This window comes from Streptomyces griseomycini, assembly GCF_014203535.1.
Lineage (GTDB): Bacteria > Actinomycetota > Actinomycetes > Streptomycetales > Streptomycetaceae > Streptomyces > Streptomyces griseomycini.
Map to the genome: position 1 here is coordinate 1 of NZ_JACHJI010000022.1, position 55162 is coordinate 55162.

Annotated in this window: 58 protein-coding genes and 4 pseudogenes (1 of these 62 cut by a window edge); 37 read left to right on the forward strand and 25 right to left on the reverse strand. The window is 73.2% G+C overall.

Annotated features, from left to right (window positions below; all coding sequences use genetic code 11):
- The 3 genes from FHS37_RS35145 to FHS37_RS35155 form a co-directional block, all read right to left on the reverse strand.
- Positions 1–143 (reverse strand): DUF2637 domain-containing protein (locus FHS37_RS35145; RefSeq protein WP_184828810.1); only part of this gene is annotated, 143 nt, incomplete at its 3' end.
- A 91-nt stretch (positions 144–234) separates the two neighbouring features.
- On the reverse strand, positions 235–1110 hold the full coding sequence (locus FHS37_RS35150) for a DUF3558 family protein (protein ID WP_184828812.1): 876 nt from the start codon (positions 1108–1110) through the stop codon (positions 235–237).
- A gap of 119 nt (positions 1111–1229) precedes the next feature.
- Positions 1230–2120 (reverse strand): DUF3558 domain-containing protein, encoded by an 891-nt coding sequence (locus FHS37_RS35155; protein WP_184828814.1) that lies wholly within the window; start codon positions 2118–2120, stop codon positions 1230–1232.
- A 239-nt stretch (positions 2121–2359) separates the two neighbouring features.
- On the opposite strand from FHS37_RS35155, the gene FHS37_RS35160 reads away from it, so the two are divergent.
- Entirely contained in the window at positions 2360–3553 is a 1194-nt protein-coding gene (locus FHS37_RS35160; protein ID WP_184828816.1) for an RtcB family protein, read from the forward strand.
- Here FHS37_RS35160 and FHS37_RS40670 read toward each other — a convergent pair.
- From FHS37_RS40670 to FHS37_RS35175, 4 genes and pseudogenes are all read right to left on the reverse strand, one after another.
- Positions 3543–3932: a tyrosine-protein phosphatase gene (locus FHS37_RS40670; protein WP_268254603.1), complete on the reverse strand. Its 390-nt coding sequence runs from the start codon at positions 3930–3932 to the stop codon at positions 3543–3545. The two genes, FHS37_RS35160 and FHS37_RS40670, sit on opposite strands and share 11 nt — an antisense overlap.
- A gap of 74 nt (positions 3933–4006) precedes the next feature.
- Positions 4007–4345, reverse strand: a pseudogene (locus FHS37_RS40675) (tyrosine-protein phosphatase); the annotation flags it as partial.
- Between the two features lie 49 nt (positions 4346–4394).
- Positions 4395–4532, reverse strand: coding sequence for a hypothetical protein (locus tag FHS37_RS35170; protein WP_184828818.1), 138 nt, complete (start codon positions 4530–4532; stop codon positions 4395–4397).
- Entirely contained in the window at positions 4529–5308 is a 780-nt protein-coding gene (locus FHS37_RS35175; protein ID WP_184828820.1) for an SDR family NAD(P)-dependent oxidoreductase, read from the reverse strand. Before FHS37_RS35175 ends, FHS37_RS35170 begins: the two co-directional genes overlap by 4 nt.
- Before the next feature lie 160 nt (positions 5309–5468).
- Here FHS37_RS35175 and FHS37_RS35180 point away from each other — a divergent pair, with 160 nt between their 5' ends.
- Positions 5469–5903 carry an ester cyclase gene (locus tag FHS37_RS35180; protein WP_184828822.1) on the forward strand — a complete coding sequence of 145 codons (435 nt, stop codon included), beginning with the start codon at positions 5469–5471 and terminating at the stop codon, positions 5901–5903.
- A gap of 27 nt (positions 5904–5930) precedes the next feature.
- Here the strand turns inward: FHS37_RS35180 and FHS37_RS35185 are convergent, their stop codons facing one another.
- A complete protein-coding gene (locus FHS37_RS35185; RefSeq protein WP_184828824.1) occupies positions 5931–6266 on the reverse strand; it encodes a YnfA family protein in 336 nt (111 codons plus the stop codon).
- A gap of 139 nt (positions 6267–6405) precedes the next feature.
- On the opposite strand from FHS37_RS35185, the gene FHS37_RS35190 reads away from it, so the two are divergent.
- Positions 6406–6888, forward strand: a complete 483-nt coding sequence (locus FHS37_RS35190) for a MarR family winged helix-turn-helix transcriptional regulator (RefSeq protein WP_184828825.1) — start codon at positions 6406–6408, stop codon at positions 6886–6888.
- Positions 6889–6959: 71 nt separating this feature from the next.
- Here FHS37_RS35190 and FHS37_RS35195 read toward each other — a convergent pair whose 3' ends face one another.
- Positions 6960–7379 carry a winged helix-turn-helix transcriptional regulator gene (locus FHS37_RS35195; protein ID WP_184828827.1) on the reverse strand — a complete coding sequence of 140 codons (420 nt, stop codon included), beginning with the start codon at positions 7377–7379 and terminating at the stop codon, positions 6960–6962.
- 125 nt (positions 7380–7504) lie between these two features.
- On the opposite strand from FHS37_RS35195, the gene FHS37_RS35200 reads away from it, so the two are divergent.
- The 7 genes from FHS37_RS35200 to FHS37_RS35230 all read left to right on the forward strand — a co-directional run bounded on the left by FHS37_RS35200 (position 7505) and on the right by FHS37_RS35230 (position 16400).
- A complete protein-coding gene (locus FHS37_RS35200) occupies positions 7505–8395 on the forward strand; it encodes an NADP-dependent oxidoreductase (protein WP_184828829.1) in 891 nt (296 codons plus the stop codon).
- A 98-nt stretch (positions 8396–8493) separates the two neighbouring features.
- The gene (locus FHS37_RS35205; RefSeq protein WP_184828831.1) at positions 8494–9606 is read left to right on the forward strand and encodes an LLM class flavin-dependent oxidoreductase; all 1113 of its coding nucleotides are present in this window, start codon (positions 8494–8496) and stop codon (positions 9604–9606) included.
- Positions 9603–10229 carry an FMN reductase gene (locus FHS37_RS35210; protein WP_184828833.1) on the forward strand — a complete coding sequence of 209 codons (627 nt, stop codon included), beginning with the start codon at positions 9603–9605 and terminating at the stop codon, positions 10227–10229. The genes FHS37_RS35205 and FHS37_RS35210 overlap by 4 nt, the downstream gene beginning before the upstream one ends.
- 73 nt (positions 10230–10302) lie before the next feature.
- Positions 10303–11040 (forward strand): response regulator transcription factor, encoded by a 738-nt coding sequence (locus tag FHS37_RS35215; RefSeq protein WP_184828835.1) that lies wholly within the window; start codon positions 10303–10305, stop codon positions 11038–11040.
- Between the two features lie 61 nt (positions 11041–11101).
- Positions 11102–12523 carry a sensor histidine kinase gene (locus FHS37_RS35220; RefSeq protein WP_184828928.1) on the forward strand — a complete coding sequence of 474 codons (1422 nt, stop codon included), beginning with the start codon at positions 11102–11104 and terminating at the stop codon, positions 12521–12523.
- A 588-nt stretch (positions 12524–13111) separates the two neighbouring features.
- Entirely contained in the window at positions 13112–14377 is a 1266-nt protein-coding gene (locus FHS37_RS35225) for an ArgE/DapE family deacylase (protein ID WP_184828837.1), read from the forward strand.
- A gap of 289 nt (positions 14378–14666) precedes the next feature.
- Positions 14667–16400 (forward strand): sigma-70 family RNA polymerase sigma factor, encoded by a 1734-nt coding sequence (locus tag FHS37_RS35230; protein ID WP_184828839.1) that lies wholly within the window; start codon positions 14667–14669, stop codon positions 16398–16400.
- On the opposite strand, the gene FHS37_RS35235 is transcribed toward FHS37_RS35230, so the two are convergent.
- Together FHS37_RS35235 and FHS37_RS35240 are read right to left on the reverse strand one after the other, a co-directional pair.
- On the reverse strand, positions 16394–16774 hold the full coding sequence (locus FHS37_RS35235) for an ArsR/SmtB family transcription factor (RefSeq protein ID WP_184828841.1): 381 nt from the start codon (positions 16772–16774) through the stop codon (positions 16394–16396). The two genes, FHS37_RS35230 and FHS37_RS35235, sit on opposite strands and share 7 nt — an antisense overlap.
- A 337-nt stretch (positions 16775–17111) precedes the next feature.
- Positions 17112–17828: a TetR/AcrR family transcriptional regulator gene (locus tag FHS37_RS35240; RefSeq protein ID WP_184828843.1), complete on the reverse strand. Its 717-nt coding sequence runs from the start codon at positions 17826–17828 to the stop codon at positions 17112–17114.
- A 198-nt stretch (positions 17829–18026) separates the two neighbouring features.
- On the opposite strand from FHS37_RS35240, the gene FHS37_RS35245 reads away from it, so the two are divergent.
- The 3 genes from FHS37_RS35245 to FHS37_RS35255 all read left to right on the forward strand — a co-directional run bounded on the left by FHS37_RS35245 (position 18027) and on the right by FHS37_RS35255 (position 22507).
- Positions 18027–19631: a CocE/NonD family hydrolase gene (locus tag FHS37_RS35245; protein ID WP_184828930.1), complete on the forward strand. Its 1605-nt coding sequence runs from the start codon at positions 18027–18029 to the stop codon at positions 19629–19631.
- 248 nt (positions 19632–19879) lie between these two features.
- Entirely contained in the window at positions 19880–20158 is a 279-nt protein-coding gene (locus FHS37_RS35250; RefSeq protein WP_184828845.1) for a heavy-metal-associated domain-containing protein, read from the forward strand.
- A gap of 78 nt (positions 20159–20236) precedes the next feature.
- Positions 20237–22507 (forward strand): heavy metal translocating P-type ATPase, encoded by a 2271-nt coding sequence (locus tag FHS37_RS35255; protein ID WP_184828847.1) that lies wholly within the window; start codon positions 20237–20239, stop codon positions 22505–22507.
- A gap of 64 nt (positions 22508–22571) precedes the next feature.
- Here the strand turns inward: FHS37_RS35255 and FHS37_RS35260 are convergent, their stop codons facing one another.
- The 6 genes from FHS37_RS35260 to FHS37_RS35285 all read right to left on the reverse strand — a co-directional run bounded on the left by FHS37_RS35260 (position 22572) and on the right by FHS37_RS35285 (position 27284).
- The gene (locus FHS37_RS35260) at positions 22572–23222 is read right to left on the reverse strand and encodes a DUF305 domain-containing protein (RefSeq protein ID WP_184828849.1); all 651 of its coding nucleotides are present in this window, start codon (positions 23220–23222) and stop codon (positions 22572–22574) included.
- Positions 23223–23354: 132 nt separating this feature from the next.
- A complete protein-coding gene (locus tag FHS37_RS35265) occupies positions 23355–23759 on the reverse strand; it encodes a DUF6153 family protein (RefSeq protein WP_184828851.1) in 405 nt (134 codons plus the stop codon).
- Between the two features lie 73 nt (positions 23760–23832).
- A complete protein-coding gene (locus FHS37_RS35270; protein WP_184828932.1) occupies positions 23833–24252 on the reverse strand; it encodes an arsenate reductase ArsC in 420 nt (139 codons plus the stop codon).
- Positions 24253–24931: 679 nt separating this feature from the next.
- Positions 24932–25639: a catalase family protein gene (locus FHS37_RS35275; protein ID WP_184828854.1), complete on the reverse strand. Its 708-nt coding sequence runs from the start codon at positions 25637–25639 to the stop codon at positions 24932–24934.
- The gene (locus FHS37_RS35280) at positions 25636–26823 is read right to left on the reverse strand and encodes a zinc-dependent alcohol dehydrogenase (protein ID WP_184828856.1); all 1188 of its coding nucleotides are present in this window, start codon (positions 26821–26823) and stop codon (positions 25636–25638) included. Before FHS37_RS35280 ends, FHS37_RS35275 begins: the two co-directional genes overlap by 4 nt.
- Complete coding sequence (locus FHS37_RS35285; protein WP_184828858.1) at positions 26820–27284, reverse strand: hypothetical protein; 465 nt, start codon at positions 27282–27284, stop codon at positions 26820–26822. Before FHS37_RS35285 ends, FHS37_RS35280 begins: the two co-directional genes overlap by 4 nt.
- A 276-nt stretch (positions 27285–27560) precedes the next feature.
- Here FHS37_RS35285 and FHS37_RS35290 point away from each other — a divergent pair, with 276 nt between their 5' ends.
- A complete protein-coding gene (locus FHS37_RS35290; RefSeq protein ID WP_184828860.1) occupies positions 27561–28091 on the forward strand; it encodes a hypothetical protein in 531 nt (176 codons plus the stop codon).
- A gap of 7 nt (positions 28092–28098) precedes the next feature.
- Here the strand turns inward: FHS37_RS35290 and FHS37_RS35295 are convergent, their stop codons facing one another.
- Positions 28099–28641 carry a DUF1360 domain-containing protein gene (locus FHS37_RS35295; protein WP_184828862.1) on the reverse strand — a complete coding sequence of 181 codons (543 nt, stop codon included), beginning with the start codon at positions 28639–28641 and terminating at the stop codon, positions 28099–28101.
- Positions 28625–29569 carry a Rieske (2Fe-2S) protein gene (locus FHS37_RS35300; protein WP_184828934.1) on the reverse strand — a complete coding sequence of 315 codons (945 nt, stop codon included), beginning with the start codon at positions 29567–29569 and terminating at the stop codon, positions 28625–28627. Before FHS37_RS35300 ends, FHS37_RS35295 begins: the two co-directional genes overlap by 17 nt.
- A 1602-nt stretch (positions 29570–31171) precedes the next feature.
- Between FHS37_RS35300 and FHS37_RS35305 the strand changes: the two genes are divergently transcribed.
- Positions 31172–31813: a fascin domain-containing protein gene (locus FHS37_RS35305; protein ID WP_184828864.1), complete on the forward strand. Its 642-nt coding sequence runs from the start codon at positions 31172–31174 to the stop codon at positions 31811–31813.
- 163 nt (positions 31814–31976) lie between these two features.
- A pseudogene (locus tag FHS37_RS41410) lies at positions 31977–32165 on the forward strand (site-specific integrase); the annotation flags it as partial.
- Between the two features lie 67 nt (positions 32166–32232).
- On the opposite strand, the gene FHS37_RS35310 reads toward FHS37_RS41410, so the two are convergent.
- A complete protein-coding gene (locus FHS37_RS35310) occupies positions 32233–32670 on the reverse strand; it encodes a hypothetical protein (RefSeq protein WP_003992141.1) in 438 nt (145 codons plus the stop codon).
- Positions 32671–33236: 566 nt separating this feature from the next.
- Between FHS37_RS35310 and hemL the strand changes: the two genes are divergently transcribed.
- From hemL to FHS37_RS35355, 9 genes and pseudogenes are all read left to right on the forward strand, one after another.
- Positions 33237–34565, forward strand: coding sequence for a glutamate-1-semialdehyde 2,1-aminomutase (gene hemL / locus FHS37_RS35315; RefSeq protein WP_184828866.1), 1329 nt, complete (start codon positions 33237–33239; stop codon positions 34563–34565).
- Positions 34566–34606: 41 nt separating this feature from the next.
- Positions 34607–35254, forward strand: coding sequence for a histidine phosphatase family protein (locus FHS37_RS35320; RefSeq protein ID WP_221500707.1), 648 nt, complete (start codon positions 34607–34609; stop codon positions 35252–35254).
- A 201-nt stretch (positions 35255–35455) separates the two neighbouring features.
- Positions 35456–36736, forward strand: coding sequence for a polysaccharide deacetylase family protein (locus FHS37_RS35325; protein ID WP_184828936.1), 1281 nt, complete (start codon positions 35456–35458; stop codon positions 36734–36736).
- Between the two features lie 66 nt (positions 36737–36802).
- Positions 36803–37441 carry a TlpA family protein disulfide reductase gene (locus FHS37_RS35330; protein WP_184828870.1) on the forward strand — a complete coding sequence of 213 codons (639 nt, stop codon included), beginning with the start codon at positions 36803–36805 and terminating at the stop codon, positions 37439–37441.
- Position 37442: 1 nt separating this feature from the next.
- The gene (locus FHS37_RS35335; RefSeq protein WP_184828872.1) at positions 37443–38216 is read left to right on the forward strand and encodes a cytochrome c biogenesis CcdA family protein; all 774 of its coding nucleotides are present in this window, start codon (positions 37443–37445) and stop codon (positions 38214–38216) included.
- Between the two features lie 4 nt (positions 38217–38220).
- Positions 38221–39963: a cytochrome c biogenesis protein ResB gene (gene resB / locus FHS37_RS35340; RefSeq protein WP_184828873.1), complete on the forward strand. Its 1743-nt coding sequence runs from the start codon at positions 38221–38223 to the stop codon at positions 39961–39963.
- Positions 39960–41069 carry a c-type cytochrome biogenesis protein CcsB gene (gene ccsB, locus FHS37_RS35345; RefSeq protein WP_184828875.1) on the forward strand — a complete coding sequence of 370 codons (1110 nt, stop codon included), beginning with the start codon at positions 39960–39962 and terminating at the stop codon, positions 41067–41069. The genes resB and ccsB overlap by 4 nt, the downstream gene beginning before the upstream one ends.
- A 79-nt stretch (positions 41070–41148) precedes the next feature.
- A pseudogene (locus FHS37_RS35350) lies at positions 41149–41406 on the forward strand (RNA polymerase sigma factor); the annotation flags it as partial.
- Positions 41407–41545: 139 nt separating this feature from the next.
- Positions 41546–42310 (forward strand): CDP-alcohol phosphatidyltransferase family protein, encoded by a 765-nt coding sequence (locus FHS37_RS35355; protein ID WP_184828877.1) that lies wholly within the window; start codon positions 41546–41548, stop codon positions 42308–42310.
- Here FHS37_RS35355 and FHS37_RS35360 read toward each other — a convergent pair.
- From FHS37_RS35360 to FHS37_RS35370, 3 genes are all read right to left on the reverse strand, one after another.
- On the reverse strand, positions 42249–43040 hold the full coding sequence (locus tag FHS37_RS35360) for a MerR family transcriptional regulator (RefSeq protein ID WP_184828879.1): 792 nt from the start codon (positions 43038–43040) through the stop codon (positions 42249–42251). The genes FHS37_RS35355 and FHS37_RS35360 overlap by 62 nt on opposite strands.
- Positions 43041–43286: 246 nt before the next feature.
- Entirely contained in the window at positions 43287–44159 is an 873-nt protein-coding gene (locus FHS37_RS35365; RefSeq protein WP_184828881.1) for a TIGR04222 domain-containing membrane protein, read from the reverse strand.
- A gap of 171 nt (positions 44160–44330) precedes the next feature.
- Complete coding sequence (locus FHS37_RS35370; protein ID WP_184828883.1) at positions 44331–44930, reverse strand: TetR/AcrR family transcriptional regulator; 600 nt, start codon at positions 44928–44930, stop codon at positions 44331–44333.
- 101 nt (positions 44931–45031) lie between these two features.
- On the opposite strand from FHS37_RS35370, the gene FHS37_RS35375 reads away from it, so the two are divergent.
- Both FHS37_RS35375 and FHS37_RS35380 read left to right on the forward strand, forming a co-directional pair.
- Positions 45032–45820 (forward strand): LppU/SCO3897 family protein, encoded by a 789-nt coding sequence (locus tag FHS37_RS35375; RefSeq protein ID WP_184828885.1) that lies wholly within the window; start codon positions 45032–45034, stop codon positions 45818–45820.
- Between the two features lie 66 nt (positions 45821–45886).
- Positions 45887–46087 (forward strand): hypothetical protein, encoded by a 201-nt coding sequence (locus tag FHS37_RS35380; protein WP_184828887.1) that lies wholly within the window; start codon positions 45887–45889, stop codon positions 46085–46087.
- A gap of 10 nt (positions 46088–46097) precedes the next feature.
- On the opposite strand, the gene FHS37_RS35385 is transcribed toward FHS37_RS35380, so the two are convergent.
- Complete coding sequence (locus tag FHS37_RS35385) at positions 46098–46433, reverse strand: PLD nuclease N-terminal domain-containing protein (protein WP_184828889.1); 336 nt, start codon at positions 46431–46433, stop codon at positions 46098–46100.
- A 67-nt stretch (positions 46434–46500) separates the two neighbouring features.
- Between FHS37_RS35385 and FHS37_RS35390 the strand changes: the two genes are divergently transcribed.
- A complete protein-coding gene (locus FHS37_RS35390) occupies positions 46501–47952 on the forward strand; it encodes a menaquinone biosynthesis decarboxylase (RefSeq protein ID WP_184828891.1) in 1452 nt (483 codons plus the stop codon).
- A complete protein-coding gene (mqnP, locus tag FHS37_RS35395) occupies positions 47949–48854 on the forward strand; it encodes a menaquinone biosynthesis prenyltransferase MqnP (protein WP_184828893.1) in 906 nt (301 codons plus the stop codon). Before FHS37_RS35390 ends, mqnP begins: the two co-directional genes overlap by 4 nt.
- A gap of 37 nt (positions 48855–48891) precedes the next feature.
- On the opposite strand, the gene FHS37_RS35400 is transcribed toward mqnP, so the two are convergent.
- Positions 48892–49092, reverse strand: a complete 201-nt coding sequence (locus FHS37_RS35400; RefSeq protein ID WP_184828895.1) for a type II toxin-antitoxin system VapB family antitoxin — start codon at positions 49090–49092, stop codon at positions 48892–48894.
- Positions 49093–49218: 126 nt separating this feature from the next.
- On the opposite strand from FHS37_RS35400, the gene FHS37_RS35405 reads away from it, so the two are divergent.
- The 8 genes and pseudogenes from FHS37_RS35405 to FHS37_RS35440 form a co-directional block, all read left to right on the forward strand.
- Positions 49219–49893, forward strand: a complete 675-nt coding sequence (locus tag FHS37_RS35405; protein ID WP_184828897.1) for a UbiX family flavin prenyltransferase — start codon at positions 49219–49221, stop codon at positions 49891–49893.
- A 105-nt stretch (positions 49894–49998) separates the two neighbouring features.
- Positions 49999–50457: an Lrp/AsnC family transcriptional regulator gene (locus FHS37_RS35410; RefSeq protein WP_184828938.1), complete on the forward strand. Its 459-nt coding sequence runs from the start codon at positions 49999–50001 to the stop codon at positions 50455–50457.
- A gap of 48 nt (positions 50458–50505) precedes the next feature.
- A complete protein-coding gene (mqnE, locus tag FHS37_RS35415; protein WP_184828899.1) occupies positions 50506–51669 on the forward strand; it encodes an aminofutalosine synthase MqnE in 1164 nt (387 codons plus the stop codon).
- An 82-nt stretch (positions 51670–51751) separates the two neighbouring features.
- Positions 51752–52217: pseudogene (locus tag FHS37_RS35420) on the forward strand (uracil-DNA glycosylase family protein).
- 16 nt (positions 52218–52233) lie between these two features.
- Positions 52234–52758 carry a GNAT family N-acetyltransferase gene (locus tag FHS37_RS35425; protein WP_184828902.1) on the forward strand — a complete coding sequence of 175 codons (525 nt, stop codon included), beginning with the start codon at positions 52234–52236 and terminating at the stop codon, positions 52756–52758.
- 97 nt (positions 52759–52855) lie between these two features.
- Positions 52856–53179 (forward strand): DUF4229 domain-containing protein, encoded by a 324-nt coding sequence (locus FHS37_RS35430; protein ID WP_184828940.1) that lies wholly within the window; start codon positions 52856–52858, stop codon positions 53177–53179.
- Positions 53180–53485: 306 nt separating this feature from the next.
- A complete protein-coding gene (locus tag FHS37_RS35435; protein ID WP_184828904.1) occupies positions 53486–54802 on the forward strand; it encodes a dicarboxylate/amino acid:cation symporter in 1317 nt (438 codons plus the stop codon).
- Between the two features lie 171 nt (positions 54803–54973).
- On the forward strand, positions 54974–55162 hold the start of the coding sequence (locus FHS37_RS35440) for a TetR/AcrR family transcriptional regulator (protein WP_184828906.1). It continues 516 nt past the right edge of the window; only the first 189 of its 705 coding nucleotides appear in the window; the start codon lies at positions 54974–54976; the stop codon falls past the right edge of the window.

Below are 55162 nucleotides of genomic sequence, written 5' to 3' on the forward strand. Positions count from 1 at the left end.
TCCCCGAAGCCCTTCTTCAGTGCCAGTTCGCGGACGGCCGCGTACGAACCCGCGAAGCCGATCCCGGCGATGATCACGGCACCGGTGACGACCACGCCGATGAGAACCCGGTGCATCCGTGTCAGCTGCAGTGGCGCGGCCACCCGTTACTCCCCTCCCGTGCGTGTTGTTGCGCGCAACAGGGTGGCACACGTGTGCGGGGGAACGAGTGGCCGGTTCCGGTTCAGTGCTCGATCAGCTCTTGCCCGACGCCTTGGCGGAGGGCTTCGCGTCGGAATCCGGAGCGGACTCCGACCCGGACTCCGGCTTCGACGCCGAACCGCTCGGTTCGCCGGCCCCGGCGCCCTCGCCGCTCGTCCCCGTCACCGCGGCCACCGCCTCCTCGGCCGCCTTCTTCGCGTCCTTCATCAGGTCGTCGGCGTCCGGAGTCTTGTCACCGGCGAGGCCGGCACCGTTGTAGTCGAGGGTGACGACCACGTTCTCCACGCGCGCCACGACCGTCTGCTGCTTGAAGGTGCCTTCCTTCTTCTTCAGGTCGTACCGCACGGCCGTCGCCTCGTCGCCCGTCCCGGCGACCGGTTCCGCCCGGCTCTTCTGGGCGCCCTCGACCGCCTGCGCGTCCCGGACCTGCTTGTCGTAGTACTCCTTGGCCAGTTCGTCACCCGCGCCGCGCGTCACGTCCGACTCGAAGCGCAGCAGCGACACGTTCAGCCAGCGGAACTGCGAGCCCTTCACGCCGTTGTTGTCGAGGCTGCTCCAGGAGCAGCTGGCGCGCGTCGACACGTCGTCCGACTTGCCCTCCTTGCCCGACTCGGCCTTCGGGACGAGGTCCTCCAGGGTCTTCTTCGACAGCACCTTGCACGACTCGGGGAGCGTCTTGTACGCCGCCGCCCGCACCGTCGGGGACGGACTCGCGGACGCCGACGCCGAAGCGCTCGACGCCTTGTCCCCGCCGTCGTCGGAGCCGGAGTCGGAGGAGCAGCCGGCGGCGACCAGCATCACCGGGACGACGCCCGCGCGGACAAGGACGCGGGTGAGGCGCTTCGCTCGCTGGTCGCGCTGGTCACGCTGATCTAGCTGTGCTCGTCGCTGCATGGTTCCTTCACTCATGACGCTCGTGTTCCCTGCGGTCGGAACGGGGTCCGAGGGGTCACGGTACGCGGTGAGCCACCTGTGTGGCCTTCCTTCACGTGCTGTGCGCGTCGGCGTGAAGGGGCCGTGAAAGACGCTCAGCCGCCCAGTGAATCGGCCAGCGCGGAGGCCAGTTTCCGCGCCCTGTCCTGCATTTCCTTGCTGTCCGGGACGGCGCCGACGGTCATCGGCTGCTCCGCGTACTCGATGGTCACGATCACGTTGGACGTGCGGAACACCACAGTCACCGTGCGCTGTTTGGCGGTCGAACCGGAGCTGTCCAGCTCGTCGTCGAGGAAGGCCTCGTCGCCGAGGTCCTCCAGGAGGCGGGGTTGGAGGTCCGAGGGGTCGACGGAGGACGGAACGGACGCGGAGGAGGAGCCGGACGCGGAGGAGGACGCGGACCCGGACGAGGGGGAGCCGGACGCGGAGGAGGAGGCGGGCCCGGACGAGGGGGAGCCGGACGCGGAGGGCGACGAACTCGGGCCCGCGGCGGGGCCGCTGCCGGCGTCGGCGGAGCCGGAACCCGTGGCCGTCGGCGCCGGGAGGTGCACCGCCGCCCGCTTCCTCCCGAAGAGCTGCTCGGCCTGGCTGTCGTCGCTGACGGCGTTGTCGTAGGAGACGACCCGTTCGAAGTCGACCAGCAGGTGGTCGGTCGCCTCCGCCGACTCCACCTTCCAACGGCAGCCCACCTTGCGGTCGGTGTCGTACGTGAGGGTCGCCTCACCCGCGTACGCCTTCTCGCGCTGCGTCTCGTCGGTCAACTCCTCGAGGCCGGGGAGGAGTTCCTCGAGCGCCTGCTCGCCGACCGCGCCGCAGGGCTCGGGCAGGGTGGCGTACTTGCCGGGCTGGGCCGCCTGCGTCGCCGTGCCCGCGCTCCCCGGGTTGGAGTCGTCCGCCGTGCCGCCGTCGCCCGAGCCGCCGGTGCAGCCGGCCAGCACGGCCGCCAGGAGTGCGGCGACGCCGGGTACGTACGCCTTCCGCTGCACGGTCGGGCTCCTCTCGACGGTGGGTGCGGGCCGGTCGCCCACGGGGTCCCCCAGTGCCTCCGCTGGTGTCCCCCCAGTGTCCCCGCTGGTTATTCGCTTGCCGCAGGGGGGCGGCCCCCGCAGACAATGTGTATCGCACGCACTGCCGTGGACGCCGGTCCGTCATCCCTTTTCGTCGACCTTGGCGCCGGTTTTGCGATTGGGGACTTCTGTTCGTTCATCGGGGGAAAGAGGACGTTATGTCGTACGTGGAGCTGCCGGGTGCGAAGGTGCCGATCCGTATGTGGGCGGATCCGGCGACGGTCGAGGAGGGCGCCCTCCAGCAGCTGCGGAACGTGGCCACCCTGCCGTGGATCAAGGGCCTGGCGGTGATGCCGGACGTGCACTACGGCAAGGGTGCGACGGTCGGGTCGGTCATCGCGATGCGGGGCGCGGTGTGCCCGGCGGCGGTGGGCGTCGACATCGGCTGCGGCATGTCGGCGGTGCGGACGTCCCTGACGGCGAACGACCTTCCCGGCGATCTCTCGCGGCTGCGGTCGAAGATCGAGCAGGCGATCCCGGTGGGGCGGGGGATGCACGACGACCCCGTCGACCCGGGGCGGCTGCACGGCTTCGCGGCCGGCGGCTGGGACGACTTCTGGGGGCGGTTCGGCGAGGTGGCGGACGCGGTGAAGTTCCGTCAGGAGCGCGCCACCAAGCAGATGGGGACGCTCGGATCCGGGAATCACTTCGTTGAAGTTTGTACGGATACGGTCGGATCCGTCTGGCTCATGCTCCACTCCGGTTCCCGGAACATCGGCAAGGAACTCGCCGAGCACCACATCGGCGTGGCCCAGAAGCTCCCGCACAACCAGAACCTGGTCGACCGCGACCTCGCCGTCTTCGTCGCGGACACCCCGCAGATGGCCGCGTACCGCAACGACCTCTTCTGGGCGCAGGAGTACGCGAAGTACAACCGCTCGATCATGATGGCGCTCCTGAAGGACGTGATCCGCAAGGAGTTCAAGAAGGCGAAGCCGACCTTCGAGCCGGAGATCAGCGCGCACCACAACTACGTGGCCGAGGAGCGCTACGACGGCATGGACCTGCTCGTGACCCGCAAGGGCGCGATCCGCGCGGGTTCCGGCGAGTACGGGATCATCCCGGGGTCGATGGGCACCGGTTCGTACATCGTCAAGGGCCTCGGGAACCCCGCGTCCTTCAACTCGGCGTCGCACGGCGCCGGCCGGCGCATGAGCCGCAACGCGGCGAAGCGGCGCTTCTCGACGAAGGACCTGGAGGAGCAGACGCGGGGCGTGGAGTGCCGCAAGGACTCCGGCGTCGTGGACGAGATCCCGGGTGCGTACAAGCCGATCGAGCAGGTCATCGACCAGCAGCGGGACCTCGTGGAGGTCGTGGCGAAGCTGAAGCAGGTCGTCTGCGTCAAGGGCTGACGGGGAGGGCGGATCCGCCGGTTCGCCGCGGACCCGCCCCCGTCACGCCGGGGCCGGCAGACGGGCCCGCAGGGTGTCCGGGACGTCCTGCGCGTCCGCGCCCAGGACGTGGGCGACGTACGCCCCCGGGGGAGCCGTGGCGTGCCGCCAGGGCGGTGAGGAACAGCTCCGTCACCTCCGCCGGGGCACGGCCGGAGGCCGGCCAGGCCGGGGCGCGGCCGTCGCTGCGGGCCGTCCACTCGGCCAGGAGGGCCGGGGCGGCCCGGTCGGAGAGGGCGAAGTCCTCGACGACCGTCTCGCGGGTGACGCCCAGCAGGCCCAGGACCAGGGCGGCCGGCAGGCCCGTGCGGTCCTTGCCCGAGGCGCAGTGGAAGACCAGGGGGGCGCCGCGCGGGCCGCGTCCGCCACCAGGCGCAGCGCGGCGGCGATCTCCTTCGCGCCGTCCTCGGCGATCTCCGTGTGGCGCTCCGCCAGGTAGGGGCCGGGGGCGACGCCCGCGGCCAACGCGGCCGGGTCGTAGGGGCGGTGCTCGCTGCTGAGGTTGTGGTACGCGAAGGACGGGTGCTCCGGGACGGGGCCCCGGGCCCCGGTCTCCCACGGGTGGCGCAGGTCGACGACCGTGCGGATGCCGGGGGAGAGGAAGCGCGTCCAGTCCGCCGTGTCCGTGCTCAGCTTGCCCAGGGAGTCGGAGCGGTGGAGGAGGCCGGGGCGGACGCGGCGGCCGTCCGCCGTCGGCCGGCCGCCCAGGTCGCGGAAGTCGTGCGGGGCGTCGAAGGGTATGCGTCTGTCCACGCGCGGCCACCCTGGGTGACCGCGCGGGCGCGGTCCTGCGGTTCTCCGCCTACTTCGCGTGCCGCACGGCGCAGATCATCGCGAACGCCACGATGTGGATGCCGAGGAGGGAGTAGCCCAGGCGGTACCAGACGTAGCGTTCGCGCTTCTTCTCCGGGGACGGGCGCCGCCTCTCACGGCCCGTCACCGCGGCTCCCGGTGGACCTTCGTGTTCGACGCCTGGGCGCGGGGGCGGACGACGAGCAGGTCGATGTTGACGTGGCTCGGGCGGGTCACCGCCCAGGTGATCGTGTCGGCGACGTCGTCGGCGGTCAGGGGCTCGGCGACGCCCTCGTACACCTTGGCGGCCTTCTCCACGTCGCCGCCGAAGCGGGTGAGGGCGAACTCGTCCGTCCTGACCATGCCGGGCGCGATCTCGACGACGCGCACCGGGCGGCCGACGATCTCCAGGCGCAGCGTCTCGGCGAGGACGTGGGCGCCGTGCTTGGCGGCGACGTAGCCCGCGCCGCCCTCGTAGGTGGCGTGGCCGGCGGTGGAGGACACGACGACGACCGTGCCGTCGCCGCTCGCCTCCAGCTTGGGCAGCAGGGCCTGGGTGAGGTTGAGGGTGCCGATGACGTTCGTCTCGTACATCGTGCGCCAGTCGTCCGGGTCGCCGGTCGCGACCGGGTCGGCGCCGAGCGCGCCGCCGGCGTTGTTGACCAGGACGCCGACGGTCCGGAACGCGGTGGCGAACTCGTCGACCGCCGCGCGGTCGGTGACGTCGAGCGGGTACGCCGTCGCCGAGTGGCCGGCCGCGGTGAGCTCCTCGGCGAGCGCCTCGATGCGGTCCTTGCGGCGGGCGGTGAGGACGACGCGGTAACCGGCCTCGGCGAGCCGGCGTGCCGTGGCGGCGCCGATCCCGCTGCTCGCACCCGTGACGACGGCGATGCGGGACGCGGCGGACGGTGCGGCGGTGGCCATGGGCTGCTCCTCGGACGGTGCGGGCGGAGCGCCCGCGGGCGCCGCGCCGGTGGGGTCGGGGCCGTGCCCGGTCAGCATAGGCGGGCGGGTCGTCCGGGCGGTGCGCGCGGTGTGCCGGTGGGACAATGAGGGGGGTGGTCCTCCGGCCCGGAGGTGGATCATGGGACAGGCGCGCGAGGTCATGGACCGGCTCACCGAGGCGGTCACCACGGCCCGGGACCTGGAGGCCCTCGCCGAGCTGTTCGCGGAGGACGCCGTCGCCCTCACCCCCGAGGCGGGGGAGCTGCACGGGCGCGACGAGATCGTCGAGTACTGGCGCCAGATCACGACGGCGATCCCCGACGCCCGGTTCGAGTCGGTGAGCGCGTACGAGATCGGCGACACCGCCGTCGACGAGGGCTACTTCAGCGGCCGGAACACCGGGCCGGTCCAGGCGCCCGACGGGCGGACGCTGCCGGCGACCCAGAAGGCGGTCAGGATCCGCGGGGTGGACATCGCCACGGTCGCGGACGGCCGGATCATCGACTACCGGTTGTACTTCGACCAGTGGACCTTCCTCGAGCAGCTGGGACTGCTGCCGGAGCCGTCGTCCTGAACCGTCGCCCCGAGCCGTGGCCGGCCGTCAGCCGTTGCGCGGCGCCCACATGATCACGGCCATGCCGGCGAGGCAGACCAGCGCGCCGGTGACGTCCCAGCGGTCCGGGCGGTAGCCGTCGGCGACCACGCCCCACAGGATCGAGCCGGCCACGAAGATGCCGCCGTACGCGGCGAGGACGCGGCCGAAGTGGGCGTCGGGCTGGAAGGTGGCGACGAAGCCGTAGGCGCCGAGGGCGAGGACGCCGCCGGCCGCCCACATCCAGCCGCGGTGCTCGCGCACGCCCTGCCAGACCAGCCAGGCGCCGCCGATCTCGAGCAGGGCGGCGAGGACGAACAGGGCGGCGGAGCGGAGGATCAGCATGGCGGCAGCCTCGCACGCGCAGGGTGAGCCCCCGGTCCCCGCGTCACCTGGCGGACGGCGCATGACACGGGCCGTACGTGGGATACATCCCGCACGGGGGCCCGCGGTCTCCGCGCGGCGCGGACGGAAGAGGAGCGCGATGCCGGAGAACACGCGGTCGGAGCTGACGGCGGAGCTGGCCGTGGTGTCCCGGCGCCACATGGCCTCCTACGCCCTGTTCAGCCAGGCCCTCGCCGATCACCTGGGCCTGCACCCCACCGATCTGCAGTGCCTGAACCTGCTGACGCTGGAGGGCGGACCGGTGACGACCGGCCGGATCGCGGAGCTGACGGGGCTGACGACCGGGTCGGCGACGCGGCTGGTGGACCGGCTGGAGCGGGCGGGGTACGTGGTCCGGGAGCGGGACGAGGGCGACCGGCGGCGGGTGCTGGTGGCGACGGTGCCGGAGAGGGCCGCCGAGTTCGGCCGGGTGTGGGACCGCCTCGGCGGCGGCTGGACCGCGCTCTTCGACGACCTGGACGACTCCGAACTCGCGCTGTTCATCGACCACCTGAGGCGTGCGACGGACTTCGGCGCGCAGCAGGCCGAGCGCCTGCGGGCGGGGGAGGTCCGGGAGGCCTAGGGCCTCTCGTTCGGATCATGCCGGGCTCGCGGGGTCCGGTGCCTGATCCGGCCTGATCCAAACGCGAGACCCTAGGAGGCCCGAGAGGTCTCGCCCGCCTCCGCGTCGTGGCGTTCCCGCGCGCGGTGCACCTCGTCGAAGTGGGTCTCCGCCCAGTCCTTCACGGCGGTCAGGAGCAGGCTCAGGCTGTGGCCGAGCGGGGTGAGCGCGTAGTCGACGCGGACGGGGACGGACGGGGTCACGGTGCGGGTGAGGATGCCGTCGCGCTCCAGTGAACGCAGCGTCTGCGTCAGCATCTTGGGGCTGACGCCGGCGATCTTCCGGCCGAGGTCGCTGTAGCGCATGGGGCCGGCGGCGAGGGCGCTGACGACCAGGCTGACCCACTTGTCGCTGATGCGGTCCAGGAGCTGGTTGGTGGGGCATTCCTTGAGGAACGCGTCGTACGCGAAGCGCGCCTGTTCGCGCCGCTGGGCCGCCGTCATGGTCGCCATGGCTCACCTCCGGGAGACGTACGCACTCTCAGGTAACTACTTCCTTCTGGATAGTAGCTCTTCCTAGGGTTGCCGTCAGTCGCGGGGACACCGCGGTGAACAGCCACAACCAGGGAGTTTCCGTCATGCGTGCTGCAGTGGTGACGTCGTTCGGTGGGCCCGAGGCCGTGCGGGTCGTGGAAGCGGAGGTGCCGGAGCCGGGGGCGCGGCAGGTGCGGATCAAGGTCGCGGCGGCGGCGCTGAACCCGGTGGACGCGGGGGTGCGGGAGGGCGTCTTCGGTGGTGCGGGCGAGCCGATCGGGCTCGGCTGGGACGTCGCGGGGACGGTCGACGCGACCGGGGCGGCGACCGCGTGGAGCGTCGGCGACGAGGTGGTGGCGCTCGACCACGGCATGGTCAAGCCGCTGGGCGCGCACGCCGAGTACGTCGTCGTCCCCGCCGGCGCGGTGGCGCGTGCGCCGCGGACGGCCGGCGCGGAGCACGCGGCGACGCTTCCCCTGAACGCGCTGACGGCCGCCCAGGCCCTGGACCTGCTGGAGGTGCCCCCGGGCGGGTCGCTGCTGGTGACGGGCGCGGCGGGCGCGGTCGGCGGATACGCCGTCCAGCTCGCCGCCCACCGGGGCGTGGCCGTCACCGGCCTCGCCCGGGAGGGCGACGAGGAGCTCGTGCGCTCCCTCGGCGCCGCGCACTTCTCGGCGGGTGCCGTGGAGGCGAAGGGCTTCGACGCCGTACTGGACGCGGCGGTCCTGGGCGAGCGGGCCCTGGCGTGGGTGCGGGACGGGGGCGCCTACGCCGGCGTCATCCCGCAGGCGGCCCCGACGGCGGAGCGCGGGGTGCGGGTGGCCGCCGTCGAGGTGGCCACCGACGGGGCCCGCCTGGCGGAGCTGGTCCGGCTGGTGGACGAGGGGGTGCTGACCCTCCGGGTCGCCGGGACGTACGCCCTGGACGACGCGGGCAAGGCCCACGCCCGGCTCGCGGAGGGCGGGGTGCGGGGGCGGCTGGTGCTGGTGCCGTAGCCCTCCGGCCGGGGAGGGCGGGGACGGGGGAATAGGCGGTGCGGGGTGGTCGTTCAGGGGTATAGTTGAACGGTCAACAACCTGGAGGGTGAGCGACCATGCAGTTCGGGATCTTCAGTGTCGGGGACGTCACGCCCGACCCGACCACGGGGCGCACGCCGACCGAGCGCGAGCGGATCAAGGCCATGGTCGCCATCGCGCTGAAGGCGGAGGAGGTGGGCCTGGACGTGTTCGCGACCGGTGAGCACCACAACCCGCCGTTCGTGCCGTCCTCGCCGACCACCATGCTCGGCTACGTCGCGGCCCGCACCGAACGGCTGGTGCTGTCCACCTCCACCACCCTGATCACCACGAACGACCCGGTGAAGATCGCCGAGGACTTCGCGATGCTCCAGCACCTGGCCGACGGCCGGGTGGACCTGATGATGGGCCGCGGCAACACCGGGCCGGTCTACCCCTGGTTCGGGCAGGACATCCGGCAGGGCATCAACCTGGCGGTCGAGAACTACGCCCTGCTGCACCGGCTGTGGCGCGAGGACGTGGTCGACTGGGAGGGGAAGTTCCGCACCCCGCTGCAGGGCTTCACCTCCACGCCCCGCCCGCTGGACGGCGTGCCGCCGTTCGTCTGGCACGGCTCGATCCGCTCGCCGGAGATCGCCGAGCAGGCCGCGTACTACGGCGACGGCTTCTTCCACAACAACATCTTCTGGCCGGCCGACCACACCAGGCGGATGGTCGAGCTGTACCGGACCCGGTACGCCCACTACGGGCACGGCACGCCCGAGCAGGCGATCGTCGGCCTGGGCGGGCAGGTGTTCATGCGGAGGAACTCCCAGGACGCGGTGCGCGAGTTCCGGCCGTACTTCGACGTCGCGCCGGTCTACGGGCACGGGCCGTCGCTGGAGGAGTTCACCGCGCAGACCCCGCTGACCGTGGGCTCCCCGCAGCAGGTGATCGAGAAGACGCTGTCGTTCCGCGAGTACGCCGGCGACTACCAGCGCCAGCTGTTCCTGATGGACCACGCCGGGCTGCCGCTGAAGACCGTGCTGGAGCAGCTCGACCTGCTCGGCGAGGAGGTCGTGCCGGTGCTGCGCGAGGAGTTCGCCAAGGGCCGCCCGGCGGACGTGCCGGACGCGCCCACCCACAGCTCGCTGCTGGCCGGCGCCAAGGGCGCCAAGGGCGCCGAGGACAAGGAAGGGGCACGGGCATGAGGCTCGTCGTCGTGTCCGCCGGACTGAGCGTGCCGTCGTCCACCCGGCTGCTCGGCGACCGTCTGGCCGCGGTCGCCGCCCCGGCCGCCACCGCCCCCGACCCCGCCCCGGCCGACGTCCGGGTGATCGAGCTGCGCGACCTCGCCGTGGAGATCGCGCACACCTTCACCAACGGGTTCCCGGGCCGGGCGCTGGCCGACGCGTTCGACGCGGTGGCGGAGGCCGACGGTCTGATCGTGGTCACGCCGGTGTTCTCGGCGTCCTACAGCGGCCTGTTCAAGTCGTTCTTCGACGCGCTGAGCGTCACCGACGAGGAGGCCCTGGCAGGGAAGCCGGTGCTGATCGCCGCGACCGGCGGCACCGCCCGGCACTCCCTCGTCCTCGACCACGCCCTGCGCCCGCTCTTCGCCCACCTCAAGGCCGTCGTCGTCCCCACCGGCGTCTACGCCGCCTCCGAGGACTGGGGCGCCGAGGGCCTGGACGGACGCGTCACACGGGCGGCCGGGGAACTGGCCGCGCTGATGGCGGGGCTGTCCACCGCCCGTCCCCTGCCCAAGCGCGACTCCTTCGAGGAGGTCACGCCGTTCGAGGAGCGGCTCGCCGCGCTGCGGCCCACCGGGTGAGGGCGCAGTAAGAAGCGGGCCCCGGTGCCGCCCACCGGGGCCGGTGGGCCGCGACGGTTGGCACACTGGGCCCGTGCCGCACACCGTTCTGCTCGCCGAAGACGACCGCGCCATCCGCAACGCCCTGGAGCGCGCCCTGACCCTGGAGGGCTACCGGGTCACGGCGGTCGCCGACGGCGTCGAGGCCCTCGCGCAGGTCCACCGCAGCCGGCCCGACGTGCTGGTGCTGGACGTGATGATGCCCGGCATCGACGGACTCCAGGTGTGCCGGGTGCTGCGCGCCGAGGGCGACCGCACGCCCGTGCTGATGCTGACGGCGCTGGTGGAGACCGCCGACCGGATCGCGGGACTGGACGCGGGCGCCGACGACTACGTCGTCAAGCCGTTCGACGTCGAGGAGGTCTTCGCCCGGCTGCGCGCCCTGCTGCGCCGGACCCGGCCCGACCCGTGGCCCGAGCCGGAGAACGGCGAGGCTCCCGCCGCCGAGCCGCCGAAGCCGCAGGCCTCCGGGCGGTTCGTCGAGGCGGCCGGGGTGCGCATGGACCCGCAGGCCCGCCGGGCCTGGCGGGGCGGGCGGGAGCTGGAGCTGACCCGCACCGAGTTCGAACTGCTGGAGCCGCTGGTCGGCAACGCGGGCGTCGTCCTGGACCACTCCACCATCTACGACCGCATCTGGGGCTACGACTTCGGCCCCGGCTCCAAGAACCTCGCCGTCTACGTCGGCTACCTGCGCCGCAAGCTCGACGAGCCCGGCGCGCCGCAGCTGATCCACACGGTGCGCGGGGTGGGTTACGTGCTGCGGGAGGACTGACGTGTCCCCGGGCGCGCCCGACGCCCCCGGCGCTCCGGGCCGCGCGTACCGGCCGCCGGCCGTGCGGCGGGGGCTGCGGCTGCTGTCGCTGGGCACCACCTTCGCGGTGGCGTTCGCGACGATCACCGCCACGGTGACCCTCCTGGTCGGCTTCCTGTCCTACAACGCGGCCGCCCGGCTGGTGCGGGTGGACCAGCAGTCCGTGTTCGACGAGGTCGTCCAGGACCTGCGCGGCGAGGTGCGGGAGAACCTGATGACACCGGTCGACTTCTCCTCCACCGCCCCCGGCCACGACCTGGTGCGGCCCGCCCGGACCGACGTCCAGGTGCTCGGGCCGGACGGCAGCGTCTTCGACCCGGGCAGTCCGGGGCTGCCGGTGGTCGCCGCCGACCGCCGGATCGCGGGCGCCGCCGCCGCCGGGGAGGTGGTCGTGCACGGGGGCGTCGACGTCGGCGACGACGTCTACCGCGTCGCGACCGTCTCGCTGGGCGGCGGCCGGGGCGCGGTGCAGGTCGCGCAGGAGTTCAGCGACACCGAGGACCTGCTGCGGGCCCTCCAGCGGCGCACGCTGGTCCTGATGACGGCGGTGGTGGTCGCCGCCGGGCTGTTCGGCTGGTGGCTGGCCCGGCGCATCACCCGACGGCTCGTCGTCCTCACCGCCGCCGCCGAGAACGTCGCCCGCACCCGCCGGCTCGGCATCCAGGTGCCCGTCGCCGGCTACGACGAGGTGGGCCGCCTCGGCCGGGCCTTCGACCGGATGCTGGGCCGGCTCGCCCAGTCCGAGGAGGACCAGCGCCGCCTGGTGCAGGACGCCGGGCACGAGCTGCGCACCCCGCTCACCTCGCTGCGCACCAACATCTCCCTGCTGCGCCGCATCGACGAACTGCCGCCCGGCACCCGTGAGGAACTCGTCGCCGATCTCACCCAGGAGGCCCGCGAGCTGACCGACCTGGTCAACGAGCTCGTCGACCTCGCGGCCGGCCAGTCCGACACCGAGCCGCCGCAGCGGGTCGACCTCGCCGACGTCGCCGAGGACGTGGCGGGACTGGCCCGGCGCCGCAGCGGGCGGGAGATCACGGTCCGGGCGAGCGGCGACACCACGACCGACGGGCGGCCCGGGATGCTCACGCGGGCGCTGTCCAACCTGGTCGAGAACGCCGTCAAGTTCGACCGGGACGGCGGGGCGCCCGTGGAGATCTGCGTCGCCGGCCCCGCCCGGCCGGGCACGGTGCGGGTGGAGGTGCGCGACCGGGGGCCCGGGATCGCCGACGACGACCTGGTCCGGGTCTTCGACCGCTTCTACCGCGCCGCCGACGCCCGTTCCCTCCCCGGCTCCGGGCTCGGCCTGTCCATCGTCCGCGAGGTGGCCCTCGCGCACGGCGGAGCACCGTACGCCTTCCGGCGGGAGGGCGGCGGGACGGTGATCGGGTTCACGGTGGGCGGCGGCGCCGCGCAGCGGTCGGACGGGGACGGGACGCGCTGACGGCACCGGCCGCTGTTGCTCCCGCCGGGTGCGGCGCATCCGGCCCGGGCCGCCCGACCGGGGCCCTGCGGACGCCCGGGCCCGGCGCACGGGACCTTCCGGCGCGGACCTTGTGGCGCGGGTCCTCCGGCGGGGTCCGGTCACGGCGGCCGTGAGCCCCGGGCCGTCCCTTCGTGCTCCGGTACGGGACGCGTTGCGGGAGGCCGGCCGGCGTACCGGCCCTCGAGGGCGGCGGGACTGGTCGACGCGCCGTGCGGTGGGGAACGGGTCCGGCGTACGCCGCTGAGGGGGAGGACCGTCCCGGAGGACGGCCCGGGGCGGCTCGAGGGGCCGTCCCGGGGCGGCGCGGGAGGCGGTCCGCCGCTCGTGGTGGCGGCGGACGCGTGGTCGGGGCCGCGGCTCGGGTCCGGCCGTCTCCCGGGCCGCCGTCGGCGCGTCGGCTCGGGACCGCGGGCGTGCCGTGCCGACGGTCGGCGCCGGGAACGCCGCCGCGATCGAGGCGTACGGGCGGGCCGGGAAGCGCAGGTATGCGTGCGGGGCCGCGTACGTCGCCGTCCCGTGGGACGAGACGAGGGGAGGGGCGGCAGCGTGCTGACCGACGAGGAGGGCGCCGCGCTGGCGGCGATCGACGAGGCGGCTCTGGGACGGACCCTGCGGGAACTGATCGCGGTGCCGAGCGTGACCGGGAGCGCCGCCGAGTCGGAGCTCCAGCACCTGCTGGCCGGGCGACTGGAGCGGCTCGGCCTGGAGACCGACCTGTGGCCGATGGACCTGCCCGCGCTGCGCGCCCACCCGGACTTCCCGGGCACGGAGGCGCCCCGCGAGGAGGCGTGGGGCCTGGTCGGCACCACCCCCGACGGCGGCGACGGGCCGACCCTGATCCTCCAGGGCCACGTCGACGTCGTACCGCCCGGGGACCCCGCGGCCTGGGACGGCGACCCGTTCACGCCCCGGGTGACCGGGGACCTCGTGCACGGGCGCGGGGCCTGCGACATGAAGGCCGGTCTCGCGGCGCACCTCGCCGCGCTCGCCGCGATACGGGCGGCCGGCGTACGGCTGCGCGGCCGGGTGGCCGTGCACTGCGTCGTCGGCGAGGAGGACGGCGGCCTCGGCGCGTTCGGCACCCTGCAGCGCGGTCACCGCGGCGACGCCTGCGTCATCGCCGAGCCCACCGCCGCCACGCTGATCACCGCCAACGCGGGCGCACTGACGTTCCGCATCACCGTGCCCGGCAAGGCGGCGCACGGCAGTTCGCGGGAGCTGGGGGTGAGCGCGGTCGACGCCTACCTGCCCCTGCACCGGGCGCTGGCCGCCCTGGAGACCGAGCGCAACCGCGACCCGTCGCCGCTGCTGGCCGAGTACCCGATCCCGTACGGCCTGTCGGTGGGCACGGTGCGCGCCGGGGACTGGGCGAGCAGCGTGCCCGACCTGCTGGTCGCCGAGGGCCGGCTCGGCGTACGGCTCGGCGAGGACCCGGCCGCCGCGCGCGCCGAGCTGGAGCGGTGCGTGGCCGAGGCCTGTGCCGCCGACCCCTGGCTGCGGGACCACCCGGCCACCGTGAGCTGGCCGGGCGGGCAGTTCGCGAGCGGCCGGCTGCCCGAGGGGCACGCCCTCGCGGACGTGGTCGGGTCCGCGCACGCCGACGCGACGGGCGGCCCGCGGCCGCGGCGGCGCGGGGCGACGTACGGCAGCGACCTGCGGCTCTACACCGGCGCCGGGATACCGACGCTGCAGTACGGCCCGGGGGACATCGCGGTGGCGCACAGCGAGCGGGAGCACGTGTCGCTGCGGGAGGTGGCGGCGGCGGCACGGACGCTGGTGCTCACGGTGCTGCGGACGGTGGGGACCGGGTGACCGGGTGACCGGGTGAGACGGTGCGCCGCCCGTCCGCCGCGCACGGACCCCGTGCGAAACTCACCCCGTGGCGGTCGAACGCGCGTACGCGCGCGGGTCCGCGCGACACGGGGGAGCGGCTCCGGTCGGTCTTCCGCGTCCGTGAACCCCCGCGGGGCGGACCGGGGTTCACCGCGCTGCCCGGCGCGGACACATCGTCGAGGGCTTTTGTGTTATCCGGCCCTGCGCGGCGGCTCTCCTCTTGTGACAGGGCAGGACGGTCCAGGAACGAGAAGGAGCGTGGACGAGCGTGGCAGCGAGCAGCGGACCCGGCAGGGAGACGGTCGAGGCGGCACGGCGTGGCGACGTGCGGGCCCAGGACGAACTCGTCGCCGACTGCCTCCCGTTGGTCTACAACATCGTGGGCCGGGCCCTGAACGGGCACCCCGACGTCGACGACGTGGTGCAGGAGACCATGCTCCGCGTCCTCGGCGCGCTCGGTTCGTTGAACGACCCCGCCTCCTTCCGGTCCTGGCTGGTGGCCGTCACCATGAACCAGATACGCCGCCACTGGCGCGACCGCCGTACGGACCGGGCCAGTTCGGGTCTGCACGACGCGTACGACGTCGCCGACCCGGGCGCCGACTTCGTGGACCTGACGATCGTGCGGCTCGGGCTGGAGGGCCAGCGGCGCGAGGTCGCCGAGGCCACCCGCTGGCTGGACCCCGACGACCAGGCGCTGCTGTCGCTGTGGTGGCTGGAGGCGGCGGGCGAGCTGACGCGGGCGGAGGTGGCGGCCGCGCTGGAGCTGTCGCCGCAGCACACGGCGGTGCGCGTGCAGCGGATGAAGGCGCAGCTGGAGACGGCCCGGCTGGTGGTGCGGGCGCTGTCCGCGCAGCCGCGCTGCGTGCTGCTGGACGACGTGGTCGCGACCTGGGACGCCGTTCCCTCGGCCCTGTGGCGCAAGCGCATCGCGCGCCACGCCCGGGACTGCACGGTCTGCGCGGGCCTCCAGGCGGGACTGGTGCCGGCGGAGGGCCTGCTGGTCGGGTTGGGCCTGGTGCCGGTGGCGGCCGGCCTGCTCACCGGCCTCGGCGCCGGAACGGCGGACGCGACGCCGCTGTCCTTCGCCGGGAACGCGGCGGAGGGACCGGGGGTGGTGCCCGGGGACACGGCGGCCGGGCACGCGGCGGCCGGGGACACGGCGGCCGGGGACACGGGACCGGAGCCCGCCGGTTCCCCCGCCGCGCCCCACGGGCCGGTGGCGGTGGTGGGCCCCCGTACGAGCCGTCGCGCACGGGGCCGCGAGCGGAAGCGGCGGGGCAGGACCGTCGCGGCCGTGGCCGCGGCGCTGCTGGTCACCGGCGGCACGATAGCCGGGATGGCCGTCCTGACGCCGGACGGCGAGGGGGAGACGGTGCGGCCGGCGTCCGCGGGCGGTCCGGAGTCCGCCGCGCCCACGCCCGCGGCGCCGAGTCCGTCCGCCTCCTCCTCCCCCGCGTCCTCGCCGTCGGCCTCCGCCTCGGCCGACGCGTCCCGCAAGCCGAAGCCCTCGGTCACGCCGAGCCCGGACAAGTCCGCGGCGAAGTCCTCCCCCGCCCGCACCACGGCACCCGCGAAGGCACCGGCCCGGCCGGAGGCGGCCCGGCCGTCCACGCCCGCCGCCCCCGCGGCCGGGGGCCCCGCCGCCCAGGTCCTGAGCATCACCAACTCGGAGCGCTCCAAGGCTGGTTGCGGTCCCGTGACGCTCGACGACCGCCTGGCCAGGGCGGCCCAGCTGCACAGCGAGGACATGTCCGCCAACGACTACTTCTCCCACACCGGCAAGAACGGCAGCAGCTTCGCCGACCGGGCCAAGGACCAGGGCCACCCGAGCCCGGGCGCCGAGAACATCGCCCGGGGCCAGAACTCCGCCGCGAGCGTCATGCAGGCCTGGATGGACTCCCCGGGCCACCGCGCGAACATCCTCAACTGCTCGCTCAGGACACTGGGCGTCGGCGTGGTCACGAGCGACTGGACCTGGACCCAGGTGTTCGGCTACTGACCGGCCGATCGGCCGCCGGACAGCAGCCTGCCCATCGCCGCGAGGACGGAGGGCTCGACCCGGTAGTAGACCCAGGTGCCGCGCCGCTCGGAGGTGAGCAGGCCGGCCTCCTTGAGCTTCTTCAGGTGGTGCGAGACGGTCGGCTGGGAGACGCCGACGTCGGAGATGTCGCACACGCACGCCTCGCCGCCCTCGTGCGAGGCGACGGCGGAGAACAGCCGCAGGCGCACCGGGTCGCCGAGCGCCTTGAACATCCGCGCGGCCGTCTCGGCCTCGTCGGCGGTGAACGGGCGCTCGGTGAGCGGCGGGCAGCACGGCGCCGCGGTCCCGGTCCCCTCGGGGTCGACCAGCGGCAGCACCTTCGCGTTCGACATGTGTCTATGTTGACACATGTCGAACCAGAGAGGGCCGGTCCGGTCCCCGGACACCCCCGCACCCCGAGGCCGTCGAGCATCGCCCGGCTCGCCGGACCGGAGGCGGACCGGCTTCACGTCAGGCGCTCGGCGCGACGCGGCCCGTCGACCACCGGGACCGGCGCCGGTTCGGAATCGCCGGTGAGTCGGCACCCTGTTCGCCGGCGCCGACGGGCGGTCCTGGACCGGCACCGGGGACCTCGCCGTCGCCGTGGTCGACGAGCTGGAGACCCCGGTCCCGACCTCCTCGTCACGGTCGTCCACCGCACGGCGGAGCCCGCCTGGGCCGGTGCGCGGGTCAGGCGGTGTCGAGGCCGTCGACCAGGCGGTTGAGGAACCGGGCGAAGGTCGCGTCGGGGGTGAGGGGCCGCCCCGGTGAGGCGAGGGCCTCGGCGAGTTCGGGGTGGTGGCCGTCCGCGGCGACGGCGGCGAGGTAGCGGGCCTCGGCCGCGGCCCGGTCGGCGGACCGCGAGGCCGCCGCCTGCGCGATCTCGTGGGCGACGTGCCCGGCCACGAACGAGGTGAGCTGGGCGAAGATCTCCAGCTTCGTCCCGCCGTCCAGTCCGGTGGGTCGCAGGACGGCGAGCGCGTGTTCCAGGAAGGCCAGCGTGTTGGGGCCGGGGGTGCGGCGGGTGGCCAGGGCCGCCGGCAGCCAGGGGTGGCGCAGCATGTGGGAGCGCTGGAGGTGGGCGACGGCCTTCAGGTCGGCGCGCCAGTCGCCGGTGGGCGGGTCCACGGGCGACAGTTCGCCGCTGACGTGGTCGACCATCAACTCCAGCAGCGTCTCCTTGTCGGGGGCGTAGCTGTAGAGCGACATGACGCCGGCCCCGACCTCTGCCGCGACCCGCCGCATGGTGACCGCGTCCAGCCCCTCCGCGTCCGCCAGGGCGACGGCCGCCGCCGTGATCGCCTCCCGGCTGTAGGCGGGCCGGCGGCCCCTGCGGGGCCGGGGGCGGTCCAGCCAGAGCAACTGCGGGTCGACGCCCGCGGCGCCGGACCCTCCGTCACCGGTCACGGTCGTCGTGCTCCTCTCCGTGCGTCCACACGTCCACGCACACGGTGGTGCCCCTCGGCGTCATCCAACCATCCTCTATTCTCGTACGACGTACGAAAAAGAGGAAGGGAACGAACGATGGCGTCACGCACGCACGACCCCGCACCGGCCCCGACCTGGACACCGCCGTCCGGGAAGCCGCCGCTGGCCGCACGGATGATGCGGGCGACCTGGCGCGGCCTGCCGGCCAAGCGGCACGACGTCGGGTGGGAGCCGGGGCTGGTGGTCCCGGCCGCCGACGGCAGCCCGCTGATCACCGACCACTACTTCCCGCGCGACCGGGGCGACTTCCCCACCCTGCTGGTCCGCTCGCCCTACGGCCGGGGCCTGCCGTGGTCCCCGCAGTACGGCGTGCTCTTCGCCGAACAGGGCTTCCACGTCGTCCTGCAGAGCTGCCGCGGCACGGGCGGATCGGGCGGCGAGTTCGACCTGTGGCGCAACGAGCCCGCCGACGGCCGGGCCACGGTCGCCTGGCTCCGGCGGCAGCCCTGGTTCGACGGAACGCTGGGCACGGTCGGCCCCAGCTACCTGGGCTACGTGCAGTGGGCCCTCGCCCTGGACCCGCCGCCCGAGCTGAAGGCGATGGTGGTGCAGGTGGGGCTGCACGACCCCTACGCCCTGTTCCACGCGCGGGGCGCCCTCCGCCTGGAGAACGCCCTCGCCGTGGGCTCGGGCATGACGCACCAGCACCGGGGGGCGGTGCCGTTCCTGAAGGCCACGCTGCGCCTGCAGCGCCGCCTGCGCGGGGTCACCGCGGCGCAGCCGCTGCGCGGTGCGTACGCGTCCGCCCTCGGGGGCGAAGTGCCCTGGCTGGACGACGTGATGACCCACCCGGACCCCGAGGACGGCTACTGGCGGGGGGCGTCGCTGGCGCGGGCGGCGGAGCGGTCGACCGTCCCGACCGGCCTGATCACCGGATGGCACGACGTCCTGGTCGACCAGACCTTCGAGCAGTACGAGCGCCTCCGCGGGGCCGGATGCGACACCGCCCTGCTCGTCGGCCCCTGGACCCACACCTCGGCGCTGCAGCAGGGGTGGCCCGAGGTGTTCGCCGAGAGCCTCGCCTGGCTGCGCGCCCACCTGTGCGCCGATCCCTCCGGCCTGCGCCCCACCCGGGTGCGCGTGCACGTCGGCGGCGAGGACGCCTGGCGGGACCTCGACGACTGGCCGCCGGCCGCGTCCGGCACCGCGTGGTTCCCCACCCCGGACGGGCACCTCACCCGGCAGGCCCCCACGGACTCCGCGCCCCTGACGTCGTTCCGCTACGACCCGGCCGACCCCACCCCCTCCCTCGGCGGCCCGTTGCTCTCCCGTACCGCCGGTCCGCGCGACAACGGCACCCTGGAGGCCCGGGACGACGTCCTGACGTTCACCGGACTCCCGTTGACCGAGCCCGTGGACGTCGTCGGCCCGGTCTCGGCGCGGCTGGCCGTCTCCGCGGACACCGGCCACGCCGACCTCTTCGTCCGCCTGTGCGACGTGGACACGACCGGCCGCTCCGTCAACGTCTGCGACGGGCTGGGCCGCCTCGGCACGGGCGAGCGGGCGCCCTCGCGCATCAGCGTGCCGATGAGCCCCGCGGCCCACCGCTTCGCCGCCGGCCACCGCCTCCGCTGGCAGGTCAGCGGGGGCGCCCACCCGCGCTACGCCCGCAACCCCGGTACGGGGGAGTCGCCGGTCGACGCCACCGTCTTCACGCCGGTGCGCATCACGCTCCACGCGGACTCGGCGCTGATCCTGCCCGACGGCTGCGCACCCGCTTGAACCGTCGGCCCCGTGACACGTCGACGCGCGAGCCGGGCCCCCCGGGCCCGGCTCGCGCGTCACCGCCGACCGCTCCGGCCCCCGGGCGTTCTCCGGCCGGATCGAGGCGGTCTGGTCGTACATACCCCCCGAAGTGCGCGCAAGCAGGGCGGCACCGTTTGTCAACGATACCCCTAGGGGGTATACATGGGGGTGTCAGCAGTACCCCCCGGGGGTACATCGCGATCACTCTGTCCAGGAGGAAACCCATGTCCTGCTGCACCCCCGACGGCAGCTGCTCCACCGGCACCGCCACGGTCGAGGTCACCACGGGCGTCACCACCGTCTACGACGTCTCCGGGATGACCTGCGGGCACTGCAAGGCCACGCTCACCGAGGAGATCGGCGCCCTGGACGGCGTCCTGGCGGTCGACGTCGACCTCGACGCGGGCCAGGTCACCGTCACCACCGCGGACGAGCCCGACGACGCGCTGCTGGCCAAGGTCGTCGACGACGCCGGCTACGAGCTCACGGGCCGCGCGGCCTGAGACCCCCGCCCGTCCGCCGGGCCCGCCCCCGGGCCCGGCCCCTCCCCTCTTCCCGCACCCCCAGCCCGAGGAGCAGTGATGGCTACCACGGTCCCCGACACCGCAGAGGTCGAACTCGCCATCGGCGGCATGACCTGCGCCTCGTGCGCCGCCCGGATCGAGAAGAAGCTCAACCGGATGGACGGGGTCACCGCCACCGTCAACTACGCGACGGAGAAGGCCAAGGTCAGCTACACCGGGGACGTGTCCGTCCCGGACCTGATCGCCACGGTCGAGGCGACCGGGTACACCGCCCGCGAGCCCGAGCCGGTCCGGGCCGAACCCGCGTCCGGCCCGGGAGGCCCGGGGGACCCGGACGCCGCCGGGGAGGCCGACGAGCTGAGGCCGCTCAGGCAGCGGCTGGTCACCGCCGTGGTGCTGGCCGTCCCGGTCATCGCGACGGCGATGGTCCCTGCACTGCAGTTCGAGTACTGGCAGTGGCTGTCGCTGACCCTGGCGGCCCCGGTCGTCACGTACGCCGCGTGGCCCTTCCACCGGGCGGCGTTCACCAACGCGCGGCACGGCGCGGCCACCATGGACACGCTGATCTCGGTCGGTACGTCGGCGGCGTTCCTGTGGTCGCTGTGGGCGCTGTTCTTCGGCACCGCGGGCACGCCCGGCATGACGCACCCCTTCGAGCTGACCATCGCCCGCAGCGACGGCGCCGGGAACATCTACCTGGAGGCCGCCGCGGGCGTCACGGCGTTCATCCTGGCCGGCCGCTACTTCGAGGCGCGTTCCAAGCGCAAGGCCGGCGCCGCCCTGCGGGCGCTGCTGGAGCTGGGCGCGAAGGACGTCACCGTGCTGCGGGACGGCCGTGAGGAGCGGATCGCGGTCGGCGAGCTGAAGGCCGGCGACCGTTTCCTGGTGCGGCCGGGGGAGAAGATCGCCACCGACGGCACCGTCGTCGAGGGCGCCTCCGCCGTCGACGCGTCGATGCTCACCGGCGAGTCCGTCCCGGTCGAGGTCGGTGTCGGGGACGCGGTCACCGGCGCCACGGTCAACGCGGGCGGCCGTCTGGTCGTCGAGGCCACCCGGGTCGGCGCCGACACTCAGCTCGCGCGGATGGCGAAGCTGGTCGAGGACGCGCAGAACGGCAAGGCCGCCGCCCAGCGGCTCGCCGACAAGATCTCCGCCGTCTTCGTCCCCGTCGTCATCGCGCTCGCGCTGGGCACCCTGGGCTTCTGGCTCGGCAACGGCGCCGGGCTGACGGCCGCCTTCACCGCCGCCGTCGCGGTCCTGATCATCGCCTGCCCCTGCGCCCTGGGTCTGGCCACCCCGACCGCGCTGATGGTCGGCACCGGACGCGGCGCCCAGCTCGGCATCCTCATCAAGGGCCCGGAGGTCCTGGAGTCCACCCGCCGCGTCGACACCGTCGTCCTGGACAAGACCGGCACCGTCACCACCGGACGCATGACCCTGCTGGCCGTGCACACCACCGAAGGGACGGACGAGGACGAGGTGCTGCGCCTCGCCGGCGCGCTGGAGCACGCCTCCGAGCACCCGATCGCCCGGGCGGTCGCCGCCGGCGCGGAGGAACGCGTCGGTACCCTGCCCGCCCCGGAGGACTTCGCCAACGTCCCCGGCCTGGGGGTCCAGGGCGTCGTCGAGGGGCACGCGGTCCTGGTGGGCCGGACCAAGCTGCTCGCCGAGTGGGCCATGGACCTGCCGAACGGCCTGGCGCGCGCCAAGACCGAGGCCGAGGCCGCCGGGCGCACCGCGATCGCGGTCGCCTGGGACGGCGAGGCGAGGGCGGTCCTCGAGGTCGCCGACGCGGTCAAGGACACCAGCGCCGAAGCCGTCACCCGGCTGCGCGCCCTGGGACTGACCCCGATCCTCCTCACCGGGGACAACAAGGCCGTCGCCGAGGCGGTGGCCGCCGAGGTCGGCATCGACGAGGTGATCGCCGAGGTCATGCCGCAGGACAAGGTCGACGTCGTCAGGCGGCTGCAGGACGAGGGCCGTTCGGTGGCGATGATCGGCGACGGCGTCAACGACGCCGCCGCGCTCGCCCGGGCCGACCTCGGCCTGGCCATGGGCACCGGCACCGACGCCGCCATCGAGGCCGGCGACCTCACCCTCGTCCGCGGTGACCTGCGGGCCGCCGCCGACGCCATCCGGCTGGCCCGCAAGACCCTCGGCACCATCAGGTCCAACCTGTTCTGGGCCTTCGCCTACAACGTGGCCGCCCTCCCGCTCGCCGCGGCCGGGCTGCTCAACCCGATGATCGCCGGAGCCGCGATGGCGTTCTCCTCGGTCTTCGTCGTCGGCAACAGCCTGCGCCTGCGGGGCTTCAAGGCCGCGAACTGAACCGTTCCCCCGGAAGGCCCGGGGCGGGCACCCGAGGTGCCCGCCCCGGGCCGGCGCGCTGCGGTCAGCCCCTGCCGAGCAGCTCGTTCATCTGCTCGATCTCCGCGCCCTGCGAGGCGATGATCTCCCCGGCCATCTTCCTGGCCGGACCGAAGGCGCCGTCGGCCTGCTCGGTCCTCGCCATCTCGACCGCGCCTTCGTGGTGCTTGATCATCAGCTCCATGAAGGCGGTGTCGAACGCCTCGCCCGAGGCCTTCCCGAGCTCGCTCATCTCCTCGTCCGTCATCATGCCGCCCATGTCGCCCGTGCCGTGCCCGGAGTGGTCCACGGCGCCCTCGGCGGGCACCTCCTCACCCCACGAGGTCAGCCAGCCGGACAGCGTCTCGATCTCCGGACCCTGGGCCTTCCTGATGTCCGCGGCGAGCTTCCGCACCCCGGCCGACCGGGCCCGGTCGGGCGCGAGGTCGGCCATCTCGACGGCCTGGCGGTGGTGGGGGATCATCCCCTTCGCGAAGGCCACGTCGGCGGCGTTGTGCCGCTCCTGCGACGCCGGCGCCGTCGAGGAAGCGGACGGGGAGGCGGCGGCGTCGTGGCCGCCGTGCCCGACGGCCGGACTGCCGTCGCCGTCACCGCCGCAGGCGGCCAGGACGAGCGCCGCCGCACCGGCGGCGGCGACGGCGGCGCTACGGCGGACGAGGGAACGCTTGCGCATCATGGTGGTGCAACTCCTTCACGCGCGCCGTTCGCGGCGCGCGGTTCGAGCGGATGTGAGGGCGTGCGGAAGCACGGCACCCGCCATCGGGGATCACCGGGGATCACCGGGCGCGGGGGTGCCGAGCGGGCCGCTCTATATCCGCAGGAGCTGCAGCTCGGAAAGGTCGGGCGGGGCCCGCCCCTCGTGAGGGGTCCCCGTGGCCGTCGCGGCGGGCGCGGAGGCCGGGGGCGTGTCCGGCACGGTGCCGGACAGCGCGGGCGGCGTGTAGGCCGAACCGGTCCCGGCCGCCGCACACGTGCCGTCGGCGTGCTCGAGGTGCCCCGGCCCGCCGCCGTCCGTGTGCGCGCACGCCCTGTCCGCGTGCGGCGCACCGACCGCCCCGGCCGCCGCCGTCTCGTGGCCGGTGTCCGCGTGCGCCGCGGGCACCACCCCGGGAGCCAGGCCGTGCATGCCGAGCACACCGGTCAGGACCGCCATCACCAGCAGCACGAGCAACCGCCCGGCCGGACGGCCGCTCGGTCGGGTGCTCCTGGTCATGCGCCCATCGTAGGGGGCCGCCGTCCGCGTGCTCGCCGGTCTCCGCCCCGGCCCTCCGGGCGTGTCAGACCGGTCACGCCCCCTGCTTCGCGTCGATCTCGGCGACGAGGGCCTCGACGCGGGTCCTGATCTCGTCGCGGATCGGCCGGACGGCCCCGACGCCCTTGCCCGCGGGGTCCTCCAGGGCCCAGTCGAGGTACGTCCTGCCGGGGAAGACCGGGCAGGCGTCCCCGCAGCCCATGGTGATGACGTAGTCGGACGCCTGGACGGCCTCGGTGGTCAGGACCTTCGGCCGGGCCTCGGAGATGTCGATGCCGACCTCCCCCATGGCCTCGACGGCGGCGGGGTTGACCCGGTCGCCGGGGAGGGACCCGGCGGAGCGGACCTCGACGCGGTCGCCCGCGAGGTGCTGGAGGAACCCGGCGGCCATCTGGGAGCGGCCGGCGTTGTGGACGCAGACGAACAGCACGGAGGCGAGCGGAGCGGAGGGCATGCGTTCTTCCTTCACGAGGTGAGCGGCGGGTGGTGCGGTGGTCCGGGTGCCCGGCGGGCCGGCGAGCAGGTCGGTGGTGCGGGTGTCGGTCCCGTCCCGGATCCGGCGGACGACTGCGGCCGGGGAGCTGTCGGGGTCGGCCACGGAGCGGTCCGGGTGGCGACGGCCGGGCGCGGCCGGGCAGGCGTCGCCGCACTCCGTGGTGACGACGGTGCCGGCGGCCCTCACGACCGCGTCGGACGGCGGCTCGGGGAACGCCCCGGCCGGATCGGCGCCCGCCTCGGCGGGGACCCGCGCGGTGTACGGCTCGATCCGCGCACCGGGGCGGGTGCCCGCGGAGGGGGGACCGTGACCCCGCCTGCCGCCCTCCGCCCCGCACGGATCGTGAGCCGGGGCCTCGTCCCCTGCACCTTCCCCGTCCTCGACCCCCGGATCACCCGCGCGACCGGCCGGCCGACCGGGGCGACCACCGCGGCGTTCCCGCGCGGCCCCGTCGCCCGCCGCGCTTCCTCGGCGCCGCAGGCGTGGTCTTCCTCGTGGTCCGTGCCTCCCGCCGTCCGGGGCACGACTGACGTCCGGGGCACGACTGACGTCCGGGGGAGTTCCGCCGTCCCTGCCGCCGAGTCCGGCAGCCCGGTCCTCCGCCGACAGCCGGCACCCGCCGCCGGAGGACCCACCGTCACGCGTCGTGCTCGTCGCCGGTCCGTCCGCGGCGGGAACCGGCGTACGCGGCGTCGCGGAGCCGACGCAGCCGCCCGGTGGGGCGCAGGCCGGGCAGGTCGTGCGCGTAGGGGTCGAAGGACACGGTGCTGGTGGGCGGAGCGGTGCGCACTGCCTCCAGGGACAGTGAGGCGAAGGTGCGCCAGGGCTCGTCGGCGGCTGCTGCGCGCAGCTCGAAGCGCACGGGCCGGCGGGCGAGCTCCTGCCACAGCGCCGGCCGCGCGTCGCCCCGGCGTGCGCCGGGGGCGTGGACCGGGAAGGCCGCCAGCACGCGCTCGCGGTCGCCCACCCGGTAGGACAGCAGGGAGGAGTACGGCCCGGCCAGTGCGTCAGGCCGCGGCAGGGGCAGGTGGCGGCCGAAGCGGCCGGAGCCACTGGACGTGAACAGCAGGTCGAGCGCGGTGCCGGGGCCGTCGGCGTCCTCGACCCGGACGGCCAGGCCCAGGGCGTCCGGCAGCCGTCGGGGCAGGCCGAGCGCGCGTGACCAGCGCACCGTGACGCGGTAGGAGCCGGGCCGGTCCAGCCACGGCACGCCCCATCCCGCGTCCGTGCGGTCGGCGACGGCGAGCGTGCCCGAGCACAGCACCCCGTGCGGGTGCAGGGCCGGTGCCGAGCGCCACCGGGCCAGACGTTCGGCACTCCGGTGAGCGGCCCACCGAACGATCACGCGGTGCCTCGGTGGTCGGGGCGGATGACGGCGCGTACGCAGCCGTCGGACTTGTGCTTGAACAGGTCGTACGCCGTGGGGGCCTGGTCGAGTGAGAGGGTGTGGGTCGCCAGGTGGGCCGTCTGGATCTCGCCGGCGGCCAGTCGCTCCAGGAGCATCGGGACGTAGCGCTGTCCGTGCATCTGGGCGCCGCGCACGGTGAGCCCTTTGTTGATCACCGCGCCGAGCGGGAACTTGTCGACGGCGCCCGCGAAGACCCCGAGGATGAAGACGGTGCCGGCCTTGCGGCAGGCGTGGATGGCCTGGCGCACGGCGGTGGGCCGGTCGGTCTGGAGGCGGAGCTGCTGCTTGGCCTGGTCGTACAGGTGCATCGGGCCGTCGCTGTGCGCCTCCATGCCGACGGCCTCGATGCACACGTCCGGGCCGCGTCCGCCGGTGCGCTCGCGCAGTTCCGCGGCGACGTCGGTGGTCGTGTAGTCGATGGTCTCCGCGCCGACGTACCGCTCGGTCATGTCCAGCCGCTCGGGGATGCGGTCGATGGAGATGACCCGCTCGGCACCCTTCAGGACCGCCGCGCGGGCGGCCATCTGCCCCACCGCGCCGCAGCCCCAGACGGCGACCACGTCACCGGGCTTCACCCCGGCCAGATCGGCGCCCATCCACCCGGTGGGCACGGAGTCCGAGAGGAACAGGGCGCTGGTGTCGTCGATGCCCTCGGGGATCTTGAAGGCGCCGTAGTCGGCGAAGGGGACGCGCACGTACTCGGCGTGGCTGCCGCGCAGACCGCCCATGGCGTGCGAGTAGCCGAAGATGCCGGCGGTCTCGTAACCGAGGAGGGCCTGGCCGATGCCGGGATTGGTGTTGGTGTTGTCGCACAGGGACCACAGGTCGTTGGCGCAGTACCAGCACCGCCCGCAGCCGATGAACGAGCAGACGACGACCCGGTCGCCGACCTTGTGCCTGCGCACGGCGGACCCGGTCTCCACGACCTCGCCGACGAACTCGTGGCCGATCACGTCACCGGCGCGCATCGCCGGGATGTAGCCGCCGATGAGGTGCAGGTCGGAGCCGCAGGTGGTGCCCGCGATCAGCCGCACGATGACGTCCTGGTCGTTGCGCAGCTCCGGATCGGGGACCTGCTCGACGGACAGCTTGTTCACGCCTTCCCAGCACAGTGCCTTCACAGCACTCCCTCCCCGCCGGAGCGACGGGTGAACACCTCGACCAGCTTGCCGCCCGGTGTGGGGCGGGTCGTGGGCGGCGCGTCGGGCCGCAGCACCTCGCCCGCCTCCAGCAGGGACTTCGCGTCGCGCAACGCGCGCCGCAGTTCCTGACGGGGGTCCTGCCCGGCCAGACGCGCGGGCACGGAGGTGGACGCGGCGGGCACGGGCTCCTTGAACCGTGCGGCCAGTTCCGTGCCGTGGTCGCCCGGCGCCGGCCGGATCTGCACGTCGATCCGTTCCGCCAGGTCGTCCAGGGGCGGTGGCAGCTTCCCCTCCGACCCCACGTCCGTGGGCGGCCGGTTGACCGTCACGGTGAGCCAGCGGTCGCCCGCCCGCTCGTCGGCCCGGTGCGCCGGCCGGGCCCGCCGCACGGCCACCGCCCCGACGACCGCGACCGGAACAGCCCACCACAGCTTCTTCATCGCACGCCCTCCGCTTCCGGTGTCCCGTCGGGCGCCGGGTTTCCGTGGTCACCCGCATGAAACGGTGACGGTCGGGACAAGGCGGGGCCACGAGTACGCGGAGCCCTCCCGTACGCCGGGGCACGGACGGCCCGCCCCCGCCCGCGGGTGCCCTCGGCGTCGGTGTCCGGCGGCCGCCGTCCGGCGCCGGCTTCCGCGGCCTCCCGGACAGGACGGTGACGGCCGGGCGAGGCCGGGGAGCAGGTAGGCCGGGGAGCCTTGGGTACTCGCCGCCGCATGATGAAGCGCGCGCTGTGGCAGGGACTGCTGGCCGGTACGACCGGGGTGCTGGCGATGACGCTGGGCGAGAAGGTGGAGCAACGGGTGACCGGCCGGCCCGACTCCCACGTCCCCGCCCGCACCTTGGAACGTCTGACCGGCATGCGGGAGTACTCCGGCCGTCAGCCCGTGCCGGTGAACCTGGCCATGCACGTGGGGCAGGGCGCCCTCCTCGGGATCCTGCGGTCGGTGATGTCGCACGCCGGGCTGCGCGGGCCCTGGTCGTCGGGGAAGTTCGCCGTCGTCCGCATCACCAGCGACCAGATCCTGGAGAACGCCACCGGCGTCGGCGCCCCGCCCCAGACCTGGCCGCGCCGTGAACTCGTCGTCGACCTGCTGCACAAGGCGGTGTACGCCTTCGCCACCGGCGCCGTCGCCGACGCCCTGGCCGCCCGCTCGGGGCCCGGCCCCGGGCAACGCCACGCCGCGATGCGCCCCGGCCGTCACCCCGACGTAGGACCTCTGCCCCGGGGGCGGTCGGGCGTGTGAGAAGTGGTCACTCGCCGGTCGTCCTGGCCACCAGCGCGCTGTACGTCAGCTGCAGGGCGTCCGCGCCGGCCAGCGCGGTGAGCGCCCCCATGGCGGTGCGGGTGGCACGCGGCCAGAGCAGCTGTCCGGCGGTGAGGGTCGAGACCACCCAGACGCTCATGCAGAACGGGCACGTCACCAGCTCGCCGACCGTGTCCTTGGCGCCCCCGGACCGCGCCTCCTCGTGCAGCTCGGCCGGCCCCTGCGGGCCCTGGAACGTGGTGAAGGGGGCCCTCAGCGGGCTGGTCACCGACGCTTTGCTCAGCAGCCGGCTCAGCCGGAAGGTGGCCACCGCGGTCAGTGCCACGTCCCAGGGCACGGGCCGGTCCGGCACGGGACGGCCGCGCATCCTGACCACCGTCGCCCACCCCGCCGTGTACACGCCGAAAGCCGCCATGGCCGTCAGGTAGCCGCGCAGCGGGCGGTCCTCCTCCGCCGAGTACGTGCGTTCGGTGCGTCGCCACCGTCGCCTCAGACGCTCCGCGAAACGGCCGTCAGATGTCTCGCCCATGGCCTGCGTCTCCTTCCGCCCGCGTCCGCGCCTCGTCCGCTCCGCGCTCGGCCGGTGTCTCCGTCCCGTCCTCACGGCGCAGCCTGATCTCCACGTGTCCGTCGACGACGCGGGTGTCGAAGGCGGGCTGGGGTGCGGTGGCGGGGCCGCGGACGTTCCAGCCGTCCGAGAGCCGGAAGACGCTGCCGTGCCAGGGGCACTGGACGCACCCGTCGGCGATCGTGCCCTCGGACAGCGGGCCCGCCAGATGACTGCACCGATCGGCCAGTGCGTGGAAGGTCCCGCCGGTCTCGCGCACCACCAGGACCGGCACGTCGTCCACGGTGCGCCGCACGGGCCGGCCGGCGGGGAACTCGTCCACGGTGCCGATCCGGTGCCAGCCTTCGCCGACGACGTGCGGTACTTCCTCGGCGTGGTTGGCGCCGGAAGCCTGCCGGTACGCCAGGTGGCCGCCCAGCATGCCTCCGAGGCCGACCGCCGTCAGCCCGAGGAAGCCGTACGCGCGGCCCGCTCCGGCCCGTCCGGTGAGGCGGCAGACGAGCGAGGCGCCGTACAGTCCCACGGCCGCCGTGTTGGCCACGGCGTGCACCAGCCCCACCCGTTTCTGCTGACGGCGCAGTTCGGCCCAGTCGACCGCGCCCGCCAGCGCGGCGGGGCCGGCCGCGGCCAGTCCGACGCCCACCAGGAGGCCCGCCCCCCGGGAACGGCCGGGCCACAGGTCGAGCACGGCGGCGGACATCCAGCTGCCGATCGGCACCTGCACCATCAGGGGGTGCACGGGATGGCCGAGCCACCGGCCGTGCAACGCGTCCCGTGCACGGCCGAGCGGGAGGGCCCGGACCCTCCTGGTCAGTACGTCGGTCGCCGCGTCCGCCCTGGGATCACGCTCCAGGGCGTCGAGCAGCCACAGCATCCGGTTCTGGCCCATACGGCGGCGACCTGGCTTCTTGCTCATGGGCGGTGGGTCCCCCCGGGGGCGGGGGACAAACAACCGGCCCGGGACGTCGGCTCCGCGTCCCGGGCCGGTCCGGGACGCGGAGCCGGCCCCCGCCCACGGCCTCGGCGGCCTCGGTCATCGCGGCGAGACCGGTGACGTGGGTGCTGCGGCGGATGCGGGTGAACCCGTGGAGCCCTCCGCGCGGGCGTGCTCCCGCACGTCCGCGCGCAGCGCCCGCAGTCACGGCAGGAACTCCGGGCCGCCGGTGTCCGTCTCGTCCGGGGCGGCCGGTGTTCACCCGGCCGCCCTCTCCCCGGCGGGCCGGTCCCTCACGACCTGCCCGCCGCCGGGGAGACCCGTCCGGGCGAAGGGGGGGACGACCTCCTCCTCGGCGGTCCCGTGCACGGCCGGCAACCGCACCGGGCGGCGGAAGGCGTCCCGGCGTTCCTCACCCGTGGTCGCCTCGGCCCCACGGAAAAGGGCGAGGCCCGAAGACCCCGCCCGCCACCGCCGGAACCCCGGCTCAGGGCCACACCGGGCAGTACGGCTGATGCCCCGCCCCGTGCAGCCGGTGGCCGAAGTCCTGCCCCTCGTGCAGCGGGTGAACGCGAGGGGGCGATGACCTGGGGATTTTCGGCGAAGTGTGCGTTGACCTGCGGATACTTCTCTCGGTGGTTCTCACGGGGCAACGCCGTTTCCCAGCTCACGTGCCCTGGACGTGCCCTGGCGGACCGGTTCACCAGAGGGCGCCCTGCTCCGGTGCGGTCCGCACCTGCTCGACCCGGACGTCGTCCGGCTTGGACGGGCGACCGGTGGCCGGGCGTCGTCGCAGGGCACGAGTGCCCCTCCTCCCCCCACCCGTTTCCACCGCCGCACGCTCCCGTCACTGACCTCCGGCATTCGTGCGGTCCCGGCATTCGAGCGTCCCTGCCCGAACAACTCGGCTGCCCGCACACGCCGTGCCACCGCCAACCGCGGCCGTGGCAAAGGGGGGACGACAGACCCGGAGACAGCACACGACAGCTTGAGAGACACGACGGCGGGCTCCCACCGACGCATCCGCCACACCCACGGAACTGACGAGAACCCCGGTGGGGCAGCGCGTGGAACCGGATGCACGGCATGGCGCTCATTGCGCCCGGCGACGTCCCGCTCATCGCCGGCACGGTGTTCCCGCGGCGCCCCGGCTCCGTCCCGGTCCCGAAGTGCGAGCCGGTGCGGTTCGCGCGGATCACCCGCGTCGAGACGGCGGGACGCGGGGCGGACGTGCAGCTGCACCAGCTCCGTCGAGGGGAACGCCGGAAGGACCCGAACACCGCACAGCTCGGTTCCGGATGCGACCGAGAACACCGCATTTTATGCGCGTTAACGGGGGATTGAGGAATAGGGAATGCCGCATGTTTTCCTCAAAAGGCCCTGGGTGTGAACTCATTCATCCCTGTCGTCATTTGTGTCACGCCCGTTACTCTGACGTAGCCGCCGCCCCGGGGAGGGGATTGGCGGCGGTTGTCATGGGCGGGAGCGGCGGGCGGGAGCGATGGCCGCCGCGCCACGTCCTTTTTCACGAGTGGTGGGGAATCAACTATGCGACGCATGACCACTGTCCTTCTGTCTCTCAGCGCCCTGGCGGCGACCTCGGCGCTGGGCGCGCCCGCCGTGGGGGCCGCCCCGCAGGTCGCCCCGGCCGCGGTGCCGGCCGGCTGGGAGAAGATCGACGGCGCCGCCGAACTGGCGCGGATAACCGAGGAGTCGGGCGACGCGCAGACCGCGCGCGCGGCCGCCGCCCCGGAGCCCACCGCGCTGGCCGTGGAATCGGCCAAGAACAACAAGTTCGTCTCCACCGAGAAGACGTACGCCGCCCCGAACACCGGCGCCCTGCGCGCCCGTTCCGACGTCTACGGCGGCTCCTGGGAGGGCTTCACCTTCGAATGGATCGGGGAGGAGAGCACCTTCGCCATGAAGTCCCACGCCAACGGCCTCTACGTGGCCGTCGAGAAGAACTACACCGGCGCCTCGCAGAACCTGCTGCGTGCCCGTTCCACGAGCGCGGCCGGCTGGGAGCGGTTCGTCCTCTATTACAACGAGACGCTGGACCGCTTCGCCATCCAGTCCGAGCTGAACGGCCTGTTCGTCGCCATGGAGAACAACTACACCGGCACGCTCCAGTACGCCCTGCGCGCCCGCTCGGCCGACGTCTCCGGATCGTGGGAGGAGTTCAACCTCTACACGATCTGACCGACCCGTGGGTCGCGAACGTCCCCGCCCGCCACGGCACCTGTTCCCAGGGCGGGGACGTCGTCATGCTGAGATCGATCCCTGGGAATGGACACCGGGTTTCATGCGACGAGTGACAGCGTGCGTGAAATGATCGATTGCTGTTCGAACTCGACCGGTATGAGGGAGCCGGGCCCGGACGTACACGCGCCTTCTGCCGTCCAGCGAGACCCGCACCCGCGAGGCGATCAACGACGCCTTCACGGGGGCGGAGCCGCAGGGCGCAGGAGAGGCGCAGGGCGCAGGAGAGGCGCAGGGCGCATCACCGCCCCCAGCGAGACCCATGTGCCCTCGACGTGCCCCGGCCGCCTGACGGCCCCTCTCCGGCACGGAGAAGGGCGGGGCCCGAAGACCCCGCCCGACCCTCACGAAACCCCGGCTCAGGGCCACACCAGGCAATAGGCCTGATGCCCCGCCTCGTGCAGCCGGTGCGAGAAGTCCTGCCACTCGTGCAGCAGCTGGTACACGTTGAACGCGTCCCGCGGGCCGCCCCGGTCCGGGACCGTCGACCAGATGAACGCCGCCGCGCCCACCGCTTCCTCGCCGATGCCGCGCAGGGGGTCGACGACCGTCATGGGGAGCTTCACGACCGCGTAGTCGGGGTGCAGGACGACCAGCTCCAGGGGCGGGACCTTGTGCAGGGGGACGCCCTCGATGCCGGTGAGGACCATGGCGGCCATGGTCTCCGGCTTGATCTTGGTGAACATGCCGTTCATGCCGAGTTCGTCGCCGCCGAGTTCCTCGGGACGCATCGAGATCGGGACACGGGCCGCGGTGGCGCCGTCCGGCGCACCGAAGTACTTGTACGTCACCCCCACCCGACCACCATTCCTGCTCCCCGCCCTCAGCGGACCCGTCCGTCCGTCGATCCGCCGGTCGATCCGCTCGAGCTCGCTCGGTACACCGTGTGCCTGACGCGCCTCGTCCGTGTTTCCCGCGTCGTTCCCCGGGGTCTCCGCCTCGCGCCGGTGCCTTCCCCGCCGGGCACGTCGAGGACCCAGGTCGTCGGTCCCCTCGCCCAGTCCGCCACCGCGATGCATATCTCCACCCGACTGCTTTTCTAAGGCGCGCGGCCCCCGCCGCGCAACCCGATCATCGTGTCAGTGACCTCCCCCACGGCCGCCCGCCGAAACGTGCGGTGAAACATCTGCCCGCGGGAACATGGCAGCCTCCGGCCGTCCCGGGCCGTGTGAGCTGTGTGTATCAGACGCCAGTCTCGCAGATCATGGCGGATCGGGGGCCGGATACCGGGTACCGGGCGCCGGTACCGGCCGACCCGGCACCCCGGCCGTCCCGCCCGGCGCTGGCCTACCCTGAACACGTCACTCGCACCCGGAGTCCGGGAAACCCGAGAAGTCGGAGAAGGTCGGAGAAGTCGCAGGTCATGAGCGAACTGGCATATCCATACGAAGCACCGGCCTCACAGGCGCTGTTCGATCGTGCCGCGGCCGTCACGCCCGGTGGTGTGAACTCCCCGGTGCGCGCCTTCCGCGCCGTCGGCGGTACGCCCCGGTTCATGGTGTCGGGCAGCGGGCCGTACCTGACCGACGCCGACGGGCGGGAGTACGTCGACCTGGTGTGCTCCTGGGGGCCGATGATCCTCGGGCACGCGCACCCCGAGGTGATCGCCGCCGTGCAGGAGGCCGTCGCGCGCGGTACGTCCTTCGGCACGCCCGGTGAGGGCGAGGTCGCGCTCGCCGAGGAGATGGTCGCCCGGATCGAGCCGCTGGAGCAGGTGCGGCTCGTGTCCAGCGGGACCGAGGCCACCATGTCGGCGATCCGGCTGGCGCGCGGCTTCACGCAGCGCACCAAGGTGATCAAGTTCGCCGGCTGCTACCACGGCCACGTCGACTCGCTGCTCGCCTCCGCGGGCTCCGGTGTCGCCACGTTCGCGCTGCCCGACACCCCCGGTGTCACCGGCGCCCAGGCCGGCGACACCATCGTGCTGCCGTACAACGACCTCGACGCCGTGCACGCCGCCTTCGCCGCGCACCCCGGCGAGATCGCCTGCGTGATCACCGAGGCGTCGCCGGGCAACATGGGCGTCGTGCCGCCGCTGCCCGGGTTCAACCAGGGGCTGAAGGACGCGTGCGCCGCGAACGGCGCGCTGTACATCTCCGACGAGGTGATGACGGGGTTCCGCACCAGCCGCGCCGGCTGGTACGGCGTCGACGGCGTCCGCCCCGACCTCATGACCTTCGGCAAGGTGATGGGCGGCGGCTTCCCGGCCGCGGCCTTCGGCGGGCGGGCCGACGTCATGGCGCACCTCGCCCCCGCCGGGCCCGTCTACCAGGCCGGCACCCTCTCCGGGAACCCGGTCGCCACCGCCGCGGGCCTCGCCCAGCTGCGGCTGCTCGACGACGCCGCGTACGAGAAGGTGAACGCCGTCTCCGCGCAGATCCAGTCCCTCGTCACCGAGGCGCTGACCAAGGAGGGCGTGGCGCACACGCTGCAGAACGCCTCCAACATGTTCTCCGTCTTCTTCACCGACCGCCCGGTGCGCGACTACGAGGACGCCAAGGCGCAGGAGTCGTTCCGCTTCACCGCCTTCTTCCACTCCCTCCTCGCCGGCGGCGTCTACCTGCCGCCGTCCTCCTTCGAGTCCTGGTTCGTGTCCACCGCGCACGACGAGCGGGCCGTGCAGCGGATCGCCGACGCCCTGCCGGCGGCGGCCCGCGCGGCGGCCGAGGCGACGGGGGAGGCGACGGCGTGAGCACCCCGAAGAAGGACGACGACGTCACCGTCGTCCACCTCATGCGGCACGGCGAGGTCGAGAACCCGGACGGCGTCCTCTACGGCCGGCTGGCCGGCTACCACCTCTCCGAGCTGGGCCGGCGCATGGCCGACCGGGTCGCCGACCACCTCGCCCCCCGCGACATCACGTACGTCGTCGCCTCCCCGCTGGAGCGGGCGCAGGAGACGGCCGAGCCCATCGCCAAGGCGCAGGGCCTGGACATCGCCACCGACGAGCGGCTGATCGAGGCGGAGAACGTCTTCCAGGGCAAGACCTTCGGCATCGGTGACGGCGCGCTGCGCCGTCCGGCCAACTGGAAGCACGTCGTCAACCCGTTCAAGCCGTCCTGGGGCGAGCCGTACGTCGACCAGGTCGTCCGCATGATGGGCGCGCTGAACGCGGCCAAGGACGCGGCGCGCGGCCACGAGGCGGTGCTGGTCAGCCACCAGCTGCCGATCTGGATCGTGCGGTCCTACGTCGAGCGGCGGCGGCTGTGGCACGACCCGCGCCGGCGGCAGTGCACGCTCGCCTCGCTGACCACCTTCACCTACCGGGGCGACCGGATCGTCTCCGTCGGCTACAGCGAGCCGGCCCGCGACCTCGTCCCCGCCCACCTGCTCGCCGGCGCCAAGCCGGTGAAGGGGAAGGGCAAGGCCTTCGGGGCGTGACGGCCGTGGGCCCCGGCCGGCGGTGACGGCCGCGGGTCCCGGCTGACGGCCGCGGGTCCCGGCGGGGAGCGGTGCCGCGGGGCTTCGTTGCGAAACCTCCGCAATCGGCGGGAACCTCCCCCTCCGCCACGTCCTCTGAATGAGTGACCACCAGAGGACGTGACGAACGGGGATGCCATGCGCACTCTCTCCCGCAGGGGAATGCTCGGGCTCGGCGCGGGTGCCGCGGCCGCCGTCTCGCTGGCCGGCTGCGGCGGCCGCACAGACTCGGACGGCGCGACCCGCGCCGGCGGTTCCCGTCCCGGAGGGGGCGGCGGCCGGTCCGGGGAGCCGCGGCCCGAGCCGACGCGGACGGCCCGCCCGATCGGTGACGGCTCCACCTCCTACACCGGCGAGCAGCCCCACCAGCCCGCCCGCCCGGTGCCGCTGGAGCCGGGTCAGGAGCCCCCGCAGTTCGTCGTCTTCTCCTGGGACGGGGCCGGAGAGGTCGGCAACGGGCTCTTCCCGCGCTTCCTGGACCTCGCCGGGGAGCACGGCGCGCACATGACCTTCTTCCTCTCGGGCCTGTACCTGCTGCCCGAGTCGAAGAAGCGGCTCTACGACCCGCCGAACAACCCGCGCGGCGCCTCCGACATCGGCTACCTCACCGACGACCACATCAGGGACACCCTGAAGAACCTGCGCCGGGCCTGGCTCGAGGGGCACGAGATCGGCACCCACTTCAACGGCCACTTCTGCGCCGGCTCCGGCAGCGTCGGCAACTGGACGCCGCGGCAGTGGCGCAGCGAGATCGAGCAGGCGAAGTCGTTCGTGAAGGAGTGGCGGACCAACTCCGGCTGGACCGACCTGGAGCCGCTGCCCTTCGACTACGACAAGGAACTCGTCGGCGGCCGTACGCCCTGTCTGCTCGGCCAGGACGGCCTGCTCCCGACCGCCCGCGCGCTCGGCTGGCGCTACGACGCCTCCTCGCCGGGCGGGCGTCAGGTCTGGCCGGTGAAGAAACAGGGCATATGGGACCTTCCGCTCCAGCAGATACCTTTCCCCGGGCGCTCTTTCGAGGTCCTGTCGATGGACTACAACATCCTCGCCAACCAGTCGCTCAACTCGACCAACGCACCCGCCCACAACCACCCGCGCTGGCGGGAGCAGGCGACCCAGGCGTACATATCGGGATTCAGGCGGGCGTACGAGACGAACCGGGCGCCCTTCTTCGTCGGCAACCACTTCGAGCAGTGGAACGGCGGCATCTACATGGACGCCGTGGAGGAGGCGCTCAAGCACATCGCGCGCGAGAAGGAGAAGGGCGGCGACGTGCGCCTGGTCTCCTTCCGGCAGTTCGTCGACTGGCTGGACGTGCAGAAGCCGGAGGTGCTGGACAGGCTGCGCACACTGGACGTCGGCGAGGAACCGGCCGGTGGCTGGAAGGCCTTCACGAAGGACACCGGCGCCACCGCCGGGAAGGGCGCCCGCGACGCCGCCTGATATGCGGGTTTCCGCCCGCACGGGGGGTGCGCAAGATCCCCAGAACGGGCATGCGAAACTTTTCACATGAGTGCCGCCAGCCGCGCCCCCCAGCGCTCGAACCGCACCACCCGCGCCCTCCGCGTCCGTCGCCGCGCCGTCCTGGCCGCCGGCGCCGCCGCGGCCGCACTGCTCGTCTCCGCGTGCGGCTCCGGCGGCACGACCGGCGGGGGCGGCGACACCAACTTCGTCACCGGCACCGACGGCATCTCCACGGTCGCCAAGGGCGAGCGCGCCGCCGCGCCCGACCTGTCCGGCGAGACGCTCGAGGGCGAGCAGCTCGACGTCGCCGACTACCGGGGCAAGGTCGTCGTCCTCAACGTCTGGGGCTCCTGGTGCAACCCGTGCCGCGCGGAGGCCGAGCACTTCGCGAAGGTGTCGAAGGAGTACGCCGACCAGGGCGTGCAGTTCGTCGGCATCAACACCCGGGACACCAACACCCGCTCCGCCCTCGCGTTCGAGGAGGAGTTCGGCATCGACTACCCGAGCCTGTACGACCCGACGGGCAAGCTGATGCTCCGCTTCGAGAAGGGCACGCTCACCCCGCAGGCGATCCCCTCCACCCTGGTCCTGGACCGGGACGGGAGGATCGCCGCCCGCTCGCTGTCCGCGCTCAGCGAGGAACGGCTGCTGAAGATGCTCGAGCCGGTCGTCGCGGAGAAGTGACGTGACGGCCCTGCACACGCTCGCCGCCGGCACGGGCTACAACGACACCGTGCTCAACGGCGCCCTGCTGGTCGCCCTGCCCATCGCCCTGCTCGGCGGGCTCGTCTCCTTCTTCTCGCCCTGCGTGCTGCCGCTGGTCCCCGGCTACCTCTCCTACGTCACCGGCGTCTCCGGCACCGACCTGGCCGAGGCCCGGCGCGGCCGGATGGTCGCCGGCGCCTCGCTGTTCGTGCTCGGCTTCACCGTCGTGTTCGTCTCCGGCGGCGCCTTCTTCGGCTACTTCGGGCAGACGCTGCAGGAACAGTCGGGCGTCCTGTCCAAGGTGCTCGGCGTCTTCATGGTCCTCATGGGCGTCTTCTTCATGGGCCTGATGCCCTGGCTCACCCAGCGCGAGTTCCGCTTCCACAAGCGGCCGGCCACCGGACTGGTCGGCGCCCCCGTCCTCGGCGCCCTGTTCGGCATCGGCTGGACCCCCTGCATCGGCCCCACCCTCGCCTCCGTCCTCACCCTCTCCGCCCAGCAGGAGAGCGCCGGACGCGGCGCCGTGCTGACCGTCGCGTACTGTCTGGGACTGGGTGTGCCCTTCGTGCTCGCCGCCGTCGCCTTCCGCAAGGCGCTCGGTGCCTTCGGCTGGGTCAAGCGGCACTACGTCTGGGTGATGCGCATCGGCGGCACGATGATGATCGCGACCGGTGTGCTGCTGCTGACCGGCGCGTGGGACAGCCTCGTGGCGGAGATGCAGACCTGGTCCAACGGCTTCACTGTGGGGATCTGACGCGATGAGCAAGACGACAACCGACGAGACCCCCGGCGGCACCGACACCCGGGACCAGGACCAGGACCTCGGCGCCGCCGCCTCCCAGCTCTCCACCGCCCCCACGGAGGAGCCGCCGAACCTGCCCTCCCTGGGCGTCGTCGGCTGGGCCCGCTGGTTCTGGCGGCAGCTCACCTCCATGCGGGTCGCCCTGCTGCTGCTCCTGCTGCTGTCGCTCGGCGCGATCCCCGGCTCGCTCATCCCGCAGACCGGGATCGACGAGACGAAGGTCGCCGACTTCCGCGAGCAGCACGAGGTCCTCGCGCCGATCTACGACAAGCTCGGGCTCTTCGACGTCTACAGCTCGGTGTGGTTCTCGGCGATCTACATCCTGCTGTTCGTCTCCCTCATCGGCTGCATCGTGCCCCGCACCTGGCAGTTCGTGGGCCAGCTGCGCGGCCGCCCGCCGGGCGCCCCCCGGCGGCTGACCCGGCTGCCCGCCCACACCACCTGGCGCACCGGGGCCGCGCCCGAGCAGGTCCGCGAGGCCGCCCTCGCCCTGCTGCAGCGGCGCCGCTTCCGCGCCCACCTCGTCGGGGACGCCGTCGCCGCCGAGAAGGGCTACCTGCGCGAGGTCGGCAACCTGGTCTTCCACTTCTCGCTGATCGTGATGCTGGTCGCCTTCGCCTGGGGCCAGCTGTTCAAGTCCGAGGGCAACAAGCTGGTCGTCGAGGGCGACGGCTTCTCCAACACGCTCCCGCAGTACGACGACATCAAGTCCGGCAGCCTCTTCGACGCCGGTGACCTGGAGCCGTTCAGCTTCACCGTGAAGGACTTCAGGGGCACGTACGAGCGCACCGGCCCCAACAAGGGGACGCCGCGCACCTACGAGGTCGACCTCGCCTACAGCGAGGGCGCCTACGGCGAGGAGAAGAAGACCACCGTCAAGGTCAACGAGCCGCTGCAGGTCGGCGACGCCAAGGTCTACCTCACCAGCCACGGCTACGCGCCCGTCGTCACCGTCCGTGACGGCAAGGGGAAGGTCGTCTTCCAGGACGCCGTGCCGCTGCTGCCGCTCGACGCCAACGTCACCTCCTCCGGCGTGGTCAAGGTCCTCGACGGCTACCGCAACCCCGAGGGCGAGAAGGAGCAGCTCGGCTTCCAGGCCTTCTTCGTGCCCACCTTCGGCGGCTCCGCGACCGGCACGATGATCTCCCAGTTCCCGGCGCTGGACTACCCGGTGCTCGCGCTGAACGCCTACCACGGCGACCTGAAGGCGAACTCGGGCATCCCGCAGAGCGTGTACCAGATGGACAAGACCAAGATGAAGGAGTTCAAGGACGCCGACGGCGAGCTGTTCAAGAAGCTGCTCATGCCCGGCGAGACCATGAAGCTCCCGAACGGCGCCGGCTCGGTCACCTTCGAGAAGGACATCAAGGAGTGGGCCCAGTTCCAGGTCGTCCAGGAGCCGGGCGGCGGCTGGGCCCTGGGCGGTGCCGTCGCCGCGATCGGCGGCCTGGCCGCCTCCCTGTTCATCCAGCGCCGCCGCGTCTGGGTGCGCGCGGCCGCGGGCCCCGACGGCGTCACGGTCGTCGAGATGGCCGGCCTCGGCCGCAGCGAGTCCGCCAAGGTCCCCGAGGAACTCGGCGACCTCGCCGCGGTCCTCTACGACCGGGTCCCCGGCGCCCCCGACCCGGACGACGCCTCCCCGGACACCTCCGATTCCCCCGACCCTCAAGCCGCACCTGCCGAAGGGGCTGAGAAGTGACTCTCGCCGCCGCGACCAACGAGAGCCTGGCGGAGATGAGCAACGTGCTCATCTACTCCGCGATGGCCGTCTACACCCTGGCGTTCTTCGCGTACATCGCCGAATGGATCTTCGGCAGCCGCAGCAAGGTCGCCCGCACCGCCGCCGCCCTCACCCCCAAGACGCAGGCGAAGCAGGCACCGGCCGTCACCGTCAACAAGGCGGGCGGCACCGCCGTCCTGGAGCGGCCGAAGGTCGTGGTGCGGGCCGCGTCCGGATCGCGCGACGTGCCCGACGGGCCCGGGGCGCACGGCGGGGACGAGCAGGGCGACCTCTTCGGGCGGATCGCCGTCTCCCTCACCGTGCTCGCGTTCCTGCTGGCGTTCGGCGGGGTGCTCACCCGCGCGCTGTCCGTGGAGCGGGCGCCGTGGGGCAACATGTACGAGTTCAACATCACCTTCTCCACCACCGCGGTCGGCGTCTACCTGCTGCTGCTGGCGCTGAAGAAGAACGTGCGCTGGCTCGGGCTGTTCCTGACCACGACGGTCCTCCTCGACCTCGGTCTCGCCGTCACCGTCCTGTACACCGAGAGCGACCAGCTGGTCCCCGCGCTCGACTCGTACTGGCTGTACATCCACGTCTCCACGGCGATCCTGTGCGGCGCGGTGTTCTACGTCGGCGCGGTCGGCGCGGTCCTGTACCTCTTCAAGGACGCGTACGAGACCAAGCTCGCGGGCGGCGGCAGGCCCGGCACCTTCGCCACGTCCGTCCTGGAGCGGCTGCCCGCCGCCGCCTCGCTGGACAAGTTCGCCTACCGCGTCAACGCGGCCGTCTTCCCGCTGTGGACGTTCACGATCATCGCGGGCGCCATCTGGGCCGGCGACGCCTGGGGCCGCTACTGGGGCTGGGACCCCAAGGAGACCTGGTCCTTCATCACCTGGGTCGCCTACGCCGGCTACCTGCACGCCCGCGCCACCGCCGGCTGGAAGGGCCGCAAGGCCGCCTACCTGGCCCTGGCCGCCTTCGGCTGCTGGCTGTTCAACTACTACGGCGTCAACATCTTCGTCTCCGGCAAGCACTCCTACGCCGACGTCGGCCTGGGCGCGCTCCGGTCCGTCGGCTTCTGAGGAGCCCCGCACCGCCGAGGCCGGTTCCCGTGACGTGGGTCACGGGAACCGGCCTCCGTCGTCCGGACAGGCACAGGACGTGGACACGAATCCGCGGAGACGCATCCGCGCGGGGGACCACGACGCCTTCGGCGACCTCTTCGACGCGTACGCGCGCTCCGTCCACAACCATGCGTACCGGCTCACCGGCGACTGGGCGAGCGCCGAGGAGGTCGTCTCCCTGACCTTCCTGGACGCGTGGCGGCTGCGCGAGCGGCTCGACGAGGAGGGCGGCTCGCTGCGCCCCTGGCTGCTCGGCATCGCCACCAACGTCACCCGCAACACCCGCCGCGCCGCCCCGGACGCGAGGTGCTGGCGCTGTGCGTGTGGTCCGGGCCGGACTACGCCGCCGTGGCCCGCGTCGGGCCCGCCGCACCGGCTCTGTACCCTGGCCCGATCATCGTCGCGTGAGCGGCAGTCGGGCGGGGAGGGACGTCATGGGTGCTCCGGCACTGGAGGAGCTGCGGGAGGTCTGCCAGCCGCAGGCCAAGATGGAGAGCCGGAACGGGGAACACTGGGCCGGCCGTCTCTACATGCGCAGGATCTCGCTGCGCACCACCCGCCACCTGGTCCGCACCCCGATCACGCCGGACCAGCTGACCTGGACGATGGTGGTGTGCGGGGTGGCCTCGGGCGCCGCGCTGATGGTCCCGGGCCTGACCGGAGCCGTCCTCGCCGTGATCCTCATGCAGCTGTTCCTGCTCTTCGACTGCGTGGACGGCGAGGTCGCCCGCTGGAAGGGCCAGAACAGCGCGGCCGGCATCTACGTCGACCGGCTCGGCGCGTACCTCGCGGACGCCGCCCTCATGGCGGGCGCCGGTTACCGCGCCGCCGAGTCCGGCGCCGGCGGCTGGCTGTCGGTCGGCGTCGCCACCGCCCTCGGCGTCGTCCTGCTCAAGGCCTCGACCGACCTGGTGGACGTCGCCCGCGCCCGGCGCGGGCTGGCCGTCGCCGACGACGAGTCCACCCGCCCGCGCTCGCAGGGCGTGGCCACGGTGCGCCGGATCGCCGCCGCGTTCAAGATCCACCGCGTGACGAACGGCATCGAGGCGTCGCTGGTCCTCCTCGTCGCCGCGGTGGCGGACGCGGCGACGGGCGGCATCGAGCCGACCCGCTGGGCGCTGGGCGCGCTCGCCGTGATCACGTGGGTGATGGTCCCGGCCCACCTGCTGTCGATCCTGTCGTCGTCGCGGCTGCGGTGAACCGGTCCGGACGGCCGCCCAGGTAGCCGTGCAGGGCGCCCGCGCCCTCCAGCATCGCCCTCGTGCGCGCGGTGAGCCGCTTGCCCCGCGCGTCGATCGCCGCGCGCAGCGCCTCGCTGCCGCCCTCCCGCCGCAGCCCCTCCAGCACCGGACGGATCTGGTCGAAGAGGTAGTGGCTGCGGCGCAGGGTGTGGACGAGGCGGGCGTCGCGCACGTCGGACGGGGCGAACACGCGGTACCCGGTGCCGCGTTCGCGCGACGGCACCAGCAGCCCGGCCGCCTCCCACACCCGCAGCGCGGACGTCCGCACGCCGAGCAGCGCGGCGACCTCGCCGATGCGCAGGCCGCCGGTGCGGGGCAGCGGCCCGGGCTCCTCCCCGGCGAGCACCTCCAGCGCCTCGTCCGCGGCGCGCAACGCGATCCGCTCCTCGTGCAGCGCGGCGTGCGCGGCGTCGACGAGCGCGAGGGCCCCGGGCACGTCCCCGTCGTGGACGGCCCGCATCACCGGCGTCGCCGTCGCCGGCCCGTACCCCTTGAGCAGCGCCCGGTAGGCCAGCAGCGCCTGCCGGTGCACCTCGCCGAAGACGCGGTAGCCGGACGGGGTGCGCGCGGCGGGCGGCAGGACACCGCTCTCCTCGTAGTTGCGGATCTGCTGCGTCGAGATCCCGGCCAGCCGGGCCAGGTCGACGGAACGGAGACGGCGGTCGGGGGAGGCGTCGTTCTTCGGCATCGCCGCGCAGCCTATGCACGGCGCTCCGGCACCGCGCAGTCGGCTGGGCCGCGGCGGTGACGGGCGGGCCGGCTCTCCCGCGTGTGACCGCGCCGCCGCTCCCCGACGCCGGCCGGGTCCCGGCACGGCCCGGAGGACGCCCCGCAGCCGGCCCCGTGGCCGGTCGGCCTCCTCCGCCTTGCGGGGCGCGGTACCGTACCCCGCTCCCTGGTCCGGCCTGACCCGGACGGAAGACCCGGGCGGCACTCACTGGCCCCCGCTCCCGCAGCCGCCCCCGCCCCCGCCGCAGCCGCCGCCGTACGTGCCGCTCCCGAGGCCGGAGCCGACCCAGTCGGGCCGTTCCCCGGCCCGCCAGGTCTCCGCGTCGGCCAGGGCCCGCAGTCCGGGATCCCGGGCGGCGGCCGGACCGTCGAGGGCGACGGCACCGACGGGCGTGACGGCGAGGGCGGCCAGGGCGTTCGCCGGCCGGGAGGAGGCCGGGCGGTCGCGTTCGTCGCGCAGGACGTCGAGCGCGATCCGTACGCGGTGCGGCACCCGTTCCCGCGTCGGCCTGATCAGCGCGGCGGACGCGGCCGCGAGGGCGGACAGCGCCGGGCCGGCCCACCAGAGCCGCGGGGTGCCGGCGACGAGTTCGTACACGGCCAGTGCCGGTGCGAGGGCGGCCGCGCACCACAACAGCCGGCGCGCGCGGTACTGCGCGCGCAGCAGGGCGGGGTCGACCAACAGGCCCTCCGCCCGCAGGCGTTCGCCGACGGCCCGTACGGCACCGCTCCCGGCGACCTCGGCGACCAGCTTCCCGGCCCGCTCGCTGCGGGAGACGCCCGCCGCCCTGACGACGGCCGCCTCGATGCCGTCGGCCGGGAACACGCCGTGCAGGACCACCCGGTCGCCGCCCTCCGTGACGGACACCCGGCCCTGCCCCCTCATCCGCGCCAGCACCGTGGTCACGACCCGCCGCCGTCCGCCGGCCAGGAAGGCGAGTTCCTCGACGGAGAGGTCCTCGCGGACGGTGACGTCCGCCCTCAGTGCCACCGCGACCCTCACGGCGACGACGAGCCGGTGCGCGACCGCCCCGGCGGTCACCGTCAGCGCAGCGAGACAGCCCCCTTCGCACACCATGCCGTTCCCCCGTGTCTCCCGTTCCCGCGAGGGAGTTGTCCCCGCCTCGGCAGATCGACAAGCCTTGCGCACACCCTCACTCGCACGGGTGGACATCACCGGCAGAAGCGGCGCTCCTTCACCGCGCCGACGGCCGAAGAGGTCTCCGGGGAAGGGTGAACCACGGGTCCGCTACTGCGGATCCGCGCTGAGCGAGCGCCAGATGCGGTCCGGCAGGATCCTCGCCGCCTCCTCCAGGTCGACGTCGCCGAACGTCAGCCAGCGGCGGGTCGTGCCGACGACCGGGCCCAGGACCAGGGACTCGATCAGCGGGAGGGGGAGGGGAGCGACCTCGCCCCTCTCCACGTGGTGGCGGACCCATTCGGTCAGCGGGGTGAGCCGTGCCTCCTGGGCGTCGCGGAGCCGTGCGGCCTGCGTCATGCCGAGGCGGTCCGCGCGGGACGAGTGCAGCAGCATGCTGACCTCGGGGTGCTCCCGCACGAAGCGGAGGTACGCGCGCACCAGCGAGCGGACGCCCGTCCGGGCGGTCCGGGTGGACTGCAGGGCCGTGACCAACTCGCCCAGCAGCCGCTCCAGCCAGCGCAGCAGCAGCGCGTCGACGAGGCCGTCGATGCTGCCGAAGTGGTGGTAGAGGCTGCCCAGGCTGACCCCGCTGGCCTTCGTGACGGCGTTGACCGTCAGGCCCTGCTCACCCTCCTCGGAGTAGACGCGCAGCGCCGCGTCCAGGAGCAGTTCGACGGTGGCCTCGCCGCGTTGTTGCTTCGGGGTCATGGGCAGACCGTCCTCGCTGTCGTACTCAACACATGAGTTTCTAGAGTTAGTTTCTAGAAAACTACTCCAGTTGACCGGCCGCACGGAGCACACTGTGCCCCATGCCTGGATCAGGGAACCGAGACCTGCCGGAGATCCCCCTCACCCTCACCCCGCAGGAGGCCGCCGAGGGCGCGGTCGTCACCGTGCCGTCGGCCGGCGGTGACCTGCGGGTCGCCGTGCCGCCCGTGAGGGACGGCGACCGCGTGCGGGTGCGGGTCTCCGGTCACGACGTGATGGTACGCATCCGGGTCGCCGGCCCGGCCCCGGCCGTGCGGTCCGGACCGGCGCGCGGCGAGCGCGCCGCCGGCTGCGTGGCGGCGGTCGCGGTCGCCGCGCTGCTCGGGTTCGTCGGCTTCCTCCTCAACGCCGCCGCCCAGGGGCCGGACGACTCCTCCGACGCGGCCGGCTCCGCCCCCGCCGTCAGCTCGTCACCGGACCCGTACGAGGACGGGTACGGCACCGAGAGCGACGACCCGTACGAGGACGGGTACGGCACCGAGAGCGACGACCCGTACGACGACGGGTACGACAGCGAGAACGACGACCCGTACGGCACCGAGGCCGAGTCGCCCGAGCCGCCCGACCCGTACACCTCCGGCACCTGTCTCAACGGGGACCTCCCCGACTCCGGGACCGCCCAGTCGGTGAGCGGCGTCGACGAGGTCTCCTGCTCGGCGCCCGACGCGCACTACAAGGTCATCCAGACCTTTCCCATGACCTCGGACCTGAACAGCTGCAACGCCAACCCCCGTACGGAGTACGCCTTTTCCTCCCGTTACACCCTCAACGGCACGACCGTCAACGAGTACGTGTACTGCCTCGTCGGGCTCGGGTCGTACGCGCGGTGAGCGAGGTGCGCAACTAGAATGACTTTCTAGAAATCTCTTTCACGGCCGTGCTCTCATGGTCCACACTTGAGCCCACGTCCGGACCCGGTTCCGTCCGTGCGGCCTCGGGGGGAGCGCACGGCCGCGGGTCCGGACGAGAACGCCGAGAGCGACACCTGCCTGGCGGCCCACTGCGGCAACGCCCCCTACGACGGTTCCTGCACCGGGTCCGGCGGCACGATCGAGAAGTGCGACGGCTCCGCCGCACAGCGCTGGACGCGCGGGTGACGGAGCCCGCTCAGTCGCTCCTGGGGTCCTCGTCCGCGTCCCTGTCCTTCTCGCGGGGCCTGTCCTCGTCCAGCGACTTCAGGAACTCGGGGTTGTCGTCGGGGGCCACCCACCGCTGCCGGCCACCGCCCCGGCTCCAGGCGGACCCGACGGCGCCGCCCGCGGGGTGCCGCTTCTTGCCGGCGATGATCCACGAGATCGAGCCGACCAGCGGGAACAGCAGCACGAGGATCGCCCACAGCGGCTTGGGCATGTGACGGATGTCCTCGTCCTTCGTGCTGATGCAGTCGATGAACGCGTAGACGCTCAGCGCCAGTGGCACGAGAAACATCAGCACCCGCAGCATGGGGCCTCTCCAGCGAAAGCGGTGGGCGGTACAGGGCCAGGGTAACCGCTCGGGGATACTTGACCCCATGGCTTACGACGATCTTCGCTCCCTGCTCAGGGCGCTGGAGCGCGAGGGTGACCTCAAGCGCATCAAGGCCGAGGTCGACCCGCACCTGGAGGTCGGTGAGATCGTCGACCGGGTGCAGAAGGCCGGCGGCCCCGCACTGCTCTTCGAGAACGTGCGCGGCTCGAGCATGCCCCTCGCGATGAACGTGTACGGCACCGACCGCCGCCTGTTGAAGGCCCTCGGCCTGAAGTCGTACGGCGAGATCAGCGAGAAGATCGGCGGCCTGCTCCGGCCCGAGCTGCCGCACGGCTTCGTCGGCGTGCGCGAGGCCTTCGGCAAGCTCGGCGCGATGACGCACGTACCGCCGAAGAAGGTGAAGGACGGCCCCGTGCAGGAGGTCGTCCTGCACGGCGACGACGTGGACCTCGAACGGCTCCCGGCCCTGTTCACCTGGCCCAAGGACGGCGGCTCCTTCTTCAACCTGGGCCTGACCCACACCAAGGACCCCGAGACGGGCGTCCGCAACCTCGGTCTGTACCGCCTCCAGCGGCACGACAAGCGCACCATCGGCATGCACTGGCAGATCCACAAGGACAGCCGCAACCACTACCAGGTGGCGGCCCGGCGCGGCGAGCGGCTGCCGGTCGCCATCGCCTTCGGCTGCCCGCCGGCCGTGACGTACGCCTCCACCGCCCCGCTCCCCGGCGACATCGACGAGTACCTCTTCGCCGGGTTCCTGCAGGGCAAGCGGATCGAGATGGTCGACTGCAAGACGGTCCCGCTCCAGGTCCCGGCCCACGCGGAGGTCGTCCTGGAGGGCTGGCTGGAGCCGGGCGAGATGCTGCCCGAGGGTCCCTTCGGCGACCACACCGGCTTCTACACCCCGCAGGAGCCGTTCCCCGCCCTGAAGATCGACTGCGTGACGATGCGGAAGCGCCCGCTGCTCCAGTCGATCGTGGTCGGGCGTCCACCGACGGAGGACGGGCCGCTGGGACGGGCGACGGAGCGCTTCTTCCTCCCCCTGCTGAAGATCATCGTCCCGGACATCGTGGACTACCACCTCCCCGAGGCCGGCGGCTTCCACAACTGCGCGATCGTCTCGATCGACAAGAAGTACCCCAAGCACGCGCAGAAGGTCATGCACGCCATCTGGGGTGCCCACATGATGTCGCTGACCAAGCTGATCGTGGTCGTCGACTCCGACTGCGACGTGCACGACCTGCACGAGGTCGCCTGGCGGGCCCTCGGCAACACCGACTACGCCCGTGACCTCACCGTCGTCGAGGGTCCCGTCGACCACCTCGACCACTCCTCCTACCAGCAGTTCTGGGGCGGCAAGGCGGGCATCGACGCGACGAAGAAGTGGCCCGAGGAGGGGTACACGCGCGACGGCGGCTGGCCCGACATGGTCGAGTCCGACCCGGAGACGGCCGCGAAGGTCGACCGCCGCTGGAAGGAGTACGGACTGTGACGTCGGCCTCCGCCGCGCTGCCGCGGCAACCGGGGCGCACGAAAGCCTTCCTGCGCCTGGTGATGATCGAGCACTCGGTCTTCGCCCTCCCCTTCGCCTACATCGCCGCCCTCACCGCGATGCACGAGTGGGACAGGAACATCCACTGGGGCAAGCTGCTGCTGGTCACGCTGGCGATGGTCGGCCTGCGCACCTTCGCGATGGCCGCCAACCGGATCATCGACCGCGAGATCGACGCCCGCAACCCGCGCACCGCCCACCGCGAACTGGTCACCGGCGCGGTGTCGGTCAAGCACGCCTGGACCGGGGCGCTCATCGCCCTCGTCGTCTTCCTCGGCGCGGCGGCCCTGCTCAACCCGCTCTGCCTGGCCCTCGCCCCCGTCGCCGTGATCCCGATGGTGGTGTACCCGTACGGCAAGCGGTTCACGAACTTCCCGCAGGCCATCCTCGGTCTCGCCCAGGCCATGGGTCCGGTCGGCGGCTGGCTGGCGATCACCGGCGCCTGGTCCTGGGACGCGGTGGTGCTCGGCCTGGCGGTCGGCGTCTGGATCGGCGGCTTCGACCTGATCTACGCCTGCCAGGACGTCGACACCGACCGCGAGATCGGCGTGCGCTCGGTTCCGGCCCGCTTCGGCGTCCCGGCCGCGATCTGGGGCGCCCGCGCCTGTCACACCGTGACGACGGCCCTGTTCGTCTGGTACGCGGTCCTCACCGACGCCGGCGCGTTCTTCTGGCTGGGCCTGCTGATCGTCGCCGCCGCCTTCGTCTACGAGCACAGCATCGTCCGCCCGCACGACCTGACCCGGGTGAACCGGGCCTTCTTCAGCGTCAACGGCTTCATCGGCATCGCGCTGTTCGTGTGCGCGCTGCTGGACCTGCTGGTGCGGGGCCTGACGGTGTGAGGAGTGACGGCGCAGGGCGGCGGCGCGCGGCCGGGGCTCAGCCCTGCGGCTCCTGCGGCTTGGCGTCGACCTCGCGCAGGCCCTGGTCCCTGAGCTCGGTGCGGGCCTCCGTGCGGTGGCCCCGGGCGATGTAGTCCCGCACGACCAGCTCGATCGCGTCCTGGGGCGAGCCGACCCCCGCCAGGACCATCACCTCCACCACGAGTTCGGCGTCGAGACTGATGCTGACCTTGGCCACCGTGCCCCCCTCATCGCGTCGCAGCCGCACTCTAGCCGCTCGGGGGGCCGGGGGCTCGCCGTGGACCCGAAGGCCTTCGACCGGTCCTGAGCGCGGACGCCTGCCGCCCGCCGGTAGGCTCGAGTTGTGAACGCAGGAGAATCAGGGCGCAAGCCTTGGATCGTGGGGGTGTCCGGGGCGTCCGGGACGCCCTACGCAGCCGCTGTGCTGCGCGCGCTTCTGGCGGCGGGGGAGAGCGTCGACCTCGTCGTCAGCCGGGCCTCGCGGCTCACCCTGCTCGACGAGACCGGCATCTCCTACCGGGACGCCCACTGGCGGGACGACCTGCGCCGATGGCTGTCCCTCGGCGCGGACGGCAAGCCGGGCACCTTCGCCGTGGACCTCGACGGCGTACGGCACTGGGCCGCCGGTGACCTCGCGGCCGGGCCGTCCTCGGGGTCGTACCCGAGCAAGGGCATGCTGATCGTGCCCGCCTCCACGGCCTGCGTGGCCGGGGTGGCGCTCGGGCTGTCCAAGGACCTGCTGCAGCGGACGGCGAGCGTGACCCTGAAGGAGGGGCGCAAGCTGGTCGTGGCCGTACGGGAGACCCCGCTGAACGGCCAGACCCTGCGGCACCTGGTCGCCCTCGACGACGCGGGCGCGGCCGTGGTGCCCGCCTCACCGGCCTTCTACGCGGGCGCGACGCACATCCAGGACCTGGTGGACTTCGTCGCCGGACGCGTCCTCGACGCGGCGGGCGTCGAGCACCGCCTCTACCGCCGTTGGGAGGGCGAGCTCGGCGGCGGCTCCCGCACCGACTGAGACCCCGGTACCGACCGAGACACCGGTACCGACCGAGACCCCGGCACGGCAACGCACCACCTCTTCAGGAACTTTCATCCCTCTTCAGTGGAAGGCTTCGATTCGATGGACGCGGTGGACAGGCAGCTCATCCAGGCCCTGAGGGAGAACGGCCGGGCCTCCTACGCGGAGCTGGGGCGCCTCGTCGGCCTGTCGGGACCCAGCGTCACCGACCGCATCAACCGGCTGGAGGCGGCCGGTGTCATCACCGGTTACCGGGCCACCGTGGACTCCGCCTCGCTCGGCCTCGGCGTGACCGCACTGATCGGCATCTCGCTCTCGGACGCCGCCGACCACGAGGACGTGGCGCAGCGGCTGAAGGACCTGAGGGAGATCGAGGACTGCTGGTTCATCGCCGGCGACGACTCCTTCATGATCAAGGTACGGGCGACCGACGTGGACGGTCTGGAGCGGATCATCCGCCGGCTGTCCGGCACCAAGGGCGTCTCCCGGACCCGTACCACCATCGTGCTCTCCACGAAGTGGGAGAACCGCGTCGGTGAGCTGCCCGAAGAGGTCCACTAGCCGGGGCGTACGGTGGACGGAGTCTGCCTGAAGGAAAGAGGTATCGGCATGGACGTCGGGCTCAAGCGCGAGCTGGAGGAGAAGGTCAGGGCGGGTGTCCGCCTGACCCGTGAGGACGGCGTCGCGCTGTACGAGTCGGACGACCTGGCCTGGCTGGGCGGGCTGGCGCACGAGGTGCGGACGCGGCTGAACGGCGACGTCGTGCACTTCAACGTCAACCGCCACCTCAACATGACGAACGTGTGCACCGCCTCCTGCGCGTACTGCTCCTTCCAGCGCAAGCCGGGGGAGAAGGACGCGTACACGATGCGCATCGAGGAGGCGGTGAAGCTCGCCAAGGAGATGGAGTCGGAGAACCTGACCGAGCTGCACATCGTCAACGGGCTCCACCCCAACCTGCCGTGGCGCTACTACCCGCGGTCCCTGCGCGAGCTGAAGGCCGCCCTGCCGGACGTCTCGCTGAAGGCGTTCACCGCCACCGAGATCCACCACTTCGAGACGATCTCCGGGCTGTCCGCCTCGGAGATCCTCGACGAGCTGATCGACGCCGGTCTGGAGTCCCTCACCGGCGGCGGCGCGGAGATCTTCGACTGGGAGGTGCGGCAGCACATCGTCGACCACCGCACCCACTGGGAGGACTGGTCGCGCATCCACCGGCTGGCGCACGAGAAGGGGCTGAAGACCCCGTGCACCATGCTCTACGGCCACATCGAGGAGCCCCGCCACCGCGTGGACCACGTGCTGCGGCTGCGTGAGCTGCAGGACGAGACCGGCGGCTTCCAGGTCTTCATCCCGCTGCGCTACCAGCACGACTTCGTGGACGTGAAGGACGGCAAGGTCCGCAACCGCCTCCAGGCCCGGACCCAGATGGCCACCGGCGCGGAGGCGCTGAAGACCTTCGCCGTCTCCCGGCTGCTGTTCGACAACGTCCCGCACGTCAAGGTCTTCTGGGTGATGCACGGCGTGCAGACCGCGCAGCTGGCGCTGCAGCACGGCGCGGACGACATGGACGGCTCGGTGGTCGAGTACAAGATCACGCACGACGCGGACAACTACGGCACCCCGAACAAGCTCACCCGCGAGGACCTCCTCGACCTGATCCGCGACGCCGGCTTCCGCCCGGTGGAGCGCAACACGCGGTACGAGGTCATCCGGGAGTACGACGGCCCCGACCCGGCGCGCCGCGAGTCGCCGCAGCCGATGCGCGTGTGAGGGGGTTCCGCCCCTCGGTGCCCCCGGCAGCCGTGAGCCCGCGGACGACCTCCCCGAGGACCGCCGCGCCGCGGAGCCCCTCGTGCCCGCGCGGGGCGGTCTGCCCGCCCTGCGCGGGGCCGCCGCCGGCTGCCGGGGCTGCCCGCTGCACCGGGACGCCACCCGGACCGTCTTCGGCGCCGGGTCCGCCGACGCCCGCGTGATGCCCGTCGGTGAGCGGCCCGGCGACCAGGAGGACCGGCGGGGCAGGCCGTTCGCCGGGCCCGCCGGCTCGCCGCCGAGCCGGAGCTGACCGTGGTGCTGGGAGCGACCGCGGGGAAGGCGCTGCCCGGCCCGTCGTTCCGGGTCACGCAGGTGCGCGGCACGGTGCTGGAGGAGGAGGTCCACGGCCGTCCCGAGCGGCTGGCCCCCACCGTGCGCCCTCCCCCTGGCCCTCGGCTCCGCTCGAGCCGGGGACACCCCCAGCGGTGCTGCGGGCGGACGACCGGGAGGCGGCGTACCGAGGGCCGGTCGCGGACCTGGAAATCGCGGCGCAAGCCCTTGGGTAATGGCTACGATCGCCACATGCCCCTTACTTTCACGCTTGACCCCGCCATCACCCCCGAGCTCCGCGACGGCATCCTCGACCTCTGGACCGACGTCACCAACGCGGGCGGGGCGGTCGGCTTCGTGCCGCCGGTGACGCGGGACGAGATCCGCCCCGGGCTGGTGCGGCAGTTCGCGTCCATGGTGGAGGAGCGCTCCCGTCTGCTCGTCGGGCACGACGAGGAGGGCCGGGTGGCCGCGACGGCGTTCCTCACCTCCAACGGCCACCCCCTGATGACCCACTGGATCTGGCTCTACACGGTGATGGTCCACCCCCGCCACCAGGGCAAGGGCCACGGCCGCGACCTGCTGGCCGCCGCCGAGCGGGCCGCCCGCACCCTCGACGGCGTCGAGGCGATACGGCTCGCCTGCCGCGGCGGACTCGGCCTGGAGCGCTTCTACGCGTCCTGCGGTTACAAGGAGGTCGGCCGGGTCCCGGGCGCGATCCGCGTGGCTCCCGGCGACGACCGGGACGACGTGATCATGCTGCTGCCGCTGACCTGAGGTCCGCACCCCGCTGAAAGATCCCCTACCGGTCGTGCTTCACTGGACAGCGTCCCTTTGGGACGTTTCTGACCGTACGCAGGGAAGAGTGGATGAGATGCTCCGCTACACGCTGATGCGCCTCGGGATCTTCGTGGGCTGCCTCGTGGTCGTCTGGGGCCTCGTCTACTCCGGCCTCGCCCCGCGCGGCCTCGGTGACTCCAACGGCCTGTGGATCGTCCTGCTCGCTCTGGTGGTCTCGGCCCCGATCAGCTTCGTCGTGCTCCGCAAGGAGCGGGACCGGGCCTCCGAGCGGATCGTGCGGCGGATGGACCGGGCCAAGGCGAACCTGGAGGCCAACCGCAACCAGGAGGACGACGCCGACGACGCCGCCCGCGCGCAGGGCCGGACGCAGGCCCAGGCCCAGGGCCAGGCCTCGTAAGCTTCGTCACACCGCGCAGCAGCCGTACAGCGCCCCGGTTTCCGAAACCCCCGGAAACCGGGGCGCTTTGTGTTGTACGGGTACTCTTCACCCTGCGCCTCTGAAAGCGAGGCTTTGGGTATCCCAAAGTTCAGGTGTTACGGTTTTCCGGTGAAGTCAGCAGCCGTGTTCCCCACACCCCGGAGTGTTCCGCTCGTGGCGCGCCTGCACGTGGACCTCTGCCGGGTCGTCTCCGCGGGCTGTCGTCCCTGACGCCTCCGCGCCCGAGCACCACGTCACCTTCCCCCGCGTCCCCTTCATCGGAGCATGTCCGTGTCCACGAACACGAAGCCCTCGCTGTCCTTCCGGGCACCCTTCTGGGCCCAGATACTCGCCGGTCTCGTCCTCGGCGTCCTGCTCGGCTGGCTCGCCCGCAGTCAGGACGTCTCCTGGCTGGTCACCACCCTCGAGAAGGTCGGCGGGACCTTCATCGGCCTGCTGAAGCTCGCCGTCGCCCCGCTCGTCTTCTTCGCGATCCTGGTCTCCATCACCAACCTGCGGAAGGTCAACAACGCGGCCCGCCTGGCCTCGCGGACCCTCCTCTGGTTCATGATCACCTCGCTGGTCGCGGTGGCCATCGGCCTCACCATCGGCCTGGTCACCAACCCCGGCGCGGGCACCGGCCTCACCCCGGCCGACGGGGCCGAGCCGGAGAAGACCGGCTCCTGGATCGACTTCCTCACCGGCATCGTGCCGACCGACGTGATCACGCCGTTCACCGAGCTGAACGTGCTGCAGATCGTCTTCATGGCCGCCGTCGCCGGCATCGCCGCCCTCCAGCTCGGCGAGAAGGCCCAGCCGATCCTCACCCTGAGCGAGTCCGTCCTCGAACTCCTCCAGAAGGCCCTGTGGTGGGTCATCCGCCTGGCCCCGCTCGGCACCGTCGGCCTCATCGGCAACGCGATCGCCACCTACGGCTGGGACCTGATCGGCAAGTACGCCACCTTCACCGCCGACATCTACGTCGGCTGCCTGATCGTCCTCTTCGGCGTCTACCCGGCGCTGCTGGCGACCGTCGCCAAGGTCAACCCGGTGCAGTTCTTCAAGGGCGCCTGGCCCGCGATCCAGCTGGCCTTCGTCTCCCGCTCCTCCGTCGGCACCATGCCGCTGACCCAGAAGGTCACCGAGCGCCTGGGCGTGCCCAAGGAGTACGCGTCCTTCGCCGTCCCGTTCGGCGCGACCACCAAGATGGACGGCTGCGCCGCGATCTACCCCGCGATCGCCGCGATCTTCGTCGCCCAGATCTTCGACATCCAGCTCGGCGTCGGCGACTACCTGCTGATCGCGTTCGTCTCGGTGGTCGGCTCCGCCGCCACGGCCGGCCTCACCGGCGCGACGGTCATGCTGACCCTCACCCTCTCCACGCTCGGCCTGCCCATGGAGGGCGTCGGCCTGCTGCTCGCGATCGACCCGGTCCTGGACATGATCCGCACCGCCACCAACGTCGCCGGACAAGCCCTGGTGCCGGTCGTCGTCTCCGCCCGCGAGGGCCTGCTGGACCGCGACGCCTACGACACGGTCCAGGCCTCCCCGGTCGACGACACCCCGGCCGACGAGCCCCGGCGGGTCCCCGCGGCGGCCTGACCGCCCCGCGGCCCCCCGACGTCCGCCCGCGGCAGCCCGACGCACGGCTGCCGCGGGCGGACGCGCGTCCACGGGGCCGGTCCGCGGCCGACGGGCGCGTCCGCCCCGCGGGTGTCCGATGAGCGTCGCCGCCGGGCGGGGGGACGGCCGCGGGCCCGTACGCTAATCCGCATGGGTGCCGTGAAGACCAAGCGGATGCCGCGTGCGGTCCGCGAACAGCAGATGCTGGACGCCGCCGTGCGGACCTTCGGCCAGCGGGGGTACATGGCCGCGTCGATGGACGAGATCGCCGAACTGGCGGGTGTGTCCAAGCCGTTGGTCTACCTGTATCTGAACTCCAAGGAAGACCTGTTCACCGCC

Bases quoted from the DNA above. Each gene is read 5' to 3' on its own strand.
- FHS37_RS35150 (WP_184828812.1), bottom strand. From the start codon at position 1,110: ATGAGTGAAGGAACCATGCAGCGACGAGCACAGCTAGATCAGCGTGAC.
- FHS37_RS35160 (WP_184828816.1), top strand. From the start codon at position 2,360: ATGTCGTACGTGGAGCTGCCGGGTGCGAAGGTGCCGATCCGTATGTGG.
- FHS37_RS35175 (WP_184828820.1), bottom strand. From the start codon at position 5,308: ATGGCCACCGCCGCACCGTCCGCCGCGTCCCGCATCGCCGTCGTCACG.
- FHS37_RS35180 (WP_184828822.1), top strand. From the start codon at position 5,469: ATGGGACAGGCGCGCGAGGTCATGGACCGGCTCACCGAGGCGGTCACC.
- FHS37_RS35185 (WP_184828824.1), bottom strand. From the start codon at position 6,266: ATGCTGATCCTCCGCTCCGCCGCCCTGTTCGTCCTCGCCGCCCTGCTC.
- FHS37_RS35190 (WP_184828825.1), top strand. From the start codon at position 6,406: ATGCCGGAGAACACGCGGTCGGAGCTGACGGCGGAGCTGGCCGTGGTG.
- FHS37_RS35195 (WP_184828827.1), bottom strand. From the start codon at position 7,379: ATGGCGACCATGACGGCGGCCCAGCGGCGCGAACAGGCGCGCTTCGCG.
- FHS37_RS35200 (WP_184828829.1), top strand. From the start codon at position 7,505: ATGCGTGCTGCAGTGGTGACGTCGTTCGGTGGGCCCGAGGCCGTGCGG.
- FHS37_RS35205 (WP_184828831.1), top strand. From the start codon at position 8,494: ATGCAGTTCGGGATCTTCAGTGTCGGGGACGTCACGCCCGACCCGACC.
- FHS37_RS35210 (WP_184828833.1), top strand. From the start codon at position 9,603: ATGAGGCTCGTCGTCGTGTCCGCCGGACTGAGCGTGCCGTCGTCCACC.
- FHS37_RS35235 (WP_184828841.1), bottom strand. From the start codon at position 16,774: ATGTCGAACGCGAAGGTGCTGCCGCTGGTCGACCCCGAGGGGACCGGG.
- FHS37_RS35245 (WP_184828930.1), top strand. From the start codon at position 18,027: ATGCGGGCGACCTGGCGCGGCCTGCCGGCCAAGCGGCACGACGTCGGG.
- FHS37_RS35250 (WP_184828845.1), top strand. From the start codon at position 19,880: ATGTCCTGCTGCACCCCCGACGGCAGCTGCTCCACCGGCACCGCCACG.
- FHS37_RS35255 (WP_184828847.1), top strand. From the start codon at position 20,237: ATGGCTACCACGGTCCCCGACACCGCAGAGGTCGAACTCGCCATCGGC.
- FHS37_RS35260 (WP_184828849.1), bottom strand. From the start codon at position 23,222: ATGATGCGCAAGCGTTCCCTCGTCCGCCGTAGCGCCGCCGTCGCCGCC.
- FHS37_RS35265 (WP_184828851.1), bottom strand. From the start codon at position 23,759: ATGACCAGGAGCACCCGACCGAGCGGCCGTCCGGCCGGGCGGTTGCTC.
- FHS37_RS35270 (WP_184828932.1), bottom strand. From the start codon at position 24,252: ATGCCCTCCGCTCCGCTCGCCTCCGTGCTGTTCGTCTGCGTCCACAAC.
- FHS37_RS35285 (WP_184828858.1), bottom strand. From the start codon at position 27,284: ATGAAGAAGCTGTGGTGGGCTGTTCCGGTCGCGGTCGTCGGGGCGGTG.
- FHS37_RS35290 (WP_184828860.1), top strand. From the start codon at position 27,561: ATGATGAAGCGCGCGCTGTGGCAGGGACTGCTGGCCGGTACGACCGGG.
- FHS37_RS35295 (WP_184828862.1), bottom strand. From the start codon at position 28,641: ATGGGCGAGACATCTGACGGCCGTTTCGCGGAGCGTCTGAGGCGACGG.
- FHS37_RS35300 (WP_184828934.1), bottom strand. From the start codon at position 29,569: ATGGGCCAGAACCGGATGCTGTGGCTGCTCGACGCCCTGGAGCGTGAT.
- FHS37_RS35305 (WP_184828864.1), top strand. From the start codon at position 31,172: ATGACCACTGTCCTTCTGTCTCTCAGCGCCCTGGCGGCGACCTCGGCG.
- hemL (WP_184828866.1), top strand. From the start codon at position 33,237: ATGAGCGAACTGGCATATCCATACGAAGCACCGGCCTCACAGGCGCTG.
- FHS37_RS35320 (WP_221500707.1), top strand. From the start codon at position 34,607: ATGCGGCACGGCGAGGTCGAGAACCCGGACGGCGTCCTCTACGGCCGG.
- FHS37_RS35325 (WP_184828936.1), top strand. From the start codon at position 35,456: ATGCTCGGGCTCGGCGCGGGTGCCGCGGCCGCCGTCTCGCTGGCCGGC.
- FHS37_RS35330 (WP_184828870.1), top strand. From the start codon at position 36,803: ATGAGTGCCGCCAGCCGCGCCCCCCAGCGCTCGAACCGCACCACCCGC.
- resB (WP_184828873.1), top strand. From the start codon at position 38,221: ATGAGCAAGACGACAACCGACGAGACCCCCGGCGGCACCGACACCCGG.
- FHS37_RS35355 (WP_184828877.1), top strand. From the start codon at position 41,546: ATGGGTGCTCCGGCACTGGAGGAGCTGCGGGAGGTCTGCCAGCCGCAG.
- FHS37_RS35360 (WP_184828879.1), bottom strand. From the start codon at position 43,040: ATGCCGAAGAACGACGCCTCCCCCGACCGCCGTCTCCGTTCCGTCGAC.
- FHS37_RS35365 (WP_184828881.1), bottom strand. From the start codon at position 44,159: ATGGTGTGCGAAGGGGGCTGTCTCGCTGCGCTGACGGTGACCGCCGGG.
- FHS37_RS35370 (WP_184828883.1), bottom strand. From the start codon at position 44,930: ATGACCCCGAAGCAACAACGCGGCGAGGCCACCGTCGAACTGCTCCTG.
- FHS37_RS35375 (WP_184828885.1), top strand. From the start codon at position 45,032: ATGCCTGGATCAGGGAACCGAGACCTGCCGGAGATCCCCCTCACCCTC.
- FHS37_RS35385 (WP_184828889.1), bottom strand. From the start codon at position 46,433: ATGCTGCGGGTGCTGATGTTTCTCGTGCCACTGGCGCTGAGCGTCTAC.
- FHS37_RS35390 (WP_184828891.1), top strand. From the start codon at position 46,501: ATGGCTTACGACGATCTTCGCTCCCTGCTCAGGGCGCTGGAGCGCGAG.
- FHS37_RS35410 (WP_184828938.1), top strand. From the start codon at position 49,999: ATGGACGCGGTGGACAGGCAGCTCATCCAGGCCCTGAGGGAGAACGGC.
- mqnE (WP_184828899.1), top strand. From the start codon at position 50,506: ATGGACGTCGGGCTCAAGCGCGAGCTGGAGGAGAAGGTCAGGGCGGGT.
- FHS37_RS35425 (WP_184828902.1), top strand. From the start codon at position 52,234: ATGCCCCTTACTTTCACGCTTGACCCCGCCATCACCCCCGAGCTCCGC.
- FHS37_RS35430 (WP_184828940.1), top strand. From the start codon at position 52,856: ATGCTCCGCTACACGCTGATGCGCCTCGGGATCTTCGTGGGCTGCCTC.
- FHS37_RS35435 (WP_184828904.1), top strand. From the start codon at position 53,486: ATGTCCGTGTCCACGAACACGAAGCCCTCGCTGTCCTTCCGGGCACCC.